The sequence below is a fragment of the Serratia aquatilis genome (assembly GCF_044865145.1).
Taxonomy (GTDB): Bacteria; Pseudomonadota; Gammaproteobacteria; order Enterobacterales; family Enterobacteriaceae; genus Chania; species Chania aquatilis.
Genome location: NZ_CP173186.1, coordinates 2,588,679 through 2,646,349, shown reverse-complemented (window position 1 = coordinate 2,646,349; position 57,671 = coordinate 2,588,679). Strand labels below are relative to the sequence as shown.

The 57,671-nt window shown below is 49.4% G+C and carries 43 protein-coding genes, 1 pseudogene and 1 riboswitch (1 of these 45 only partly in view); of the genes and pseudogenes, 19 read left to right on the top strand and 25 right to left on the bottom strand.

Annotated elements, in window-relative coordinates; genetic code table 11:
- The first annotated feature begins 345 nt into the window (after window positions 1-345).
- Window positions 346-1,830, top strand: a complete 1,485-nt coding sequence (locus tag SAQUA_RS11865) for an alpha/beta hydrolase (protein ID WP_380675116.1) — start codon at window positions 346-348, stop codon at window positions 1,828-1,830.
- 9 nt (window positions 1,831-1,839) lie between these two features.
- On the opposite strand, the gene SAQUA_RS11860 is transcribed toward SAQUA_RS11865, so the two are convergent.
- The 4 genes from SAQUA_RS11860 to SAQUA_RS11845 all read right to left on the bottom strand — a co-directional run bounded on the left by SAQUA_RS11860 (window position 1,840) and on the right by SAQUA_RS11845 (window position 6,244).
- Window positions 1,840-2,877: an ABC transporter ATP-binding protein gene (locus SAQUA_RS11860; protein WP_380675114.1), complete on the bottom strand. Its 1,038-nt coding sequence runs from the start codon at window positions 2,875-2,877 to the stop codon at window positions 1,840-1,842.
- A complete protein-coding gene (locus SAQUA_RS11855; protein WP_380675112.1) occupies window positions 2,874-4,448 on the bottom strand; it encodes an ABC transporter permease in 1,575 nt (524 codons plus the stop codon). The genes SAQUA_RS11860 and SAQUA_RS11855 overlap by 4 nt, the downstream gene beginning before the upstream one ends.
- Window positions 4,449-4,483: 35 nt before the next feature.
- Window positions 4,484-5,449: an iron ABC transporter substrate-binding protein gene (locus SAQUA_RS11850; RefSeq protein WP_380675990.1), complete on the bottom strand. Its 966-nt coding sequence runs from the start codon at window positions 5,447-5,449 to the stop codon at window positions 4,484-4,486.
- 618 nt (window positions 5,450-6,067) lie between these two features.
- Window positions 6,068-6,244: a hypothetical protein gene (locus SAQUA_RS11845; protein ID WP_380675110.1), complete on the bottom strand. Its 177-nt coding sequence runs from the start codon at window positions 6,242-6,244 to the stop codon at window positions 6,068-6,070.
- A 307-nt stretch (window positions 6,245-6,551) separates the two neighbouring features.
- A riboswitch (M-box (ykoK) riboswitch) is annotated at window positions 6,552-6,725 on the top strand.
- A 71-nt stretch (window positions 6,726-6,796) separates the two neighbouring features.
- Between SAQUA_RS11845 and SAQUA_RS11840 the strand changes: the two genes are divergently transcribed.
- From SAQUA_RS11840 to SAQUA_RS11830, 3 genes are all read left to right on the top strand, one after another.
- Entirely contained in the window at window positions 6,797-7,819 is a 1,023-nt protein-coding gene (locus SAQUA_RS11840; protein WP_380675108.1) for a magnesium transporter, read from the top strand.
- A 99-nt stretch (window positions 7,820-7,918) separates the two neighbouring features.
- Window positions 7,919-8,011 carry a protein MgtS gene (mgtS, locus tag SAQUA_RS11835; RefSeq protein WP_380675106.1) on the top strand — a complete coding sequence of 31 codons (93 nt, stop codon included), beginning with the start codon at window positions 7,919-7,921 and terminating at the stop codon, window positions 8,009-8,011.
- A 315-nt stretch (window positions 8,012-8,326) separates the two neighbouring features.
- Window positions 8,327-9,691, top strand: a complete 1,365-nt coding sequence (locus SAQUA_RS11830; protein WP_380675104.1) for a cation-efflux pump — start codon at window positions 8,327-8,329, stop codon at window positions 9,689-9,691.
- Between the two features lie 48 nt (window positions 9,692-9,739).
- Here SAQUA_RS11830 and SAQUA_RS11825 read toward each other — a convergent pair.
- The 3 genes and pseudogenes from SAQUA_RS11825 to SAQUA_RS11815 all read right to left on the bottom strand — a co-directional run.
- Window positions 9,740-10,051: pseudogene (locus tag SAQUA_RS11825) on the bottom strand (SDR family NAD(P)-dependent oxidoreductase); the annotation flags it as partial.
- A gap of 265 nt (window positions 10,052-10,316) precedes the next feature.
- Window positions 10,317-10,544: a helix-turn-helix domain-containing protein gene (locus tag SAQUA_RS11820; RefSeq protein ID WP_380675102.1), complete on the bottom strand. Its 228-nt coding sequence runs from the start codon at window positions 10,542-10,544 to the stop codon at window positions 10,317-10,319.
- A gap of 12 nt (window positions 10,545-10,556) precedes the next feature.
- Window positions 10,557-11,120: a DUF2975 domain-containing protein gene (locus SAQUA_RS11815; RefSeq protein WP_380675100.1), complete on the bottom strand. Its 564-nt coding sequence runs from the start codon at window positions 11,118-11,120 to the stop codon at window positions 10,557-10,559.
- A 324-nt stretch (window positions 11,121-11,444) separates the two neighbouring features.
- Between SAQUA_RS11815 and SAQUA_RS11810 the strand changes: the two genes are divergently transcribed.
- Window positions 11,445-13,868 (top strand): DUF3772 domain-containing protein, encoded by a 2,424-nt coding sequence (locus SAQUA_RS11810; RefSeq protein ID WP_380675098.1) that lies wholly within the window; start codon window positions 11,445-11,447, stop codon window positions 13,866-13,868.
- A 333-nt stretch (window positions 13,869-14,201) separates the two neighbouring features.
- Here the strand turns inward: SAQUA_RS11810 and SAQUA_RS11805 are convergent, their stop codons facing one another.
- From SAQUA_RS11805 to SAQUA_RS11790, 4 genes are all read right to left on the bottom strand, one after another.
- Window positions 14,202-14,843, bottom strand: coding sequence for a dTMP kinase (locus SAQUA_RS11805; protein WP_380675096.1), 642 nt, complete (start codon window positions 14,841-14,843; stop codon window positions 14,202-14,204).
- Between the two features lie 618 nt (window positions 14,844-15,461).
- Window positions 15,462-16,112 carry a response regulator gene (locus SAQUA_RS11800; protein WP_380675094.1) on the bottom strand — a complete coding sequence of 217 codons (651 nt, stop codon included), beginning with the start codon at window positions 16,110-16,112 and terminating at the stop codon, window positions 15,462-15,464.
- A 101-nt stretch (window positions 16,113-16,213) separates the two neighbouring features.
- Window positions 16,214-17,827: a TolC family protein gene (locus SAQUA_RS11795; RefSeq protein ID WP_380675092.1), complete on the bottom strand. Its 1,614-nt coding sequence runs from the start codon at window positions 17,825-17,827 to the stop codon at window positions 16,214-16,216.
- A 6-nt stretch (window positions 17,828-17,833) separates the two neighbouring features.
- Window positions 17,834-20,062: a type I secretion system permease/ATPase gene (locus tag SAQUA_RS11790; RefSeq protein WP_380675090.1), complete on the bottom strand. Its 2,229-nt coding sequence runs from the start codon at window positions 20,060-20,062 to the stop codon at window positions 17,834-17,836.
- 130 nt (window positions 20,063-20,192) lie between these two features.
- On the opposite strand from SAQUA_RS11790, the gene SAQUA_RS11785 reads away from it, so the two are divergent.
- Entirely contained in the window at window positions 20,193-21,401 is a 1,209-nt protein-coding gene (locus tag SAQUA_RS11785; RefSeq protein ID WP_404413008.1) for an IS256 family transposase, read from the top strand.
- Here the strand turns inward: SAQUA_RS11785 and SAQUA_RS11780 are convergent.
- The gene (locus SAQUA_RS11780; RefSeq protein WP_404413193.1) at window positions 21,364-23,973 is read right to left on the bottom strand and encodes an ATP-binding protein; all 2,610 of its coding nucleotides are present in this window, start codon (window positions 23,971-23,973) and stop codon (window positions 21,364-21,366) included. The two genes, SAQUA_RS11785 and SAQUA_RS11780, sit on opposite strands and share 38 nt — an antisense overlap.
- 992 nt (window positions 23,974-24,965) lie before the next feature.
- On the opposite strand from SAQUA_RS11780, the gene SAQUA_RS11775 reads away from it, so the two are divergent.
- Together SAQUA_RS11775 and SAQUA_RS11770 are read left to right on the top strand one after the other, a co-directional pair.
- Window positions 24,966-25,610 carry a response regulator gene (locus SAQUA_RS11775; protein WP_380679150.1) on the top strand — a complete coding sequence of 215 codons (645 nt, stop codon included), beginning with the start codon at window positions 24,966-24,968 and terminating at the stop codon, window positions 25,608-25,610.
- 505 nt (window positions 25,611-26,115) lie between these two features.
- Window positions 26,116-26,640 (top strand): NlpC/P60 family protein, encoded by a 525-nt coding sequence (locus SAQUA_RS11770; protein ID WP_380679153.1) that lies wholly within the window; start codon window positions 26,116-26,118, stop codon window positions 26,638-26,640.
- 100 nt (window positions 26,641-26,740) lie between these two features.
- Here the strand turns inward: SAQUA_RS11770 and SAQUA_RS11765 are convergent, their stop codons facing one another.
- The 4 genes from SAQUA_RS11765 to SAQUA_RS11750 all read right to left on the bottom strand — a co-directional run bounded on the left by SAQUA_RS11765 (window position 26,741) and on the right by SAQUA_RS11750 (window position 30,179).
- A complete protein-coding gene (locus SAQUA_RS11765) occupies window positions 26,741-27,286 on the bottom strand; it encodes a GrpB family protein (RefSeq protein ID WP_380679156.1) in 546 nt (181 codons plus the stop codon).
- 390 nt (window positions 27,287-27,676) lie between these two features.
- Entirely contained in the window at window positions 27,677-28,324 is a 648-nt protein-coding gene (locus SAQUA_RS11760; RefSeq protein WP_380679159.1) for an SdpI family protein, read from the bottom strand.
- Entirely contained in the window at window positions 28,321-28,599 is a 279-nt protein-coding gene (locus SAQUA_RS11755; protein ID WP_380679162.1) for an autorepressor SdpR family transcription factor, read from the bottom strand. Before SAQUA_RS11755 ends, SAQUA_RS11760 begins: the two co-directional genes overlap by 4 nt.
- A gap of 242 nt (window positions 28,600-28,841) precedes the next feature.
- A complete protein-coding gene (locus SAQUA_RS11750) occupies window positions 28,842-30,179 on the bottom strand; it encodes a PLP-dependent aminotransferase family protein (RefSeq protein WP_380679225.1) in 1,338 nt (445 codons plus the stop codon).
- A gap of 103 nt (window positions 30,180-30,282) precedes the next feature.
- Here SAQUA_RS11750 and SAQUA_RS11745 point away from each other — a divergent pair, with 103 nt between their 5' ends.
- On the top strand, window positions 30,283-31,167 hold the full coding sequence (locus SAQUA_RS11745) for a DMT family transporter (RefSeq protein ID WP_380679165.1): 885 nt from the start codon (window positions 30,283-30,285) through the stop codon (window positions 31,165-31,167).
- 51 nt (window positions 31,168-31,218) lie between these two features.
- Here the strand turns inward: SAQUA_RS11745 and SAQUA_RS11740 are convergent, their stop codons facing one another.
- From SAQUA_RS11740 to SAQUA_RS11730, 3 genes are all read right to left on the bottom strand, one after another.
- Window positions 31,219-31,791, bottom strand: a complete 573-nt coding sequence (locus SAQUA_RS11740; RefSeq protein ID WP_380679168.1) for a flavin reductase family protein — start codon at window positions 31,789-31,791, stop codon at window positions 31,219-31,221.
- Between the two features lie 8 nt (window positions 31,792-31,799).
- Complete coding sequence (yghX, locus tag SAQUA_RS11735) at window positions 31,800-32,684, bottom strand: YghX family hydrolase (RefSeq protein WP_380679171.1); 885 nt, start codon at window positions 32,682-32,684, stop codon at window positions 31,800-31,802.
- Window positions 32,685-32,937: 253 nt separating this feature from the next.
- Window positions 32,938-33,426 (bottom strand): succinylglutamate desuccinylase/aspartoacylase family protein, encoded by a 489-nt coding sequence (locus SAQUA_RS11730; RefSeq protein ID WP_380679174.1) that lies wholly within the window; start codon window positions 33,424-33,426, stop codon window positions 32,938-32,940.
- Between the two features lie 241 nt (window positions 33,427-33,667).
- On the opposite strand from SAQUA_RS11730, the gene SAQUA_RS11725 reads away from it, so the two are divergent.
- Window positions 33,668-35,179 carry a Na+/H+ antiporter NhaC family protein gene (locus tag SAQUA_RS11725; RefSeq protein ID WP_380679177.1) on the top strand — a complete coding sequence of 504 codons (1,512 nt, stop codon included), beginning with the start codon at window positions 33,668-33,670 and terminating at the stop codon, window positions 35,177-35,179.
- Here the strand turns inward: SAQUA_RS11725 and SAQUA_RS11720 are convergent.
- The gene (locus SAQUA_RS11720) at window positions 35,144-36,112 is read right to left on the bottom strand and encodes an acyltransferase family protein (RefSeq protein WP_380679180.1); all 969 of its coding nucleotides are present in this window, start codon (window positions 36,110-36,112) and stop codon (window positions 35,144-35,146) included. The genes SAQUA_RS11725 and SAQUA_RS11720 overlap by 36 nt on opposite strands.
- Before the next feature lie 595 nt (window positions 36,113-36,707).
- Between SAQUA_RS11720 and SAQUA_RS11715 the strand changes: the two genes are divergently transcribed.
- On the top strand, window positions 36,708-38,228 hold the full coding sequence (locus SAQUA_RS11715) for an amino acid permease (RefSeq protein ID WP_380679183.1): 1,521 nt from the start codon (window positions 36,708-36,710) through the stop codon (window positions 38,226-38,228).
- 15 nt (window positions 38,229-38,243) lie between these two features.
- The gene (gene arcA / locus SAQUA_RS11710) at window positions 38,244-39,518 is read left to right on the top strand and encodes an arginine deiminase (protein ID WP_380679186.1); all 1,275 of its coding nucleotides are present in this window, start codon (window positions 38,244-38,246) and stop codon (window positions 39,516-39,518) included.
- Between the two features lie 63 nt (window positions 39,519-39,581).
- Here arcA and SAQUA_RS11705 read toward each other — a convergent pair whose 3' ends face one another.
- Window positions 39,582-40,553: a diguanylate cyclase gene (locus SAQUA_RS11705; protein ID WP_380679189.1), complete on the bottom strand. Its 972-nt coding sequence runs from the start codon at window positions 40,551-40,553 to the stop codon at window positions 39,582-39,584.
- Between the two features lie 302 nt (window positions 40,554-40,855).
- On the opposite strand from SAQUA_RS11705, the gene SAQUA_RS11700 reads away from it, so the two are divergent.
- The 5 genes from SAQUA_RS11700 (at window position 40,856) to SAQUA_RS11680 (ending at window position 45,715) form a co-directional block, all read left to right on the top strand.
- Complete coding sequence (locus SAQUA_RS11700; protein ID WP_380679192.1) at window positions 40,856-42,724, top strand: DUF3857 domain-containing transglutaminase family protein; 1,869 nt, start codon at window positions 40,856-40,858, stop codon at window positions 42,722-42,724.
- 224 nt (window positions 42,725-42,948) lie between these two features.
- A complete protein-coding gene (locus SAQUA_RS11695; protein WP_380679195.1) occupies window positions 42,949-43,635 on the top strand; it encodes a hypothetical protein in 687 nt (228 codons plus the stop codon).
- Between the two features lie 20 nt (window positions 43,636-43,655).
- Window positions 43,656-44,189, top strand: coding sequence for an RNA polymerase sigma factor (locus SAQUA_RS11690; protein ID WP_380679198.1), 534 nt, complete (start codon window positions 43,656-43,658; stop codon window positions 44,187-44,189).
- Window positions 44,174-44,899, top strand: a complete 726-nt coding sequence (locus tag SAQUA_RS11685; protein ID WP_380679201.1) for a hypothetical protein — start codon at window positions 44,174-44,176, stop codon at window positions 44,897-44,899. Before SAQUA_RS11690 ends, SAQUA_RS11685 begins: the two co-directional genes overlap by 16 nt.
- Window positions 44,900-44,914: 15 nt before the next feature.
- Window positions 44,915-45,715, top strand: a complete 801-nt coding sequence (locus SAQUA_RS11680) for a substrate-binding domain-containing protein (protein WP_380679204.1) — start codon at window positions 44,915-44,917, stop codon at window positions 45,713-45,715.
- 125 nt (window positions 45,716-45,840) lie between these two features.
- On the opposite strand, the gene SAQUA_RS11675 is transcribed toward SAQUA_RS11680, so the two are convergent.
- From SAQUA_RS11675 to SAQUA_RS11665, 3 genes are all read right to left on the bottom strand, one after another.
- Complete coding sequence (locus tag SAQUA_RS11675) at window positions 45,841-46,446, bottom strand: nitroreductase family protein (RefSeq protein WP_380679207.1); 606 nt, start codon at window positions 46,444-46,446, stop codon at window positions 45,841-45,843.
- A 109-nt stretch (window positions 46,447-46,555) separates the two neighbouring features.
- Entirely contained in the window at window positions 46,556-48,274 is a 1,719-nt protein-coding gene (locus SAQUA_RS11670) for a penicillin-binding transpeptidase domain-containing protein (RefSeq protein WP_380679210.1), read from the bottom strand.
- A gap of 294 nt (window positions 48,275-48,568) precedes the next feature.
- Window positions 48,569-49,438: a helix-turn-helix domain-containing protein gene (locus SAQUA_RS11665; protein ID WP_380679213.1), complete on the bottom strand. Its 870-nt coding sequence runs from the start codon at window positions 49,436-49,438 to the stop codon at window positions 48,569-48,571.
- 175 nt (window positions 49,439-49,613) lie between these two features.
- On the opposite strand from SAQUA_RS11665, the gene SAQUA_RS11660 reads away from it, so the two are divergent.
- The gene (locus tag SAQUA_RS11660) at window positions 49,614-50,531 is read left to right on the top strand and encodes a DMT family transporter (RefSeq protein WP_380679216.1); all 918 of its coding nucleotides are present in this window, start codon (window positions 49,614-49,616) and stop codon (window positions 50,529-50,531) included.
- Between the two features lie 29 nt (window positions 50,532-50,560).
- Window positions 50,561-51,055, top strand: coding sequence for a GNAT family N-acetyltransferase (locus SAQUA_RS11655; protein ID WP_380679219.1), 495 nt, complete (start codon window positions 50,561-50,563; stop codon window positions 51,053-51,055).
- Between the two features lie 364 nt (window positions 51,056-51,419).
- On the opposite strand, the gene SAQUA_RS11650 is transcribed toward SAQUA_RS11655, so the two are convergent.
- Window positions 51,420-57,671: the 3' portion of an autotransporter outer membrane beta-barrel domain-containing protein gene (locus SAQUA_RS11650; RefSeq protein ID WP_380679222.1), read on the bottom strand. Its footprint extends 657 nt past the window's final position; only the last 6,252 of its 6,909 coding nucleotides appear in the window; its start codon lies beyond the right edge, outside the window; it ends in the stop codon at window positions 51,420-51,422.

The following is a 57,671-nucleotide window of genomic DNA, read 5'->3' as shown; positions in this document are numbered from 1 at the left end:
GTTCTGACAGTAGAGTAAATAAGGACAACCCGTAATTGTGTACTAGACCGTGTCCCTTAACTGTCCGTGGTGCCGTCGCAGACCCAAAAGCCCATTATCAAGGCGGAGGGCGCAGGGCAGAGTGGCCGTCTGTTCAAGCCCGACAACGCAGAAGATGGGCTTTTTGGGGCGCGACCCGCAGGGATGGGGCCATTTGTACGCAGTGCTGTCGTTATTGAACGATGTCTGTAATAGGCAAAAGTACAAATCAAAGCTAGCCTGACATCGCTTTCACATGCTGTTGGTAGGTTGTTTAATTTCGGACATTTAAAATCAGAATAACACCTTTTGTTAAAAGGACCCGTCATGTCTGCATTCCGTGTTCTGTTTTTGCTGGCTGTTGCAGTACAAATGCCTGCACATGCCAAGCATTCTCGCAACACAGTCCCGGTCAAAGGCACTATTGAATGGCAACCCTGTAGCAGCCTATCCTTTCGGCACTGGTTCAATGACGTGCCTCCACCAACCGCTTTACAGTGCGGTTATGTTGAAGCGCCATTGAGCTATCAGAATACTTCCGGGCAGGCGGGGCATACTGTACGGCTGGCGCTCACGCGGCTGCCCGCCATGGGTGCCAGGAAAGGTAGCGTGGTAATTGTTCCGGGTGGCCCTGGTCTGCAGGGGATCAACCCGCAGATTGCCGAAAAGGAAGCCGCGCGGAAATTGCAAAAGTCCTACGACATTATCGGTTATGACCCGCGAGGGGTGGGGCAGTCAAAGCCCAAAATATCCTGCCAACTGACAGAAAGCGAAGAGACCCTGTTACCGGATGAAAATGATATTTCCGGGATTGAACAGCAGGCGCGTAACACGGTTGATGCATGCATCAAACAGACGGGAACCGATGTAGTACAGCACATTGGTACTCACGAAGCGGTCAACGATCTGGATACCATTCGCCAGGCGTTAGGTGAACGCGAATTGACCGCCGTGGCCTATTCTTATGGTACCAAGGTTGCCCAGCTATACGCTGAACGTTTCCCGAAGAAAACTCGGGCGCTGGTACTGGATGGCGTGGTGGATCTGACGGAGGATGAGTTTACCCAGCGTATCAATCAGCAGCGGGGTTTTCAGCAAAGCTTTCTGCGTTTTGCTGACTATTGTCAGAAAACCGGCTCCTGCCAGTTAACCAGCGAACCCAACAAAGCTATTCAGCTCTTTCATGGGATGTTATACAAATTGCACGATGCCCCCTTGGTCACCCAATCTGGCTACGAGATCTCTTCGGAAGATGTGGTGACACTGACCCGCAATTTATTGCCAAAGCGAGAACGCTGGCCTGAGCTGGCTAGTGCATTGCGTAAAATCGATTCTGGCACGGCTGACAATCAGGAAACCGAACTGATCGACGAAAACTATAGCCCGTATACCGACGATGCTCGGATGGTGATCACCTGCGCGGATACGGCAAGACCAGATGCAGATAAACAGATGCTGCGCAGACAGAGCCAGCAAATCAATACTGCAGCCTCGTTTCCCAACTATCTGCCATTACATGAATATCCCCTTGATACCTGTGATTTCTGGCCTTATCCAGGTAAATATGCGCCACATACTCCGGTTCTTTCTGCCGCACTACCGCCGTTGCTGTTCGTTGCCCAGCGTTATGATCCTGTTACGCCTTACCGCAATGCCCGCCAGATGTCCGCTGCATTCAGAAGCCCCCTCATCACCCGCGAAGGGGATGGGCATACGCTGGCTCTAACCGGCAGTAACCGTTGCGTAGATGAGGCAGTGGTAGACTATTTGCTGAGGCCGCACAAACTCCGCCGAGACAGAAGTTGCCACTGAACATTCGGTTCAGCGGCTGAATATGTGAGCCTGACCAAGAATATTGAGGCTAACGCTGGCGCCGGGATAGATCGCCCCTCGGCTGATCGCCTTAATTTCCACGGTCTCATCACTGTCGGCCATCAGCAGACTGAGGGTGGAAACAAACCCGGCAAAGTCGATACTGGTGACCGTTGCCTGGCGCTGTTCCGGTTGCGGAGAAAGCCCGATCTGAATCTGTTCCGGGCGCAGCATGATGCGAGCAGGGCCACTGCGTAGACTATCGTCAACGGCAACTCGGCCAAGAACACAGTCTGCCCAACCCTGCTCCAGATGAGCAGTCAACACCAGTGTTTCCCCCAGGAAAGTGGCTGTGGGTTCATCAACCGGGCGCAGGTAGAGCTCTTGTGGATCGCCAACCTGCACCAAGGAACCATTACGCATTACGGCAACCTGATCGGCGAATGACAGTGCTTCGGCCTGATCGTGCGTAACCAGAATCGACGCAACTTTAGCTTCAGCCAGTAACTCTGCAACCGCCTTACGTGTCGCTGCGCGCAGTCCGGTATCCAAGGCTGAGAAAGGCTCGTCGAGCAGCATGAGCTTTGGCTGTTGCGATAATGCTCTTGCCAGCGCCACTCGCTGCTGTTGCCCACCAGACAGTTCATGCGGCCACAGGGAAGCCAAGCGACGATCCAGTGCGACCATATCCATCAACATGTCGATACGGTGCTGCTTTTGCAGTTTACTGCCTTTCAACCCGAAACCAATATTGCCCGCAACGTTGAAGTGGGGAAACAGAGCACCATCTTGCGGTACAAACCCAATCCCACGCTGATGTGCCGGGACCCATGATTTATGGTCAACCAGAGGGAGACCTTGCAACATGACTTGGCCACAATCCGGTACTTCAAATCCGGCAATAATACGCAGCAGTGTGGTTTTTCCTGAGCCTGAAGGGCCAACAATCGCGGTGCGGCTGCCTTCGGCCACGCTCAGGTGAATCCCCTCAAGTACTTTAATCCCATTATAGGATTTACCAATATTTTGCAGTTCAAGCGTGCTCATAGTCCTGCCGTACGTTTAGATTGCGAATATAAAAGCCAGGTCAGCGGCAGTGACAGCACCACCATGATCAGCGCATAAGGCGCGGCGGCAACATAGTCAATTTCGCTGGTTAATGCCCAGAAACCGGTTGCCAGCGTCCGGGTACCGGTAGGGGCGAGTAGCAAAGTCGCAGTAAGCTCATTGGTTATTGCCAGAAAAACCAGCGCTGCACCAGCTGCTGCGCCTGGTGCAGCCAACCGCAAGGTGGTACTCAGCAAGGCCTGAAAGGGGGTTCGTCCAAGACTACGAGCTACATTTTCCAGTTCAACCGGTGCCTGAGCGATCCCAGCCCGTAAATTGATCAGAGCCCTAGGCATAAACATCAGCAAATAGGCCAACAGCAGGGTGATTTCTGTCTGATATATCGGCCGGAAAGTGTGGATGGTGATAGTCACCAAAGCTAACGCAACAACAATGCCTGGCAACGAACTGGTGACATAGTTGCATCCCTCCAAGACCCGGTAAAAACGGGTAGGGTAGCGAACCGAAAGCCACGCCATAGGGATGGCACACAGTGTGATAATAATGGCACCACTGGCAGCCAGCGTCAGCGTTTGCCGAACCGCAGGCCAAAGATCGCTATTGTGCCAAACATCCCATCCCCCCAGATATAGCCAGCGTGCCAGAGTTATAAACGGCACCCCTAAAGCAAGTACGGTCAATCCCAGAGGTAGCAGTTGACAAAGCAGGCCAATGCCTGGGCTGAGAGGATATGGCGCTTTTCGGCGCGCACTCCCTGAGCCCACTCGAGCATAGCGTGCCTTGCCACGGCTTGCCGCCTCCACCAATAAAAGCAAAAGACAGCACAATACCAGCACACCTGCCAGCATATTGGCCGCTGGGCCGTTAAAAGTAGACTGGAATTGATCAAAAATGGCCGTGGTAAAGGTATCAAAGCGGATCATGGCGTACAGGCCGTACTCTGCCAGCAAATGCAGCGCCACCAGTAGTGATCCTCCCCAGATGGCCAGTTTTAGCTGTGGCAGAACAACCCGGAAGAAAACTGCCAACGGGCGAGTCCCGAGTGAAGTTGCAGCATCTTCAATCCCGGGATCGAGACGGCGCAACACGGCGGAAACGGGCAGGTAGATAAACGGGAAATAGGCGATCACTGAGATAAAAATGCCTGCGGCCAAACCGTGCATAGAAGGCCACAGGCTGATCCAGGCGTAGCTTTGAACAAATGCTGGCACCGCTAATGGTGCGGTAGCCAGTATCGACCAGACGCGGCGCCCCGGTAACTGGGTACGCTCGGTCAGCCACGCCAAAGCTACGCCAAGTAATGTGCATAAAGGCAGGGTGAAAACCACCAGTAAAAGGGTATTAGTCAGTAATTCCCCAACGCGAGGCCGGAAAACTAAAGTTTTAACCGTCTGCCAACCGGTGTCGATAGCAACACCAATCACAAATCCCAGCGGCAATAGCGCCAACAGCGACAGCAGCAGGGCGCAAATGACAATCCACAGCCCAGGCCGTTGTTGATACCGTCGGCCAGGTGCTGCCTGGGCGGTTAGTAATGAATGATTTGACATGACGGAAAAAATACCCTTGCACTATACAATCTGCCTTACAGCAGGCCTGCTTCGGTCATCAGTTCGACCACTTTTTTGCTGTTTAGCTTAGAGGGTTCAACCTTGGGAGCATTCAGTTCTTTCAGCGGCACCAGCTTAGGGTTGGATGCTGCGCCAACACCGACTGCGTATTCAAACGCGGTGTTGGTACGCAAAATTTCCTGGCCCTGTTTACCGGTGATCCATTTGACAAATTCCTGTGCCTGTTGTGGATGCTTGCTTGAAGCCAGAACACCACCACCAGATATGCTGACAAAGGCACCCGGATCCTGCTGCTGGAAATAGTGCAGCTTGATATTTTTACTGTTTTCGCCGGTCTTGGCGCCATCAACAAACGGGTAGTAATGATAAATTACGCCACTATCGATCTGGCCAGCATTAACCGCCTTCATCACGGTGCTGTTACCTTTATAGGCTGTGAAATTGGTTTTCATCGCTTTCAGCCATTCCCGTGTGGCCTGTTCACCTTTCAGCTCCAGCAACGCACTGACAATAGCCTGGAAATCAGCACCTGAAGGGGACACAGCCCAACGGCCTTTCCACTCTGGTTTCGCTAGATCCAGCAAAGATGCGGGCAACTGTGCCTCACTGATTTTGGCCGGATTGTAGACGAAAACGGTGGAGCGGGCGGCTATGCCAATCCAGCGACCATGTTCTGGACGGTACTGCGGTTCAACTTGCGCAGCAGTCTCCGCATTCAATGGTGCTAACAGCTTGGCATTGTCAACCAGCACCATGGCAGGGGAATTCTCGGTCAGAAAAACGTCTGCCGGTGAAGCACTGCCTTCTTGTACCAACTGGTTACCCAATTCACTGTCGCCGCCATTACGCAACGTCACTTTAATACCGGTGTCTTTGGTAAAGCCTTCTACCCAGGATTTCACCAGATTCTCGTGTTGAGCATTGTAAACCACCAGGCCAGGTTCATTGCTGGCAGCGTTGGCTGAAAAAGTGAGCATCATTGAAGAGGCAAGTAGAGTAAAGGGAACGAGGGAAGTGACGTTCAATTTCATACCGTAATCCTTATTGAAAGCAAAAATTTTCTGGTAAGCAAAAACTGCACGATTGTATCCAATAACATCAGGAATGATAGTGAAATTGATTCGTATTAGAGTAAAATAACCACTGTTTTCCCAAGAACTGTTGTCGTCCGGAAGTAATCGACTAAAAAAACAGAAAACTCCTAATAGGGCACCTTCATGCCACTAAGCAATCGCCCTGATTGCGGTTCAGTGATGAGCACGCCCGAGGCTAGGAGCAATTTTGCTTCAGGAGTCCATCTGTGACAAGCCTAATCTGCGCATTGCCTAGTGCAAACGCCTACGGATCAGACAAGTGGGGCAGTTTTTTAACTCTGAACGCGTAACCAGAGAGGGATGGTAAATCGGGTTATACCCGTAGCGTCGCCGTCAAGATGCAGAGGTTTACTCGGCCTGTGTACGCGCTGGTGCCGCTTAAATCTGGCTAGTTGGGATTATTAGGCTCACCCAGCGGGCAACACAAGCGCTGTTCAAATCGGTTAAACCAATTTTTCTCTCGTATGCCGCCTACCTGCACCTCGCAGTAACTTGGGTATAGGCTTATGCAGTGTGCTTGGTGGGGATACAGATTTTTCCATTAATAATATGAGCATCACGCTGGATCCATTCATTAACTTTGTTAACACTGGTCTTTTGCGAATGCGCAAAGGACTTGATATCTCCATCGCACTGTTTGTATATAAATTCTTTAACGCTGGTCAATACACGGCTTTCCATGCTGTTTCAATTCCCTATGTGTTAATTGTTAAATCCAATCTCAATTTTGCTTAGGAATATTCTTAAGTTTATGTTTTTCCTATAATTATACAGAGCTAGTTTAACACAAGGTGTCAAAGGCAGGAATTAACTTTAATGCAAAACTACATTTGATAGTGAGACTGCTAGATACGTCGCATTTATGGTCATGGGATAGGTTTTAACTGCGACTAGCTGCACAGATATTTCTTAAATATAACCTCAACGAGCTGCAAATTATCGCAAGTTGTCAGTTCTGATAGGCTTATAATGCCGGCGAAGTATATATGCAGTATCTCGTTTGGCGAGGCTCCTATACAAACACAGGTTACTGATCTGACGACATCGAGAGATGCCCAAGGTTAAGACAGGCTTTATCGGATTAAGGTTTAGCCCAAAGTAACTTCTGAAATGTTTTTCAGATACGTTGTATAGTGCTAAAACCTGGACGCGGAGATAGGCAGTCTGCACTCCCTCTTTGGTTAACGCCCCTATGCGATTCACTGTTGAAGTCAAACAGAAATAGGGACTAACATGATTAAATCACTTCCATACTCATCAGCGATGGCGGTTGCCCCAGCAACGTTGCATGAAGAATCATCCGTTGCCAGCTATATGAGTGATAATTTCATCACCGTATGCGGCAATATGTCTGTGAATGAGGCGAAGAACTACTTCCTGTCACAGCTGAAAACCGATGAAATACCCAGTCAAATTTTCATTACTGCAAACGATTATCATCTTCGTGGCATGCTGTCGGTAAAAAAACTGCTGCAATGCCAAGAAGGTGACCGGTTGTTGGCCTCAATGATGAATCATACCTATTTCCACGTTTCACCGGATGACGATCGAAATGACGTTGCTCATTTATTGGGTAAGGGTGGTTTGGATGTAGTACCCGTGGTGGTTAATAAAACGTTGGTGGGTATATTGGGTGAAAGAGAAATTGCCCGACTGATCGAGGACGAATATACCGAGGATGCACAACGTCAGGGGGCCAGTCTGCCACTGGACAAACCCTACCTTGAAACCAGCCCTTGGGCATTATGGCGTAAACGTGTTGCCTGGTTGCTGATGTTGTTTGTAGCAGAGGCCTATACCGGCAACGTACTTAAAGCGTTTGAGGAGCAGTTGGAGGCGGCTATCGCATTAGCCTTCTTTATTCCATTACTGATCGGTACCGGGGGCAACAGCGGTACACAAATTACTTCAACATTGGTGCGGGCAATGGCATTGGGCGAGGTTAGCCTGCGGAACCTTGGCGCAGTGATCCGTAAAGAAGTGAGTACTTCATTGTTAATTGCTGTCACTATCGGGGTAGCGGCCTGGATACGCGCTTGGATAATGGGCGTAGGTATGGATGTGACGTTGGTAGTCAGCCTGACGTTAGTGGCAATTACCATCTGGAGCGCTATCGTTTCCTCGATCATTCCAATGTTGCTGAAAAAGTCAGGTATCGATCCAGCAGTAGTATCTGCACCGTTTATCGCCACTTTTATTGATGGCACTGGCCTGATTATTTATTTCAAAATTGCTCAGACTGTTCTGGGAATATAATGAATAACCACGGAGGTACGTCAACACAATGGACACTTTTTCAAGTGTATTTTTAACCACAGAGGTCGTTATCGATTAAGTTTAATAGAGGATAGAATTATGGGAAACATGATGATTTTTATGGGATTCTTGGCTTTCGTAAGCTCCATGGGGTTAGTTGCAGCCTACATGAGCACCAGATGGGATGACTAATGAACGAAAAAGATCCGCCTAGACGCATCCTCCCCGTAAGATCGTCACTCATTGCGGGGGGGATTATATAACAGCAATAGACTGGCGGTATTCACCGCGCGTGATAATTATGATTATTCTTATTATTGGCTTGCTTTACGCTATATTGATGATTTCAGTAGGTGTAAATGAGATTTATTTACACTCCACTGGTCAATCCGAATTCCTTTCCTGTTTGATGCTGACATTTTCTGGGAGCATGCTACTCCTCGCTTTTATCTGGCAATTTTCCTCAAAAGTAAAAACTGAATATCCACTTTGAACATGAGCAGTGCTATGCAAAATGAAAAGCAAACCGTTGCCAGAAACTCGATGATTGCCAGCGGGCTTTTGGCGTTGGGTAAATTTATCGCAGGCATATTTACCGGCAGTATCGGCCTGATATCCGAAGGTATCCACTCCTTTACCGATTTTATTGCTACCAGTATTACCTGGTTGGCCGTTCGCGTCAGTGACAAACCTGCAGACGACGACCACCATTTTGGTCATGGCAAGGTGGAAAACCTGGCCGCACTTTTTGAGGTATTACTACTGTTGTGCGCAGCAAGCTGGATTTTCTACCAAGCTGTTAATAGCTTGCTGGGTGAATCGCACCAGATTGTTGCCGCCCCGATAGTAATAGCGGTGCTGCTGGTGTCTATCGTGGTTGACTTTTTCCGCGTCAAAGCGTTAAACCGTGTGGCCAAAGCTACGGACAGTGCCGCCTTAGAAGCAGATGCGCTACATTTCTTCTCCGATATGCTTTCTTCTGGCGTGGTGCTACTGGGCATGGTTTTTGTCTTGTTCGGCTTTGATCGTGCAGATGCATTGGCAGCGTTAGTAGTAGCCTGTTTTATCCTGTCTGCGGCCTTGAAACTGGGCAAGCGCTCGTTTGATTCGCTGATTGATACAGCCCCAAGCGGGACGCGGGAAGATGTTGTGGGGCTACTGCAAGATTTTCCCGCGATCTTATCCACGGAAAATATTCGCCTGCGCAGTGGCGGGGCCAAGCTGTTTATTGAAGTGAGTGTTGGCGTATGCCGCACATTACCGCTCGAGCGGATCAACACACTTAAGCAAAGCATCACCACCAAGCTTGAGCAGCACTTTGGTAATTCTGAAGTGAGGGTGATCGCCATACCGCAAACCAGAAGCGATGAGGATATGGCGACCCGCATTCGTATTCTCGCTGCTAACCATGGTGCGACAGTGCAGAATTTAGCGCTACAACAGTTGGCTGACCGGATGGCGGTCGGCATGGATCTGGTGGTTCCAGCCAATGCGACTGTGGAGCAGGCTCATGACATTGCCTGTGAGTTGGAAGATGTTCTTCGCCAGGCATTGGGGGATAATACCGAAATAGAAACCCACCTGGAGCCACAAGCTGCGAACTGGTTGAGCAGCCAGGATGTAGCAACGGGTGAACTATCGCAAATCCAGCAGGCACTGACGGTATCGGCTGAAAATTGCGGATTGGTTCAGGACATACATGACATTCGTGCACGTGAAACGTCACAGGGAGTAATCGTTAATTTTCACTGTCGCGTACTGCCTGCTTTGTCGATCTGTGCTGCTCATCAGGCCGTTGACGCTATTGAACGGCAATTGAGGATGCAATTCCCGGCGGTATCGCGAGTCGTGGGGCACGTTGAGCCGTTGTAATAAATCAAGGCGCAGCACGCTGCGCCCTTGAATGCCTGAAGATGAGATCTAGATCTGAGAAAATCCGCCATCTACGGTTAGTTCCACACCGTTGACATATCTTGCATCATGGGAAGCCAAAAACAGTGCCGCGCTGGCAATTTCTTCAGGCTGCGCCACATAGCCCAAAGGCACGACCTGTGCCGCATATTCTTTGAAAGCCTCGATTTGCGCCTCATTCATTTTCAAACTGTTTTCTTGGATTGGTGTGCGCGTAAATCCAGGGCTAAGAGCATTGACACGGATCTTTCGTTCTTTTAAGTCGTTGGCCCAAGAACGGGCGAAAGAACGCACTGCCGCCTTTGAGGCATTGTAAAGGCTGAGATTCTCCATACCTTTGTGAGTCTGGTCTTATTCAGTTGCAACCCGATGGTACTCAATTCACCATTTCCCTACGGCGCGCTGATTTAGATAGCCGTTTCCCAGGTTTGCTGGATGCAGTACTTCTCGCGTCGAATACAGGTCCGGCATAACAACTAACGCCGAACAGTATTGCTTAAGGGTGAGACGAAGGAGAGGGGGAGACTTGCATTACCAATGCTGGCAAATCAGGAGGCGACTTACATCGCCTCCTGATTTGCCAGGTTTATTGTTCACCTTCCAGGTCAGGATCTCGGGCATGCTCAAGTAGATCTCCCGGTTGGCAATCGAGATAACGGCAAATAGCCTCCAGCGTGGAAAATCGTATTCCCTTTACCTTGCCTTGTTTTAACAGTGACAGGTTTTGTTCGGTGATACCTGCCGCCGCCGCGAGCTCCTTCGACTTGACCTTGCGTGCGGCCAGCAATACATCCAGCCTGACGATGATTGGCATAACGGTATAACCTCAAACGAACTGTTGGTTTTCACAGTGCAATTCACTGGCTTTTTGCAAAATACGCGCGATAACGGTAATGCAGGCGGCGAAGAAGAGCGCAACGATATTTCCTGAATCAAAACCGATAGATACGATACGTTGCCCGACGGGTTCTTGCAGGGTTAACCAGTAGCTGAGCAGCGGCTCACACAGCAATTCCAGAATTGTCCAAATCGCTACGCACTTGCCCATCTTGCCTAAATGCTGGGCGGCAATGCTAGAGAAATACGCCCGCTGACCATAGGTTTTAAACAACAAACGCAAATGATGAAGCCCTAACGCAAGCGCCAGTAGTGGCACGCTTGATATGACGATACCCCCGGCAATTTGCCACCAAGGGAAAATGTTCAAGTCAGCACCAATATTACCGATCAACCGATTTGAAAGTGAGAAACTGAAACCATTGCCGGCATCGATTGAAGCGACGTAGGGCGATAACCAATAGGCTGCATTCAGCAACAGCATGGCGACAAGCAGACATAAAGTCATCATAGCCATGCGTTGGCTATAGCTGGCAAGCCGGTCTAGTGTCATAAGAACCTCGAGTTACTGGGTGGAAGTTGTACTAACCTTAGACAATAAATCACCTTAAAACAATAAAAAATTATCGTTTTACATTAATTTTAAGAAATTGACCGGCTCAGGCATTTGCCTGAACGCTGAACGAAGCGGCGGTTTTGAGCCAGAAGAAAGCGCCCGCGATGTTTTATTGCAAGCAACAGCGTGTTTCTAGGATTAATAGACTATTGCACTTTCCAGGTTGTCATTATAATCACTGCCATTGTTAATCAGGCGGAGCGATGTTCATTGCTCCGCCTGTTGCGTTTATCGCCAACTCCACGCTGAGCATGTACGGATATGATGAAGTTTTTACCGATCTTTCTGTTAACTTTCTTGTTTTTTGGGCTGCCAATGGCCCCATTGGCTAATGCTGCAACTCAGACAGCTACGGTTGAACTCAGTGCGCAAGATATTACTACTGCGCTGAAAAGCTATCAAAAACAACTAGATACTCTTAAACAACAGGTATCCAAAGCCAGTACGGACAGCCAACTGACCAAACTTTTTGAAGCCACGCAGTCGCTGTCTGCCGGGGCAGAGAAACTGGCGGCTGATTTGCAACCGGCCCAGGAGAAATTGCAGGCGCAGCTCGACGTTCTCGGCCCGCCGCCTGAAGCAGGAGGAATGGCGGAAACGGCCAGCGTAGTGCAACAGCGTAATACGCTCAACAACACCAAGAAACAGTTGGATGACGCAGTAAAACGCTCCCAGGCGATCAGAACCGGTGCTCTCGATTTGGGGCAGCAAATCAACGATTTGCGCCGCGTAGCATTCAAATCACAACTGGCACTAAACACCGGCAGTATTCTCAGCACTCAATTTTGGTCACCAAAGGCCGATCCGCAGTCAGAAGAACAAGTTCGCTTCAATGAATTCAGCCAACAACTGCAAGAGATATGGCAGGGCAGTTGGCAGGAAGAGTGGCGTTACGGCACCCTGGTATTGATCATCGTGGCTATTGCTATCTGGTCACTAGGCCGTTATCTGGTCGAAAGTTTTCTGGCGTGGCTCTGCATCCGTTATTTTCCCGATGGCCGCTTGCGGCGTAGCTTTATGGCGCTAGCTACCGCATTGATTACGTTGTTCGGTACTACCTTTGCACTGAGTCTGGTTGAAAGCGCATTTTCTCGTGCTCAGCCTTTTCCGCCGCAGGTGCAAGACTTTGCCGAGGGTGTTATGCGGCTGGGAATTTTCTGTGCACTGATAGCCGGGTTAGGGCGGGCGTTTCTTTCCCTCAACCGACCTTCATGGCGCCTGGCACCACTGAATGATGCCATAGCCAGCGGCATGCGTTTTTTTTCACCGCTGTTGGCGATGTTGGCGCTGGCCTTTGGTTCAGTGGAGTTGGTCAACAATGTGATTGGTGCCAGCCTGGGTACCACTATATTGGGTAATGGGTTGGTCGCGGCGTTGATGGCCATGGTGCTGCTGGCAATACCGCTGCGGGCACGCCACATTCGTCGGCAGCTTGAACGACAGGAAGCGCACATTGAGAAACGGTCTACGCTGGAAGGAATTGTACACATCCTGATTATGTTATCTGCAGTGGTGATATTGTTCTCGCTGCTGATCGGATACATCTCTTTCGCCCGTTTCCTGACCTACCAACTGATCTGGATAGCTCTGGTTCTGATGGCGTTCTACTTCCTGGTACTTTTTGCTACCGATCTGTGTGCAGCCGTTTTCTCGCCGCATACGGCCAGTGGCCGAGCATTGAAGAAATCCCTGAACGTCAGAGATCGTCATCTGGAACAACTGACTATTATCTTCACAGCCATTGCCAAATGTTCGTTGCTGTTGCTGATGATTGTTGCACTGATTAGTGGTTCATTTGGTACCACCACGCCTAATACACTGCTGCAGAAGATCATTACCATTCTGAGTGGCGAAGGGCTGAAAAGCCTGCATATTGTGCCCGGTAAACTGCTTGATGCGGTAATCTGTCTGGTGATTGGTAGCTATATTCTGCGTGTTACCCGGCGTTGGTTGAGCCATGAATTGCTGCCAAAAACCATCTCCGATATCGGTATCCGTGCTTCACTAATCACGTTGTTCACCAACGTTGGTTACGTGCTACTTATTCTTATCACCCTGGCAACGTTAGGGATCCAGTGGAACAATCTGGCGTGGATAGTGAGTGCATTGTCGGTAGGTATCGGTTTTGGTCTGCAGGAAATCGTGAAGAATTTCATTTCCGGGTTAATCCTGCTGACGGAAAGACCGGTAAAGGTCGGGGATATGATCGGTATCGGCGGCGTTGAAGGGGATGTGCGGCGGATTAACGTGCGTGCCACCGAGATCCAGCTTAGCGACCGCTCAACCATGATCGTGCCTAACTCTCAGTTGATCTCACAGAACGTTCGCAACGCCACCATGGGGAATGCGCAAGGGGTAGTGACTATTGCACTGACATTCCCGATTGATATCGACCCGGAATTGGTGCGTGATATCCTGCTGAACGCCTACCGGGATTACGAGTCCATTCTCGAAACGCCTGCGCCTTATGTACGCTTCAGCCAACTTGGCCCAGAAGGCATTATCCTTAGTGTGACTGGCTATGTAGCCAGCCCACGTTTGGTTGGCTCAACCAAGAGTGATTTGCTGTTCAACATTCTAAGATTGCTGCGAGAGCAACAAGTGAACCTTTCTAGTCCACAAGAAGTGGTGTTTATGAAACATCGGGAAAAAAAACTTGCCGATGAAGAAGAGCATTCTTCCTGAGGGTTTTAAAAAAGCAATGTTGACCTGCGATTTTTAACCAGCAAACACTCAGGGCGATATTTATCGCCCTGAGTGTTTGGTTTCATCTTAGGCGGTTGCGGTACAGTTCCCTGATAATAAGCAACGAGCTGGATTCACTTCATTGCCAATGAAGTGGGGGGACTTTGCACCTAATGCAAGAAACGGGAGGGGTGTCATAAGTCACTAACATATTGATTTATTGAGAACTGGTGATAGCTTGTGAAGTTTAATGATTGCTGTAGTCAATTTAACATAATATACATTATGCGCACCTATGTAGCGGTACGTGGAATCTGGCTATCCGAGGTCTGCCTAATTACTGGCGGAAGCTCTGCCTATGGGGCATCCAAGCACTCTGTAGATCTCAGAAATAACCTGCATCGTTGCGTCTTCGATCATTCCTTCATTTCTGCATAAAACCCAGTTGTGATCTGCAATTTCTCGCTCGAACGCCTTGGTACAAGCGACATGATCTTCCAGCTTATGAATCACTGTACTATTTAGCCCACGCGTTCGGGCCGCGGCCCTCGCCCATGAAATATCAGGTGCAGTAACAACCCCGACATGCAGGTCTGGCATTTGCACGTTTCGTTCAATGTTAAGCTGTAAAATCTCTGCAAATGGAACCATCCGGCGAAATGCAGCCTCCGACGGGTACCAACGATCCATCAAGATAATGCTGTCCGGTGGCTGTTTAGTCAGCACGTGCCGGGAAATCCAAGCACGGCTATCAGCAAAGCGCTCACAAACCTCCAATTCCAAATCCAGGGAGGGATTTCTGGCGAGCCTGTTAACGAGGGCCATTGTTTCCCTCCTGTAGGGATCGTTTTTTTTCTCGCAAAGTCGGATCACCTTCTTGTTGTCTGCCCTTAGTACTTTCGCAATGGCCTCCAACAGCGTGGTTTTGCCGACTCCCTTGGGCCCATCCAGAGAAATAAACAGCGGACGACTCATTCTTGAAATGACGATTGATATACGGTTTTTGTAAAGCTCAAATCAGGCAAAAGCATCTTACTTCCTTCGTGTGTCGTGTGGTTCGTCAATTACAGACGTTTATGGTCATTGCCCATATGCTGTGACCTGCACGCTGTAGTTTAAGGGATCCGCTTAGAAAACGGAAAACATCCAACGTTAGCTTTCAAACCCAGTCTGAAAAGATGACCTTACTACCCTTTTCTCTTCAAAATTCGGAATAAAAAGTGACATTTAAAAACGGGATCAGAATGACATTTTAAACTGGGATAGACAAATTAGAATCTGGCTATCTGGCGCTGTCTTGGGGGCGTCAAAAAATAATGACTTGATGAGTCCTCAGAAAATTCAACTGTACAGATACCGGTGCACCTGCACCGGTGAGCTGATTCAGATTGATGGCCGTGACCATGACTGGTTTGAAAGACGCGGACCAAAATGCACTACACTGGTAATATGTAGATGATGCTACCAGCAAAATGTGAGAGAACTCCGAAAAGTGTCTAAATCAGCGCTTTATTCAAATTACTAATGACGTTAAAAATCTAATAATTTACACCTCGTTCTTTTGAGGAATGGCATTTCCATCAAGCCTATGATCTAACCAAGGCCAGTTAAGCCTGTTTCAAAGGCAAAGCGAAATAGATCCGCATCCCTTGATATTTGAAGTTTACGCATCGCACTGGTTTTTTGAGAACTGACAGTTTGTTTAGTTCGCTTTAACTGGTTCGCGATGTCATTTACAGTCATCCCCGATACATACAATCTGATAACCTCCGCTTCTCGCCTTGTCAATTTATGATTAGCGGTTCGTGAAGTCATGTTACTCCCCAAATCTTGCGCCACTGATTTGAAGTGAGGAGAAATATAAGTAGCTCCAGCATAAACAGCATGTATGGCTGAGATGAGATGACCAATATCCTCAGCCTTATTCAACACTGATCCCACGCCTAACTTGAGTATTTCGCTAACAATAGCAGGGTTATCTATAATCGTGAAAACGATAATTTTTAATTCAGGGTGATGCCGTCTTAAGAAAGAGAGCATCGCCATACCGTCTCCCGCAATACCCCCTGGCATAACATAGTCAGTTATCAGTACATCGCAATTAACCTGGTTTAATAAATCAAGAACCTCTGTCGAGTCGCTAGCCTTTCCGACAATATTTAGCGTACGAATTGTTGATAACTCATATGAAATACCTGAGAGTATTGCAGGATGATCGTCAGCAATAACAATATTAATATTCATAATTTATCCAATCAATAATGATTATCCTCATCACTTTACAAGTTGCAGGAAGTTGACAACGTTCCTGCAACGCCAAGTACATTGGCAAAATTTCACGAAATTTATCGCTCAGACTTGTTCATATCATCCATTAACCAGCTACTTAACATTCCTGTACTTCCATAGGCTTTTATTACGGCCAGATAACTGTCGAAACGGTATGAAACTTCGTTGACACGATTATTGTTGTAATCACTTTCGGCAATCAGAACATCAAGTAACGTTCGACGACCAAGGTGATACCACTGATCAAAAAATGCCCCCTTCACTCTTTCCGTTTCCTTGATCAGGTCCACATAAAGATCTGCCCTTGTCAATAACGTATTGGCATCCTGCACCGCAGCGCGTGCTTCAAACTCAAGATCCATTTGCTGCCTTTCCTTATTCTCCAGTTCGGCTTCTGCTCTCAACAGCGCAGCCTCACGAGCCGCTGTAGATGAGCCACCTCGGAAGATAGGCCAACTGACTGTTACCATGGTCTGCCAAGGATCTTGTCGACCAAAATCATCCTTACCCGTTGATTTAGTCACGACCCAATTGATCTGTGGTTTCTCAGCTGCGCGTAAAGATTCAGCATGAAGCCTTGATGCCTTTGCCTCTGCTTCAGCCTGCAATAATGCAGGATGATTTTGGGCCGATGACAGCAATTTATTCAGCTCAATATCTGGTAACGTAAATTTAATATTTTGCGGTATTCTGACCCGGTTATTACCAATCAGCTTACGCAGTTTTATTTCAGCATCGCGCTCACGGGCCTGCCATGTATCTCGGCTGGCTTCTGCCTCCAACAATCTGGCACGCGCCTGAACAAGCTCACTGGCACGCCCAGCATCCGTAGCCACTATGCCAGCCAGCATATCAACCAACTGCTTCATACGTTCAACGTATTGCTGGCTGATAATGTACACTCGGTTCGCCTTCTCTTTCTCAAGAATAGTACTGGCTACGTCCTGGGCCAGGACTTCCACGTTGGCCATATATTTCTGGATCGCCGCTGTTCCAAGCTCTTTTCGGCTATCTATCGTTTTCTCCGTGCGCCCCCAGTCGTACAACGTAGTCGTCATATTCAGATTGACTGCCTGAGTGGTTGGATTAGTATTGCGCCCCAATGATTTTGAACGAGAATTAGCACTCACATCGATTTGTGGCCAGCGTTGCCCTTCCGCCTCACGCACATCAGCATTTGCCGCCCCCAGTTCTGCACTGGCCTGTTTTAGTGTGGGGCTGCGTTCAATAGCCTGTTTTAAAGCCCCGGCCAAAATAGCTTTAAGTGCGTTGCTATCCACTGCAACACGCTCGCCGTCTTGACGATAAGTCTGTGTTTGACGTGCCGCATACGCACGTGCAGAGGAAGGCTCTGCAGGCTTAATTGTTTCTTTAACTACTACTTTCTTAGCTGGTGATAATTTCTGGGCTTGCTCCGCAATTTGACGATACTCACCAAATGTGCCACGCAATTCGGTACTCTTGGTTTTTTCCGAAGATGAGAACAAACTCCATGATGAAACCTTGCGAGGTTCATCTTCCGCCGCCAATAGTGCAATATCACGCGTATTAGGTTGAGCATGCAGAATAGATGAGTAAACCATCCCAGAACACAGTAGAAGCTGCATTGAAGCATTCAACATTAATGTACGAGGCATTGTTGAAACATGTTTTATTTTAATTGGCTTCATTACTTATTATCTCTCGCGGAATGCTTCTCTTGCTTTAAATATTGGCTTAAGCAAATAATCTAAAATAGTTTTCTCGCCCGTACGTATTTCTACCGTAGCCGTCATGCCGGGAATAATAGGCAGCCGCTTACCACCAGATTCTAGCCAACTGGTATCAGTTAGTACTTGCACTCGATAATAAATGGCATCGGGGCGGCCTGCAGCTAATAGGTTAAGTAACGATGTCCGGTGGGTGACCAATATCAACGCCTGGTTTTTAGTAGCGTTATTCAGGCGCGCCATAAAAATGGCTTCAGTTTGCGTATCCATAGCGCTCGTTGGTTCGTCCAGTAGCAGAATTTTTGGTCGCGCCAGCAAACTGCGCGCCAAAGAAACCAGTTGACGCTGTCCTCCAGACAATCCTTCACCCATTTCACCGATAGGAAGGTTGATCCCCATAGGGTGTTTTTGCGCAATCTGGTCCAGCCCTGTCAGTTGCAAAACGCGCAACAGTTCATCTGTAGAGGCATCTGGACGACCGATCATAATGTTTTCGCGCAGCGTACCGTAGAACAAACGGGCTTCCTGACCCACATACCCCACGGTGGCACGCCAATCTGCCGGGTCAACCTGTGCAACATCGATACCACCGATCAACATCTGCCCCGCTGTCGGTTGATACAGGCGAGCAATCAGACGCAGTAACGTCGATTTACCACTACCTATTTTGCCCAATATTGCTACTCGCTCGTTGGGAGCGATTGAAACATTGATATTCTCGAGTACTGGCTGATTGGGTTTATCCGGTGGTGCTGGATAAGCGAATTTAATCCCTTTAAGCTCCAACCGCCCCTGAAGTGAAGGTAACGGCAAATATTTTTTATTAACTTCACGATCGAGCGGCATATCCATCAGGCGGTTCAACGATATCAGAGCGGCTTTGGCTTGCTGGAAACGTACCGCTAACCCTGCTACCTGAGTCAAGGGGGCTGTTGCCCGCCCAGCCAGCATCACGGTGCCTATCAGGGCACCCTGTGATAGAGAACCATTGCCAATTAAGTAAACGCCGAACACCACAATAATTACCGTCTGCAACTGCTGCAGGAAAGTCACCAGATTCAACGCGGTGCTGGTCAACTGGCGTGATTTCATCGAAGTACTGGCGGCCGCCGCACTGAAAGCCTCCCAACGGCGCGTCATATAACCTTCGCCACCCACAGACTTGAGTGTTTCCATACCTTCGATAGACTCTAGCAGCACCCCTTGTTTCAGCGAAGACTCCCGCAGGTTTTCACGCATGGTACGCGCCAACGGCCACTGGATAAGCAAGCTGATCAGTACGATGCAAGGTATCATCAACAGTGGTACCCACCCCAGCGGACCGCCAATGGCAAAAATCACGCCAACAAACAGCAGCACAAAGGGCAAATCGGACAGGGCAGCCAACGTTGCGGACGTAAAAAAGTCGCGTACCGATTCAAATTCGCGCAGTTGGTTGGCAAAAGCTCCGGCAGAAGGCGGTTTGTGCTCCATACGCACTCCCAGTGCCTGACGGAATAGCCGGGACCCTAACACCAAATCGGCCTTTTTAGCCGACATATCTAACAAACTAGCCCGGATATAGCGTGTTATCGCTTCAAAACACATGGCAATACCCACACCAATAGCAAGAGACCAAAGCGTTACATAAGCCTGGTTTGGAACTACTCGGTCATAGACGTTCATCGTAAAAAATATGCTGGCCAACGCCAGAATATTGACAATAACCGCAGCAAGAGCTGCGCTGCGGTAGTAACTGCGATAACGCCACAATGTGCTGAACAGCCAATGCCCGGCTGAGTGCGGGGTCTCTTCTCCCGCACGAACATCGATCTGCGCACTGGGCTTAACCAGGATGGCATGCTCTGAATACCAGTTTGAGAGTTCCTGTTGGTCGATCTCTATCGGTGAGTCGACCCCGATCTCTGGCAGAATGATCTGGAAACGCAGTTTACCTTCTTCATCACGCCGTGAACCCAGAAGAATAGCCGCCCCACGATCTTTACGAAGCAAGATGATAGGCATCAGATGTGAGGAAAACTCATGTGCGCGACGACGAACCATGCCCGCAGTAAGAGCTGCGTTGCTTAGTGCGCTAATGGCCTGAGACGGAGTAAGTTGGTTACCTTTAGGTAACCCTGCGCATAGGCTTTCGACACTCCTGGGAGATCCCTGGTATTCGCACATCCACAGCGTACATTCAAGTAGCGTATCCACAATTCGTTCAGGCGGCGGAAGAGTAGATGAGTTTTCACTCTGATCAGGATGATCTTTTTGAGACTGTAATTTAAATTGTGTAATTGCCTGTTTTTGATATGTTCTTCCTGACAATGGAGACAGGCAAATTATGGACGAAAAGAAACTTAAGGCACTCGCTGCTGAGCTGGCCAAAGGCATTAAAACAGAAGCCGATCTCAATGCGTTTTCTCGTATGTTGACCAAGCTCACCGTCGAAACTGCCTTGAATGCCGAGCTGACTGACCACCTCGGTCATGAAAAAAATACCCCTAAAAAAGGCTCGAATACCCGTAACGGTTACTCGTCTAAAACGTTGCTCACTGATGATGGTGAGTTCGAACTGAATACACCCCGTGACCGTGAAGGCTCCTTTGAGCCCCAACTGATAAAGAAAAACCAGACGCGTATCACGCAGATGGACAGCCAGATTTTATCCTTATATGCCAAAGGGATGACGACGAGGGAAATCGTCGCCACGTTCAAGGAGATGTACGATGCCGACGTGTCGCCCACGCTGATATCCAAAGTCACCGATGCCGTTAAAGAGCAGGTTACCGAGTGGCAAAACCGGCCACTGGACTCACTGTATCCCATTGTTTACCTTGACTGTATCGTGGTGAAGGTGCGTCAAAATGGCAGCGTCATCAACAAGGCCGTGTTCCTTGCCTTGGGCATCAATACCGAGGGTCAGAAAGAACTTCTGGGCATGTGGCTGGCAGAAAATGAAGGGGCCAAGTTCTGGCTTAACGTGTTGACCGAGCTAAAAAATCGGGGGCTTCAGGACATCCTGATTGCCTGTGTAGACGGCCTGAAGGGCTTCCCAGAGGCGATAAACAGCGTCTATCCGCAAACCCACATCCAGTTGTGCATTATCCACATGGTGCGTAACAGCCTGAAGTACGTGTCGTGGAAAGACTACAAAGCGGTCACCAGCGGGTTGAAAACGGTGTATCAGGCCCCGACAGAGGAAGCGGCACTGATGGCGTTGGACAAGTTCGCGGGTGTGTGGGATGAAAAATACCCGCAAATCAGCAAGAGTTGGCGTACTCACTGGGAAAATCTCAACACGTTCTTCGGTTATCCCGCGGATATCCGCAAAGCGATCTACACGACCAACGCCATAGAATCGCTGAACAGCGTGATCCGTCAGGCGATAAAGAAACGTAAAGTGTTCCCGACAGATGACTCAGTGAGAAAAGTGATTTATCTGGCCATCCAGGCGGCGTCGAAAAAATGGAGTATGCCGATCCAGAACTGGCGGTTGGCGATGAGTCGTTTTATTATCGAGTTCGGTGACCGCTTAGACGGTCACCTTTAATAGGTTGGCAGTTACACAGAATTATGGACAGGCTCAATTCTTGCTGGAGCATTTGCAGAAATGACTCCAAGCGTTCTTCAGCACCGGATTCGCCTGATTTGAGATATGACTCAATCTCCGCCAGTTTTTTTTCAGCTTCAGGAAGGTGATATACGCCCAGCGCCCCACGGAGCATGTGTAATTCACGCAAAATATCCTCCACGTTCCCAATACGCTGAGCCTGGCGAATTTTCTGACAAGACGATAAGCAGAAATTCTCAAAAATATTCCAGATATCCTCTGGCAATGAATGGCCACCTAATAGTGCATTGTGTTGCCCTCCAGCCTGTGTTGCCGGCTTTGTATCTGCCATCTCCAAGCCACACACCGTAAGTAACATCTCTTTTAACTCGTTCAGTAACAGCGGTTTGGTCAGCACGCGCACTATTCCTGCCGCCTCACATTTGTCATACTCCTGCTGGGTGGCGTTGGCCGTCACCGCCACCACCGGCATCACTGGCCATGCCTCACGCACCCGTCGCGCCAGCGTATAACCATCCAAACCGGGCATGGATAAATCCGTCAGCAGAATATCAAACCGTTCCCGCTGCAGGCAGGCCAGCGCCTGCTCCCCGCATTCCACCAGGCTCACCCTGCAGCCCAGCAGCTTCAATTGCTCCTCGAACAGACGCCGATTAACCGGGTTATCTTCCGCCACTAATACCCGCAGCACGCCAGGCAACGCCATCTCCACCTGTTCACGTACTGGCAAGCACTCGCCCTGCAATAGATATCGCAAGGCACAGGACAGCCCTTTTAGCCCATAGATCGACGTATTTAACACCCGCCCGGTGGCTACCGGTATCTCCGACCCTTCGCCGCTGCACTCAATCACCCAGGTCGCCTCCTCCACCAGACGATTCTCATCATCTGGATGCCAGGTGGTTCTGTCGCCCCACAGCACCAAAGTCCCTAGGGAAGGCAACGCCTTGTCATCAATCTGGGCCGGATGCTGATAAGTTGCTACCTCCAATCCCCACGCCGTCAATACTCTGCTCAGATATGCCCGAGCTCCCGGCATTGCCGCTAAGACACAAATCCGCTCCCCTTGGAATAACGGACGATCCGCCGGCCCTGCGTCTGCGTGAAGCGGTAGCGACAGTTGAAACACACTCCCCTTGCCCAGTTCGCTGGTTACAGACAACTCCCCGCCCATCGCCTGCGCCAGCCGCGTACAGAGTGCCAGCCCCAGCCCGGTCCCACCGTAGCGACGGTTGATGGTTTCATCCACCTGATTGAACGCACGGAACACCCCCTGCTGCTGTGACGCCGACATGCCGATCCCCGTATCCTCTACCTCAATCTTTATTAACGAGGCTGACCCATCGACGTCGATCCGCAGCAGTACCTGCCCTTGCTCGGTAAACTTCAGTGCGTTCGACAGCAGATTGTTGAGCACCTGCCCCAGGCAGGTTGGGTCACCGCGCATCGGTTGGCTGACGGCGTCCCCTAACTCCCCCTCCAGTGCCAACCCCTTGGCCTGCGCCACCGGAGCAAAGATAGCTAACGCGTGGGCAGCCACCTGGAGCACATCAAACTCGATATGCTCCAGGTGCAGTTCACCGGCCTCAATCTTGGAAAAGTCCAGTACGTCACTGATGGTTGCCAACAGACTGTCTGACGCCTGGCGGATGGTCTTCAGCCGCTCTCGCTGACCATCCTGTGCTGAGTGGGCCAGCAGCTCCAGATTGCCGAGGATGGCGTTAAGGGGGGTGCGGATCTCATGGCTCATCGCCGCCAGGAAGGAAGATTTGGCGGCACTGGCCTTGTCGGATGCCTCTCGGGCCGCCATCAACTGCTGCTCCAACTGTTTTTGGCTGCTGATGTCAATAAAGGCCACCACTAACGCATTCTCGCCCCGATAAAACACCGGGGTCATACTGACCGACAGGCTGACCGGCTGGCCACTGTGTGTGTAGAACGTCAGTTCCTGATGCAGCGGCATGCCTTCCGGCAGCGCCTGCTGGCGATAGCAGCGGGCCAGTTCGGCAGGCAAGCTGCTGCCTTCGCTATGGAGCAGTCCTTGCATCTGCAACATCGCCGGGCTGCGCAGCAGCGGTTCGCCATTGGCCAGGGCCAACAGCCCCAGCCCCACCGGAGCAGTTTCAATCAGGGTGCGGCTCAGTTGTTCACTTTCAAAAACCTGTTGGGACCGCCTGATTACCGGACGGAAAATGTAGAGTTTAAAATAGATCAGAAAACACCAGACAAACAGCAGAGTTCCAAGGATAACAAGGGCATCGCCCCTCACCTCAAAAGCTATAACGGCTGCGATCTCGCGCCACGAACAGTGAAATACCAGAAACCAATCGGTATCCCCCAAAGCTGCGACGAAAGTAATTCCTCTTTCCTGATACTGCGCTGCTGTTTCCTCTTCATTATGCAGGATAGATTGCGCCACACCCCATCGCTGAGTATCAGGTTGCGCAATATATTCGCTGATGATATCCCCTTGTTTTGACATAAGCGTATAGGTACCCAGTTGAGCTTCCTGAGTATGAGTTGGTATCAGCGTCGGAGGGGCAAACTCCATAACAAGAACTGCAAACGGTGCTCTATCCAGCAAGAGCGGTGCAGCAAGACGCAGTACTTTTTTTCCTGAATAGGGGTTTAAATAGGGTGGTATCCAATATAAGCGGTTTAAATCCTGCTTGCTTGCTCTCTGCCCAGACGAGAATATATTTCTATCTACATCTTGCGTAAGCAAATTCAGATAATATTTTCGATCTGATTGAAGCTGCTCACGTGCGGCCAGCTCAGGTGCAGGAATAAAACCTAGTACCCTGTCCTCTATACTGTATAAATAGCTGGATAGAACATCTTCTTTCATCATCATCATGCTATCAGCAGAAAAAATTCTTCCGATGTACGCGGTCAATCCAAAAAAATTTCTGGCAAACTTTTCATTCGCTGTAAAATTTTCAGGGCTCAAGATCCATTGTGAAGCCATGTCAGGCTTCGACGCCAAAAGCACCTGTTGATGGCTTAGGCGGTATTGGGGCAGATAAGCTTCGTCGAGATAAATATCCTCTTTCAATAATATTTCCGCACCGATCAGTACCGTCCGGAAAACACTTTCTCGTTCGAGAATCTCCTTCTCCAACCGGGCAGACTCAGACATAAAGTGTTGATGTAATATCTCAATGTGATTGAGTACTTTGATTTTTACACCCATAAAAAAGGCTAAGAAAAGCGTAAGGGTGATAAAAGTACCACAGCCAAAAACCAACCAGCGCTGGTAGCAACGAAAGCGAACAAGTGATTTAGTTTGGGGAGTTAACACGGCAGCATAAACGAACCATAAAACAGTTCAGCCTCATAAAAAACGCTATCATGATGTATGTGGAGTTGCTCAGAAATAGCAGTTCAACAAAAACGAACTAGTCTTGCAATAATCAAGGGAATAACTGACAAGAACGAGGTTTCTCGGAAAACTCTGCCGAGTGACGAAGAAAAGTCTATGCTAGTAATACACACTTCATCATCAAACCAGTACAGTGATCCTGTAAAGGATGTGGCCAAAACATGAAAACTCGCCTGTTGCTCGCTGACGACCACCCTGCCTTGCTGGCAGGGTTAATGCATGAACTGGCTAAACTCCCAACCTTGGAGGTTTTAGGTACGGCGTTAGACTCCAATACGCTAGTTGAGCTGTTACACAAAACAGAATGTGATGTGTTAGTAACCGATTACGTTATGCCGGGAGGTAAATACGGTGATGGTGTTGGCCTGTTGTCCCATATCAAGCGTGTGAAGCCACAGTTGAAAATTGTGGTTTTCACCACCTTGGAAAACCAGGCGCTAACTCAGGAGTTGGCTAAGCTCGGGATAAACAGTGTGTTAGGAAAATCACAGCATACCAACCAGTTAGTCTCGGCGATCCATGCGGTTTATGCCGGTTCGAACTATTTTCCGACTAAGGATCTAATAACAGGCCATAGCGGAATTATGCAGAATCCCGTTCCACACCTTGCTTTGACCAAACGCGAAATGGAAGTTATCCGTCTTTATGTTTCAGGCCTGTCAGTTAATGAAATTGCTTCTCAGTTACATCGCACCAAGCAAACTATTAGCTCTCAGAAAGCCAGCGCCATGCGCAAGTTAGGAATATCGCGAGATGCAGACCTCTTCCGCTTTGCATTTGAATCAGGTATTGCGTCAAGCCAATAATTCAGCCTTGTAGGCTCACATAACGCCTAACGTGTTGCTTTATAACAACAGTGAGTTCGAGTTTAATACGCCGCATGATTGTAAAGGCTGTGTGACTCCCTGGTCTACCCGAACACTTCAACAAAGCCCCCCATACTTCAAGTTGCATGGGTGTTGGCTGCGTTCGTTCGCACCAGTCACATGCTTCTGGCGGCTCTCGGACTTGCCGCGTTACTCGGCCCAATTCTGGGCCTGACCACTGCGTGGCCAGCGCAAACGCTGTTAAAAAACGCATTGCGTTTTTGTCATGCAACTCGAATTATTTTGAGTATATACAAGAACGAAAAAGCCACTCTTAAACATATGACAAAGACAATAAGGACAGCTAAAACCAATCTGACTTGACAGATTGTTCGATAATTAACCACGAGCTGATTTATTTTTGTGCAGATATTATGTAATGTTTGTCCGCTCATAAGGATTCCTGACAGGAGTTCACTCTAGATACAGTTATTTTAATTTAGCCATGTTAAATATTTTTACTCCATTTATTTTTGTTTTAACTCCATTATCCGTTTTTTCTGCCACTGCAAGTTCCAGTTATCAGCAGGATTTTTATAATTCATCGTTTGTCAGTGAAAAGTCCTCTAAGAAATCAGGGTACAACGACACGCAAAGACTTAAAAAAATCCTAGACCATTATGATGAATGGGTAGGCGTACGCTATAAATTCGGTGGCAACTCACGCCAAGGGATTGATTGCTCTGCTTATATGCAGCGCGTTTTTAAGGATGAGTTTTCTTTCCGTTTGCCAAGAACTTCGCACGAACAAATCAAGTTAGGTTCACGCGTTGCCAAGGAAGATCTGACTACTGGCGACTTGGTTTTTTTTAAAACTTCGGCGCAAGAGCGTCATGTTGGCGTATACGTTGGGGATGGCAAGTTTCTTCATGCCTCGACCAAAGTCGGCATCACGGTTTCAAAGCTGGACAATCAATACTGGAAGACAAAGTACGATCAAGCGCGACGCATCAATCACACCGAGACTTAATAAGTTCATCCAGCACCTGGCAAGATAATCCCCTATTTTAAAAGGGGGCCCATGGGAAGAAGATCTTGAACTTGTAACTACTCACATAGCACATTAACGCTTAGCAACCCTGAGCATCAAGTGATTGATCCACATTAAGAGCCAGTGCCTCAAATGCCATTTTTTCATGCAAATGAATAAATTCACTTTTTAGCTGGCAATAGATTGCTGAGTCATGATCACAAGACTCAGCAGCCTTAAATTTAATCGCCGCGTATTGCTGGGCGATATCAGTGTGCCTACGGAGATAATCCCGGAAGGCTAAATGCCGGGTAATATGAATACTTCCGGATTCAAAAGCATGAATATGATGCGTACGGCTATCACCGCCTTTAATAAAATAGCGTCGGCCAGAGATGCCATTCTCTCCCCGTGGCGTATATCCTAACTGCTGTAAGATCGTATTATAATTATCGAGTCTTTCGAGGCTTTTAATCTCAAGTAAAATATCAATAACTGGCTTTGCTGCCAGCCCAGGTACCGAGGTGCTACCAATATGGTGTACAGATAACACTTCATCTGATAAAACATCTTTAAGTTTAACCTGCTCTTTTTCATATGCATCAAACCAATGGGGATTATGTGGCTCAATAGTGATAGTTCTCATTATTATAAACCTCCCCATTTGGTTTCACATACCATAAGCGCATATGCCCTTTTACGCTTTGTACAGAAGAATTGGGGTAACCGGGAAACGTACACGGTAATTCCCTCATATGTTAGGCTGTGTCCCTTAATTGCACGCGAGCGCCGCTGGCGGTCATTTGCGCACAGGGCAAGGCGAGAGCCGCGAGGTTTGGTGGACCAAATAAGCGGCGAACAACGCCGCAATGCGCGCAAATGGCCCCAGCCCGAAGGGTCGCGCCCCAAAAGCCCGTTTTCTGTGTTGTCGGGCTTGAACAGAGGGCCACTCTGCCCTTCACCCTCCGCCTTGATAACGGGCTTTTGGGTCTGCGACGGCACCACGGGCAATTAAGGGACACAGCCTAGCAATTGCTTAGTCGTGGTTTAACGCATCCAGCCGTTTATAAAAAACTAGAGAAAATACGGTAACAATAACAATCCAACTGCTGGCTAGAACCAGAAGGATCCATGTACTGGCACCGATATATACCGCAATGAGCCCAAGTAAACCGCTGGCCACCATCACTCGCGCGGAAAGACGGTGGGTGGCGTACCAGACTCGTTCGCTGGCCAAAGTCCAAGGAGTTTTAATTCCTACATAGAAATTGCGCTTAACTTTACCCATTGGGTTACCCACTAGGATTAATAGCATGAATACGCCAGCAAAGATCGTGCGTTGTATTTCCAAAGTGTCCGTCAATATTGCATGCAGCACCACGGCGTAAAAAAGACCAAATAGACCGACGAGCACAACGATAAAGTAGGAATATGTCGCCTTGAAGGATTCAAGTCCAAAGCGTTTGGGGGATAACCAAGGCAGACAAAGTCCAAGAGCTAACATCATACTCATAAGCCCCGGCCCCAGTAGATATAACATAGCGCGCGGACCATATTTGTCAGGCATGCCATCAAAACTCCAGTGCACTGGAATCGATGCAGGCAGCTCAGAGTAGTATATCAGTGTGGCAATTGCGGCTGCTACGATCAGTAACACGCAAACAAGGATATGTATTTTTTTCATATGTTTCCTTTATCTTTGGTTAGGGATGTTAGATCCATCGCCCATGCAATCATATCTTGTAGTACCGTCGTATTAAGGCTGTACCAGATAGTCTGCCCGTCACGCCTCCGCGTGATGAGATCCGCATTGACCAACACAGAAAAGTGATGGGACATAGTTGACTTGGTCATGTTGAAGTGATGAGCTAAATCACCGGCCGTTAACTCTTGGTGACGCAGCAGGTGTAAGATTTCCCGGCGCGCAGGATCCGCAATGGCTTTAAAGACGTCGTTCATAAATTCTATAGCCCATCTTATTTCGATATACGTCTAATTATATACTGATCGAAATATAAAGAAAATAGACAATGCGGTACTCAACTATCGCTGGTATCGGTTAAACATCGACCGTTATATGCGCAGTTGATGTCAATCTGTACAAAAAAGGCTTAGCGCAGGGGATTTTCCTTTTGATCGCGCTACGTGAAATCTGGCTGCCAATGGCTACATTTCCCTTGCTGATTTCATCAAAACGAACCTTATAAGTCTGTCTGCAACTTGATGACGTGCCTGACCGTTGCCAATGCTTTGCGAAGCGTTGGCAGATCCAGTGATCCTAGAGCCAAACGAATAGCATGAGGGACATGTTTCGAGGTGGCAAAAGGTTCCGCTGTAGAAACCGAAACCAGTTTTTCTTGCAGGGCCATGACCACCTGATCCGCCCTAACCTCATCAGCCAACGGTAACCAGATAAAATATGAACTAGGGTGACTGATATAATCCAAGCCCGCTAAAAGCTCCCTGGCAGCAGACTGGCGCAATCGCGCATCCTCACGTTTTTCCTCTTCAAGCCGGGCAACGGTTCCGTCTTCGATCCACTCACATATGATGGCAGTCATAACAGCCGGCGTATTCCATGCTGTTGCCCTGATGGCGCGCTCTAATGAGGGTATCCATTTTTCCGGCGCAGCAACGGCACCAACACGCATTCCTGGTGCGACATTTTTCGAAAACCCCGATATATATACCGTTGTTTCCGGCGCTAGCATAGCTAAAGGCAACGGCGGCGACTCTGCTAGGTAAGCGTAAACAGCATCTTCAATGATCAATAAGTGATGCTTTTGCGCTAATTCTACCAAGCGATTTCTCTGACCAGCTTTCATTACCCAACCTAGTGGATTATGTAATGTCGGCATACAATAAATAGCGCGTATACGCCTACGCTGACATAGCCGTTCAAGCTCGTCCAGATCCGGGCCATGATCCTTCGCAGGGATGGAAACCAGTTCAAGACCATATATTTCAGCCAGTATTTTAAAGCCCGGATAGGTCAGTGCATCGGCGGCAACAACGTCACCAGGTTTTAACAATCCCATTACGGTGATCGCCAGCCCATGTTGAGCCCCGTTGACCAGCAGGACATTTTTCGCGGCAATATTTAACCTGTGATTGCTCAAATACCTGGAAACACAAGCACGCTCATGTGGCCTTCCGCCATGTGGTTGATAGCGCAATAACGCTTCCAGATCGCCGGAGGATGCTAATTGACGCAATGCATTTCTTAGCAATTCGGTCTGTGACGGCAGCGATGGATAGTTGAAATTCAGATCGAGCATATCCGCGGCAACGGATTGTTGGATGATACCTAAATCTGCCGACAGCGAGATTTCGCGAACAAACGTTCCCCTGCCAGTTTCTCCGCTAACCAGTCCCATCGCCTCCAGTTCCGCATACACACGTGACGCTGTAACTAATGACATTTTCTCCCGTAAGGCCAGTTGTCTATGGGTTGGTAACCTAGTGCCGGGAGTGAGCTGGCCTGAGCGAATATCAGCAGCAAATCTGTCGACTAGCGATTTGTAACGGGCACGCGCCATGCAAATTGTATCCATGACAATAATTTGATTGTCATGATTTTGAGTCATAACATGGCAATTCACAATCCTGAACAATCAACAATGCAAGAGGTTTTTTATTCAATTGAAAAATAAGGAAAATATAACCAAAGGATGGATTAATGGTTTCCTGGGCGTCGTGATTTTTAGCGGCTCGTTACCCGCTACGCGTGTAGCAGTCCTAGAGTTTAGCCCTTTGTTTGTCACCGTCGCGCGTGCATCTATTGCCGGTCTGTTGGCGTTCGCGTTACTTTGGTTGTTCAAAGAAAAGCGTCCAGTACGTTCCCATGCCGCTTCGTTGATTGTTGTCGCATTGAGCGTCGTGGTGGGATTTCCACTGCTTACTGCTCTGGCGCTACAGCAAGTTAGCTCTGCACATTCAATCGTCTTTCTTGGTCTCTTGCCGTTAGCCACTGCGGTGTTTGGTGTATTACGCGGTGGTGAGCGCCCTCGCCCGGCTTTTTGGCTATTTTCAATCATAGGCAGCATGCTGGTTGTAGGATTCGCTTTTTCCCAAGGCGTTTCCGCCTCAATAAACGGTGACATATTGATGCTTGCTGCGGTTATTGTTTGTGGTTTGGGTTATGCAGAAGGTGCAAAGTTGTCACGCGAATTAGGTGGCTGGCAAGTCATCTGCTGGGCACTTGTATTATCACTACCCTTGATGCTTGTTATATCGATTTGGCTGATGCCCTCTTCTTTAACGGACATTACGCTTCCAGCCTGGATCGGTCTGGCCTATGTCTCTGTATTCAGCATGCTGATTGGTTTCATCTTCTGGTATCGGGGATTGGCCATGGGCGGTATTGCCAGCGTCGGTCAACTCCAATTACTACAACCCTTCTTTGGCCTTGCGCTTGCAGCATATTTGTTACGTGAACCGGTAAGTCCGCTGATGCTGGTGACCACGTTGGGGATTATCCTGTGTGTCGCAGGTTCTCGTCGTTACGCCAAACCGTCGGCGCAGTAGGCAAAGTGATAACTGAGGGAGAAAATGCTCTCCCTCATGCTGTAAGCCCATCTATTTGGCTTTCAGTGATTCACCGATTGCATAAAACTGGCCTCCGGCGATGTAGTGCAAGCTGCGTAATGAGGGATCCGCATGATCAAAATGCCAATGACCGTCTTTGAAAACGCGGGTATCAGACCACGCGCCAATAACATCACCAATAAGCAGATCATGGGTCTGCTGATTATGAGGTTCTGGGATCAGTCGGCATGCGAGCCATGCGGAACAACCAGCCACAAAGGGAAGATCGTGGCCGTCAAAACGAAACAGTTCCACACCCGATTTGGCTAGTTTGTCCGGATCAGTTCGCAAGCTGAGGTTGCCAACGTCATAAGTCAGTTGCAGTTGCGCCACGGTAGGTACCTGGATAACGAAAGCCCCACTTTGCTCGATCAGCGCACGGGTTTGGGTTGTCTTATCCAACACTACCATCAGTTTGGCAGGTGAAAAGTCCAACGCACAGGCCCACGCTGCCGCCATCACGTTATCAACACCAGCGTGGCGGGCGGATACCAACACCGTTGGGCCATGATTGAGTAATCGATACGCTTTTTCCAGTGCTACCGGGGCAATGAATTTGTTCATTCTGATCCTTAAAGATAACGTTGGAACCAGGCAATAGTTCGCTCCCAGGCCAGCTTGGCCGCTTCTTCATCATAACGGGGGGTTGAATCGTTGTGAAAACCGTGGTTGACGCCTGGGTAAATGTGGGCTTCATAGGTTTTACCCGCCGCTTTGAGTGCTGCCTCATACGCTGGCCAGCCTTCGTTGATACGAGTATCTAATTCAGCATAGTGCAGCAGCACCGGAGCTTTAATGCGTGGAACATCTTCCGCTTTGGGTTGCCGCCCATAAAATGGCACTGCGGCACCCAATTCGGGATAGGCGACCGCTGCTGCGTTCGCAACACCGCCACCGTAGCAGAAACCGGTTATCCCTACTTTTCCTGTCGTTGCCTTATGCTTCATCAGAAATTCGATAGCGGCAAAGAAGTCATTCATCAATTTCTCAGGGTTAACCTGCTGCTGTAACTCCCTACCCTTATCATCATTACCGGGATAACCGCCGACGGAGCTAAGGCCATCAGGCGCCAGTGCGACAAATCCCGCTTTAGCCAACCGACGAGCGACATCTTCTATATAAGGGTTCAGCCCGCGATTCTCATGAACAACCACGATACCGGGAACTGGCCCGGTCGCTTTGGCTGGCTGGACCAAATAGCCGCGCACTTCACCATGGCCGTTCGGCGAAGGATAGGTAATGTATTGGGCAGTAATATCTGGGTCGGTGAATTTAACCTGTTGAGCAAGTGCATAGTCAGGCAACAATGAACCAATCAACGTGGTAGCAACCAAGCCTGCTGCGGCTAAACGAGCGGCACGATCAAAAAACTCACGCCTTGAGATGATTCCATGCGCATAATAATCGTAGAGTTCAAGTAATTCTGGAGGGAAATCCTTTGCGGTAAGACGAGTCATTTATTTCTCCGGCCATATTCGCCAATGTGTAATCCCTGCCGCACACTTTGTTTTACCCGATGACGGCAATAAAAAAATAGCACATCTTCCCACCATTACCCCATACCCAAGCGTAAATGTTGCAGGCCGCGCCATCAGGCGTATTCCTGTGACACGACTCACATCTGCACCACAAAGCCGGTTCGGAGAAAAGCGGGCCCTTTTCGAGGGAATCAGTCGGTAATAGTCAACTGACTGATTTATAATGCCTTAACTACTCAAGTTCTCCCACATATTGACAACCCTGCTCTTTACAACCCTCTTCATAAGAGAGAATACTCAATAATTCAGTACCAGGTTCACGCAAGGCATCTCTTGCAATTATTGACACCATGCCATTAACATTAGAAAAATATTCCATTGTCGTCTTGCCAAAAAAATTACGCTGAATAGCAATTTTTTGCCCAGCTTTTACCTGGTCACCTAAGTCGACGAGCATTTCAACGTAACCGCCGGTTTTAGAAACTATGGTATCCAGTTTGTTGCCAAAGAAGAAATTTGTATCTTTAGCAACTTTCCCTACCTTTTCATTACTCATTGCATAATCGGCAAGGATATTCATTACTCCATCGACACTAGCCTGAATCAGCTTTTTATCAAAATGCCTTGGGCCGCCGACTTCCACATAAGGCACTGGCAAACTGGCGTCTTGCTGGGGACAACTCAAAGTGGAAAAGCGTAACGGGCTAACTTGTCCCACCATAAACAGGGTTTACATACATATACCAAGCCTCAAAAATACCATGGTGGTGCGCCTTAAGTTGGATTGAAAAGTTTTGGCAGATTCTTGCTTACCCCCCAAATGCGCCTGACCAGTCGCAATATTGCAAATAATCATTGTGATATAACACGGCAAGCTATACTTACCGCAGTAGCTTCCACAGGTATCGTCGTTCTTGTGGGCTTCAGGCAACCTTCTTGTCACAACCGTCGATGGAGTGCATATGGCCCTTAATAATAAAAAAACGCGTACTGTAAAAGCCCCCAGTTATCTTGATGCCATGATCCCTATCTTCACCTTGATTGTGCTGGTAGGCGCTTCGGTGGCGATATTTGGGTTAGGTGCCGTTAATGGTCCGCTGCAGGTTGGGATCATCATTAGTACCATGATTACCTCAATGATCATTCTTAAAAATGGTCATTCCTGGGGGGATATTTCTGAATCTGGCCGCAAAGGGATTGCCACCGTATCTGGCGCAATCTTCATTCTTTTCTCGGTTGGTGCATTGATTGGTACCTGGAATATGTCAGGTACCATTCCTACCATGGTCTATTACGGCGTACTGCTGATTAGCCCGAACTGGTTCTATCCGATTGCGTTCCTGGTCTGTATCGGGGTATCTCTTAGCATTGGCAGTTCCTGGACAACCGCCGGTACTCTGGGAGTTGGCCTGGTTGGCTTGGCTAATATGCTTGGGTTATCGCCAGAAATGACTGCTGGTGCAGTCATTTCTGGTGCCTATGTTGGCGACAAAATTTCGCCACTGTCAGAAAGCACCGTGTTGGCCGCACAGTTAAACGGCGTAGAACTTTATAAGCATATTCGCGCTCAACTCTGGAGTACTGTCCCTGCCGCATTAATTGCCCTGATTGTTTTTATTGTCCTCGGTATGAGCCAGGACACAGCTTTTAATGAGACGGTCACCAATAGTGAACTTACCCGGTTTAATGAACTGTTTCATATCACCCCGTGGAATCTGTTACCGCTGGTTTTTCTGTTGTTTTTATCGGTGTGCAAAGTCCCCGCGCCTTTGGCTATCATGTGTGCCGCCCTATTGGCAGGTATCATGACGCCTATTCTGCAGCCGCAAGTGCTGGAACGTTTTATTGCAGAACCGAATCTCGCATCCCCGATACTTGCCATTAAGGCAATCTGGCTGGCGATGGCAACAGGTTTTCAGGAGAACTCAGGACTAGCACAGATTGACGCGCTACTCTCACGCGGTGGTATGGACAGCATGTTGCTGACAATCTGGCTGATTATTGGTGCCGTGACCTTCGGCATTATGGTGGATGATTTTGGCCTGCTGAACAAACTGGTCACCCCGTTGCTGCTTCGTGCCAGAACCACAGCACGTCTGCTAGCCTCGGCGGTTGCCACAGCTATTGGGCTGAACATCGCCGCTGGCGACCAGTACATAGCTCTACTGTTACCTACCCGCCTGTTCAAAGCAGAATTTGCCAATCGAGGGCTAGCGCCAGAAAACCTGTCGAGGGCAGTTTCCGATGCAGGTATCGTAACTTCGCCTTTGGTACCCTGGAACTCTTGCGGGGCTTACATGGCTGCCGTGCTGGGTGTTTCAACCATGGCCTACATGCCGTTTGCGGTGTTTAATATTGCAGCACCGCTGATCACGCTGGCTCTGGGGATTACCGGTATCAATATTCGACACATACCGGTTACCCCAGCGCAGAAGGGCTCAAAAGGAAATGATTCTGGCAGTGAAACGGTTTAATAATAACAGCCGAGAAACCAATACTGAGGCGATAAATACCAGGATCAGGAGGGGTAATTTTAATGTTGCATCGTTGAAGTCATACAGCGTAGTAATAAAGTAAAATACACTGTAATGAACGATGTAAACACCTACCATTGCCGGGCTGATAAACTCAACAATACGGGTTATCAGCCCATTCTTTATGTTGATGTTATCAAACAAGACAAACAGTGCCAGGCTCATGGCCAACAGGTGTAAGTGTTCCAGCACAAACCAGCCGGCCACACTAATTTGCGTATTTGTGGACAAATAGCGCTCATAGAAAAACATAGATATGCCGATGGGAATAACCATTATTTTTGCCGCTAGCAGTACGCTAGCTTTTTTGGTGAACAGTCTGCCTGGAGCTTCACCCAACACGTGGCCGAAGATATAATACCCACCCCAGACCCAGATAAATGAGTAACTGGAAATAAAAAGTGGGTCATCTTTAGTATCAATTGGGCTGAATATGTCGAGCAACGCAATAATGGCAACAAAACCGACAAAAACCGCAGCAGTGACTTTTAAATTTTTAATGGCTTTAAGAATGACGGGGTAGACCAAATAAATTACCCCCATACTTAAAAGTATGCCATTCTGTAAAATATAACCTGGCTGTATATAGTTAGTCTTTAGCAGTGATAACACAATATTCCAGAATATCATTATCATGATGATAGACTTGATTTTAGTGACTATATCAACTCTGGTTAGCTTCTCCACTTCATCTATATAACCAAGAATGATGAAAAACAGAGGCTTGGATATTATAGAGACAAAATAGAGCACACTCATTGAGTTAGCATTCAGAAAGCACTCATAGGCACACATCTGGCTCGTTGAAAAGAATGTGACGGCTGCAAAGCAACTCAAACTTTTTAACGCATTCTGACTGACATTACTAATCATTATGCTACCACCTGTAGTCGAGTCAAATTTAATTACCTTACTGTTTTTTATAAAAATAACCTTAGTACAATACGCATCACTGCACAATGCGAAATTGCTTGGTTAGCGGGTAATTGACTGCTTATCTTTTGAACAACTCTGCAGCCCGTGACAAGAGACAATCCCGATCTCGGTATCGATTATTTCATTCCAACTGTTATCGCTCCAGATACTGGTGGCAACCTTATAAAATCAATTGTGACAGAATAATGAAAGAAACATGTTTTTCATGGATTTTTTTTACTTTTAGGCTAGCGTCCACAGCTTGTGGATGATCATTTCATATTTTTTTATGCAACAAAAAATAAGACGCTATTTTTATTTTAACCATTTTTTAGGATTTATGGTTAGGAATGTTCTTTTTTTTAGTTTTTTGTTCTGTTAACGCACGGGGTTTCGATAGATCTAAAAGCGAGGAAGCTGATACTGACTGCAAAGGTTTTTTTCACGACAGGAAAAATTGACGGTTATGTCTATGATTTAATCGTAAGTACGTCAGTCACGTTCTGCCTTAATAACGCATCACTTAATTGACTTGGTGTCAGTAAGGAAAATTATGACGAGCTCATCAACAGATAAATTGTCCCTATGGTCCCTCACTGCATTAGTAGTGGGTTCCATGATAGGTGCCGGGATATTTTCTTTACCGGCAACCTTTGGGCGCGCAACAGGGGGGTTTGGTGCCATCATAGCCTGGTGTATTGCGGGCGGTGGTATGTTAATGCTGGCCTTTGTGTTCCAAACCTTGGCTCAACGAAAACCCGACCTCGATTCAGGGGTTTTTATCTATGCCAAAGCAGGATTCGGTCAATATCTCGGATTTGCCTCTGCTCTTGGATTCTGGGCTGGTACCTGTATTGGTAACGTCTCTTATTTTGTATTAATCAAATCTACGCTCGGTGCTTTCTTCCCTATATTTGGTGACGGAAATACTATTCCAGCAGTATTAGTGGCTTCTGTCATCCTGTGGGGATTCCATATTCTGCTACTTCGTGGGGTTAAAAGTGCGGCGGCCATCAACACGATTGCCACCGTTGCCAAAATCCTGCCGATTATCCTATTTGTTGTGGTGCTGATTTTTGCCTTCAAGGGTGACATGTTCGCGCTCAACTTCTGGGGCGCACCGGAAGTTGCCGCTGGTGCCGCAAGTGCCGCTGATTTGTCTCACCTTAACGATTATGGCTATGTGGGCCATGCAGCAGCGGCTATCGTGCCAACGACTGAACCAGAATCGCTATTCAGCCAGGTACGCAGCACCATGTTGGTAACGGTATTTGTGTTCCTGGGTATTGAAGGGGCTAGCGTCTACTCCCGATATGCCAAAGAGCGTAAACACGTTGGTATCGCCACGGTAATGGGGTTCATCGGTGTACTGTGCCTGTTGGTGATGATCACCATGCTGTCATATGGCGTGATGTTGCGTCCTGATTTGGCCGCCCTGCGTCAGCCTTCCATGGCCGGAGTACTCGAAGCCATCGTTGGCCGCTGGGGTGCCATTTTCATTAGCGTCGGATTGATAGTTTCCGTGCTTGGAGCCTATCTCTCTTGGTCACTGCTGGCCGCTGAAGTGCTGTTCTCTGCAGCAAAAAGCGAAATCATGCCAAAAGTGTTTGCTACCCAAAACGTTAACGCCGTGCCCTCTTCAGCCGTGTGGTTGACTAACATTACTATTCAGGTGTTCCTCATCCTGACCCTGTTCAGCCAGTATGCCTTCCAGTTGGCACTTGAACTGACCAGTTCACTGACGTTGATACCCTATCTGCTGGTTGGCGCTTATGGCTTGAAACTCGCGTTGACTGGGGAAACGTATGAAAACGACAAAGCCGATCACAAGAAAGACCTGATCATTGCGGTTGTCGCTACCTTCTATTCACTGCTGATGATCTACGCTGGGGGTATGAAATATCTGTTGCTGTCGGCCATTATCTACGGCCCAGGCACAGTACTGTACATTATGGCCAAACGCGAACAGCACGCAAAACTGTTCACACCGGCCGAAATGGGGCTCTTTGTTATCGTCATGGTCGCCGCAGTCGTTGCAATTTACAACATTGCGACAGGCGTTATTACTATCTGATCGAGGCAAGTCATTATGTCGACTAAAAAAAAGACACAGACAAAATTCGGTGTGCATTCAGAAGTTGGTAAATTACATAAAGTGATGGTTTGCGCACCTGGTAAAGCGCACAACAGGCTGACGCCAAGTAATTGTGATGATCTGTTGTTTGACGATGTGCTGTGGGTTGAGCGTGCCAAACGTGATCATTTTGACTTTATGACCAAAATGCGTGAGCACGGCGTCGATGTGGTCGAGATGCACAATCTGCTGACCGAAACTCTGGCACTGCCAGAGGCAAGAAAGTGGATCCTCGATCAACAGATTGTCCCGAATGAAGTGTCGCTGGGTATTCTGAATGAAACCCGCAGCTTCCTGGATGGGTTGGCCCCGCGCGCATTGGCAGAAGTGCTGATCGGCGGCCTTTCCACCACCGAGCTGGCGAAAGAAGGCTACGCCGATCACGAGGAACTGAAGCTGATCCGTGAGGCGGTTGGTATTACCGAATACCTGCTGCCACCGTTGCCGAACACCTTGTATACCCGTGATACCACTTGTTGGATCTATGGTGGTGTCACCCTGAACCCACTGTATTGGCCGGCCCGTCACGAAGAGACCATCCTGACGACGGCAATTTATAAATTCCACCCGGACTTTGGCTCCGCCAATGTCAACGTCTGGTGGGGGGATCCAACCGTGCATCACGGCACCGCAACCCTGGAAGGTGGCGACGTCATGCCGATTGGTAACAAAACGGTGCTGATTGGGATGAGCGAACGTACTTCGCATCAGGCGATCACCCAGTTGGCGGCCGCATTGTTCTCCAACAAGCACTCTGGTGTTGAGCGGGTTATGATTGCCGCGATGCCGAAACTGCGCGCTGCCATGCACCTTGACACGGTATTTACCTTCTGTGATCGCGATGTGGTTACGCTTTATCCGGCCATTGTCGATCAGATCAAGACCTTCTCCCTGCGCCCTGACGATGGCCCGACAGGGATGAAACTGAGCCGTGACAAAGGTACTTTCGTCGAAGCGGTTGCTGGGGCATTGAACCTGAAGAAACTGCGTGTAGTTGAAACCGAGGGTAACGACTACGATACCGAACGTCAGCAGTGGGACAGCGGTAACAACATGGTGGCGCTATCACCTGGCGTCGTTCTGGCGTATGACCGTAATACCAAAACCAACACCCAACTGCGTAAAGAAGGTGTTGAAGTTATCGAGATTGTCGGTAGCGAGTTGGGACGTGGACGCGGCGGCGGCCACTGTATGACCTGCCCAATCATCCGCGATGCAATTGATTACTAATTGAATAATTAAGCTAACCAGGCCGGGTAAACTCATTTTACCCGGCCTTTTACTTTTGTGGCTTCAATCCAGGCTGGTTTTGGATTTCTTGACCCGATACATAATGGAGTCCCCCGCTGCCAGCAACGTTTCCAAACTTTGCGGATCGTTTGGGTCAAACTCGACAATCCCGTAAGAGAAAGCCAGTTCATAAGGTGTAACTTTTGAGGCATTGTGTTCAGCTATGCGCTGTTGCAATGCGATAATTTCCTTTTCGGCCTCGCTTTTCACCCGGTTGCTCATCAGTGCAACAAACTCATCGCCACCCAAACGGGCAATCACATCGAAACAGCCCAGGGCTCGTTTCATCAGCCCTGCAAAGTAAATCAGCGCCCTGTCTCCCTCAGCATGGCCATAGGTATCATTAATCGTTTTGAATTTATCAAGATCGATAAATACCAGACAGGCCTTAACGCCTTTACTCTGACAATAGTGCAATGTGTGGCTCGCCAGGCAGATAAACCCCCGACGGTTAGAGATTTTCGTCAGTTCATCAGAGGTCGATGCCTGAAAAGCACGCAGTTCATCTTCGACCATTGAGGCCAGATCGCGCAGAGCCACCGCGTCCTCTGCATCAAAACGCCTTGGTTTATCATCGATCAGGCACAAAGTCCCTATTTTAAGATCGTCGGCATAGTTCAACGGACAACCCGCGTAGAAACGGATATGCGGGGCGTCTTTGACCAGAGGATTATCGGCAAAACGCTCATCCTGCAACGTGTCGGGGATCAGCAGAATATCGTCACCCAGGATTGCGTGACCGCACAGTGAAATATCCCTTGCCGTTTCTTGAGCCCCTTCCAACCCACAGTTGGACTTGAACCACTGCCGATTTTCATCAACCAGGCTGACCAACGCGATAGGCACACTAAACAAACGCCGGGCCATGCGCGTTATGCGGTCGAAGCGCTCTTCAGGCAAGGTATCCAATAGGTGCAGGGAACGCAGCGCTTTTAGTCGCCGTTCTTCATTCTCAGGCATCTCTGGGGTTTTCATCTCGACGTTCACTCCCGTTACAATGACAAGTGCAGATACTGACAGCAAATCGGCCTATGGTCTAAACATCCACCATGGCTAATGCTATCAATGCGATCTATAACTAGGCTGGAACCATTGGGGGACACAGCCTAGGACTTTATGCCATAAAACTTGGCCTTGGTGTGACAAGCCCCTGCTAATGGGTTAAATAAACGATCTATTATATCCCTGGTAAGTAAGAATTTTCTCAAATAATCAAGTGCATTCAAATTTGAATTTAATTATCATTATCATTCAAGAAAATGCATATTGAGGTCTTAATGCCCTGTTCCCCCTTCCCACTCTCACTGCTTACCGCTAGTCTGTTCTTTGCCTCAACCTCAGTCTTGGCGTCACTCCAACCCATTGACGAAGCGCCTCTCTCTAACGAGACGGCGTTTCGTTGTAAATTCAATTTGGATAATAGTACAGACTGCGTCAGCACATACACCTACACCATCCTAAAGCCAAATGGCCGTGACATGCTTTCGCGCATCGATCGCAATTATGCGGAAAACGACAGTCTGACTATTGAAAAAACTGAGCTAACCCAACCTGGTGAAAAGCCGGTGCCGTTAGACAAGTCGCAGATTGACACTCGGATGGCCCCCAACCCGGACCAAGGCTTTCTGCGTGAGCGGCAGACATCATTTGCCTTCCCTAACCTGCGTGTTGGTAGCCGTATCAGCTATACCCTGCGTGAACACTTTTCCGCCAAGCCGCTAAGCCCCCATTTTCACTATGTGCTATTCCTTAACGCTGCGCCGGTACGTTATGACCGCTTTGAAGCTGAGTTTATCGCCGAACGCCCAATCTTTATGCGCAGCGAGCAGATGAACGCCTACCATATTGAGCAGAGCGCGGATAAAAAGAGTGTAAAAGTCAGCCTCAAGACGGCACCGCTCTATTTGAATTATATAAATGAATCCAACAACGGCTATCTACGGCAGATCCCCCGCCTGGAATTGGGCAGTTCACTCAGCCTACAAGACAACTTCGCCCCCTTGGCACAACGTTATAATCAGCTACTCACTGCCAAACTGCCTCAAGGTGCAGCGGCAACAGTGGCCATGAATCAAGGTAAACCGGCACCGGAGCAAGTCACCGCGCTGATGCAATATATCTACGATAACTACCGTTATCTAGGGGACTGGCGTGCCAGCGAACGTGGATATGTCCCATTTTCTTTGGCAGAGATAGAACGCCATGGCTATGGGGACTGTAAAGACCTGGCAATACTGCTCAGCGCCATGCTCAAGGCCGCCGGGATCAAAGCTGAGCCAGCCCTGGTTAAACGAGGTGATGTGGCACCCAGTCTGTTGATCCCGGGGATTTTCGCCCCCAATCATGCGATTGTACGGGCCGAGGTGGATGGCAAAACCTGGTGGCTGGACCCAACCAACCCGGTCTTTGCTCCCGGGCGCACCATGCCTGATATTCAGCAGCGTTGGGCATTAATATTTGGCGCCGATGGGCAGGTACGGCAGGACAATATTCCGTTGGAAACGCCCGCCGAATCAATCCAGGTGGTCCGTAACGACCAATATACAGCTGACGGCAAAGCCAAAGTTACCGCTAGCGTGGACTTGTCTAACACCGCGTTAATGCAGCTCAGTGTGAACGATCGTCAAAATGGGCGCACCAGTTCCGATCAGAGTCTGTGCAGCAACTTCGCCAAAGAAGTGAGTGAATGTAATTTGCAACGCGAAGACAGCCTTTTCGTGATCCCGGCAAGTTACCGCGTGAATGCCACTCTTACCGACCTGCACGCTCTGGATATCCTCGGGAACCAGTATATTTATAACCGCGAGGATCTTGCCAAAGAGTGGGATGCCTTCGCCAAATATCGCAGTGAGGGGCAACTGGCAGATATCTATCTGGGCGATCCGCAGACTCTCTCCTATGACGTCAATCTATCTGGCAGCAAAATCGTTGAACCGGCACGCAGTTGCCAGATACGTTCGCCATGGTTCGACATCGACCTGCAAGCCGAACCAAGGAGCAGCGGTTACCATTACCGTTATCGAGAAGTGCAGAAAGTCAGTTGGTTCAGCCACGATGAAATTAACAGTGAAGAGTTCGGTAAACTTATCAAACAGGGCCGCGACTGCGTCGAACAGTTACGCCTGGTGGTGATGCACAAAACGTGATGTGAGAGGTATCAGTCCATGAACACATTACCATGCTAATCAATACCCTACCCCTGGCGATATGCTAGGGGTCAGCTACGAGAACAGGGCATCACAACCTAGGCTATATCCCTTGACTGCACGCGAGCGCTACTGACGCAGATAAAATAAATTTTCTTTGAGTGCATCCAAATCCAGAACTTGAACGTCTCTACTAATGACATTCAATGTACATCAAGGAAATAATGATGAAGATTCGTTTTGCACCAGTACTTATCGGCCTCTTGGCATTTTCTGCTCTGGCTTCCGATCTCTCAACACAAGAGACGTCATTAGGCCAGGTCTACACGAATAACAAAGGCATGACCCTCTACTACTTCGACAACGATAAGGCGGATCAATCTAATTGCTATGGTGACTGTGCCAAAGCTTGGCCCCCATTGTTAGTAACAGAAGAGAGTTCGCAGATCCCTGGTTTAGCTAAAATTGAACGTAAAGATGGAAAATTACAATGGGCGCTAAACCACCGCCCGCTTTACTTATGGCATAAGGATCAAAAGCCTGGGGATATTACTGGCGCTGGTGTCAAAAATATCTGGTCTCTTGCCCGGGCAGATAAGGTACCGGTTAAGGTTTACTCTACCGAATCAGGCAATATTTTAACTAATAAAGATAATATGTCGCTCTATACTTTCTCTAAAGACAGTAATGGGGTGTCAGTATGTTATGAGGATTGCGCAACCCACTGGCCACCACTGGCTGCACAGAAGAATGATACGGCAAGTGGAGCATTTAGTGTCCTCACACGCAAAGATGGCACCTATCAGTGGGCGTATCAGGGAAGTCCCTTGTATACATGGGTCAAAGACAAACAACCTGGAGATATAACGGGTGATAAGGTGAAAAATATCTGGCATTTAGTCCATCTTTAAACAACGCTTCTGAGGTCAGAGTGATCACAGCAAATGAAGAACTGCAAATGCTATTTTCCCGAATAAAACTGAAGGATAAAAAAGCATTTGAACGGTTGTATAACCGTACCAACCGCAGATTGTATGGGCTGCTTATAAAAATTGTTGCTGATCGCGATATTGCAGCCGAGTTACTGCAAGAAGGATACCTGAAAATCTGGTTTACTGCCGACCATAGCCCAGTGAGTTACCCTTGGGCCTGGATGTGTCAGTTAATGCGTAATCTGGCTATTGATCATATCCGGCAACATGGCCGTCTTCATCCAATTTTTGAAGAAAATGATATATTACCGGAAGCGAAGGGAAATAATGAAACCGATGCTGCTGATGACCTTTCAATATTAAATCGTTGTCTGTATTCACTGGCTCAAGAAAAAAGGCAAGCTATAAAGCTGGCTTATATCCATGGCTATTCTCATGAAGAAATTGTTGAGCGATTGGCACATCCGCTGGGAACAATAAAATCATGGATCCGTAGAGGTTTGAAGGAACTGAAGCAATGCATAGACGCTTAACTCCAGCTCGCTATAGCAACTTGGCGATACGGGAGCATCTTGTCAGTCAGTATCTTCTTGGCACCTTGTCTCTAAAGACGAGAAGACGGCTGGAATCGCTGATCGCCAACGACACAACCTGGTATGAGCTCATTATGCAATGGCGTTCGCATCTCAGTGGTCTGGAGACAATGACATCAGATAAACCGCCTTCAAGGGTATGGAGAAACATCGAAGCCACATTGGGTAAGCCGGATAAAGCATACTTTTGGCATCGGTGGCTGGGTGAAAAATGGCCATCATTGTCTCTGGCTTGTGCGCTGCTTCTATTCCTGTTGTCTAGCACAATGCTATTTATGAATGAGTCTAAAATAGTATCACCCAGTTATATAGCCGTCATGTCGTCAGCAGAAAAAAATGATTACTTTGTGCTTATGGCATACAAAGGTGATAAACCAGGGGAATCGAGTATGCGCTTGAAATTCAACACACGGCATCACTTGGCGGATACTAATATGGAAATGGCTATGTTATGGGCAAAGGATAAAGATACTGGCAAAATAACATTGCTAGGCCGTTTTGCTGAGTTGCAAACCTCAAAACTCCTCACGCCAACTGAATGGAATACTGTAAAAAACAGCGGTGAGATTTTTATTACGGCAAATAACAATCTTGAAAGCGACGTACTGTTCAAAGGCACCTGCATTGAACTATCTGCATCACCTACTTAATAGAGCATAATATTTATGAAAATCAGAGAACTTATCATTGCAACCGCTAGTATTCTGGCATCATTCTCTCTTTATGCTGGCGGGCAGTTTCTGGATACGACTATCGTCCATCAGCCTAAAGATGGCGTAGTTCGTTTGTATGGACCAGGAGGCCCCCATACTGCATTGATAAAAGCAGCGGCCAGTTTTGAGAAAAAAACTGGGCAGCATGTTGAAGTCATCTACGGACCTGAAAAAAAATGGTCGAAGGAGGCACAGCAGCATGCCGATATTATTTTTAGCGCATCTGAACAATCCATGACGGCCTATCTTGAGAATTACCCTTTTATCGCCAGTAAGGATGTCGTCCCCATGTTCATTCATCCGGCAGTCATTGCAGTGGCCAAAGGTAACCCCAAAAATATCAAAGGGTTTGATGATCTCATTAACCAACCTATGAAAATTGTTGTTACCGAAGGCAAAGGAACCTACAACACATCAGGAACAGGCCTATGGGAAGATATTGCGGGCCGCTTGGGCAAGCTGGAAGATATTAAGAAAGTACGCTCAAATATAATCGCCTTCGAACAAGGCAGCGGTGCTGCATTTAAATCTTTCCAGGAATTAAAAGCAGATGCCTGGATCACCTGGAGTGACTGGCCAATTGCCAATACGGATAAAGTAGATATGGTTGCTATTGAACCAGAGAGACGTATATACCGCGACTTCAACATCGCTATCTCACCAAAAGCAGATCCTGAGTCGGCACAGTTTGCTGCTTATTTAACAACAGAGGAAGGTTCACAGTTTTTCAAAGATGAGGGCTGGTTACTGTAAAGAAAATATTTCACTTAACAAGATACTGGATACCTAAGGGTATCCAGTAAAATGCGTTCTGCATTGTCTGGCTTGGGAATAAGATCCCAATATTATCTACTACTCCTGTTATCCAGGTAACCTATTCAAAAGCGATCGATCTTCACAACCTCATCAAACGGTAACTTACCAATACGCGGGTAATGCTCACCGATACCTTTGCCAATCGCCACCATCAGCGCGATCTGGTAATTAGCGGGTTTGTTGATAATCTCGCCTACAGCATCAAAATCAAAACCGTCCATAGGGCAAGAATCATAGCCCTGCGCCTTGGCTGCCAGCATCAGAGTTTGCGCAAATATACCGCTGCTGCGCATCACTTCGTCCCGCTGAACCTGTTCTTTATCCCGATAATATTGATCGATAGCCGGCAGCAAGTACTGTTGTACGGGTTCAGACGCTTGGCCCCAGATATTTTTGGCCTGAGATTGCCAACTGGACAGATCGCCACACAAGACAATCAGCATGGAAGCATCGGTCACCTGAGGCTGACCCCAAGCAGCTTGGCGGATCTTTTCACGCTGAGTGCGATCTTCAATCAGCACCGGACGCCAATGTTGCAGGTTAAATGCGCTCGGTGCATTTTGTAGAGCAATATTCAGCAGTGCCTTTTTCTCATCCAATGTCATTACGTGTTGGGTATCAAACTGCTTGGTAGCACGGCGTTGTTGAATGGCGTCGAGAGTATTCATGGCTATCCTCAGATTAATTCATTGCAAGTCATGACTATTGTCACGTTTTTAGCGTTACTGTCGAGAGAGATTTGTACTCACTTCAGCAAACTCGTTCCTACCGAATAACTCAACCTTTCAACTGAGTTACCACCTTGAGTGGCTGGGCATCCGGCAGGATATTCATATGTTCCAGCACTTGGGCCATGATTTTACCGAATGTCGGGCCAGCGACCGATCCGCCAAAGTGTTTGCCCGCTTTGGGGTTGTTAACCATTACCACCAGGGCAACCTGTGGATCGCTGGCCGGAGCCACACCGGCAGTGTAGTTGATATAGCCGCCATCGTATTTACCATTTGGCCCAATCTTCTCAGCAGTACCCGTTTTGATTGCCAGCCGGTAACCCGGTACCGCCGCACTCAGGCCACTACCACCGGGCAAGGCATCGCTTTCCATCATATGTACCACGGTTTTCACCACATCGGCGGGCATGATCTGTTGCCCGATCACCGGTGGAGTCACCTTGGTGATCGAAAGCGGGCGGTAGACGCCAAATGAGCCGATGGTGGCATATTCGCGCACCATCTGCAGGGGGGTAACACGCAAGCCATAACCAAAGGCGAACGTCGCTCGTTCAATATCCGCCCAGCGGGCGCGATGGGCAGGCAGATAGCCGCTGCTTTCGTTGCCAATACCCAGCGAAACTGGCCGACCAAGCCCAAAGCGGCGGTACACTGCGGGTAATATCGTTGCCGGCATCGCCAGGGCAATATGCGAAACCGCAATATCACTGGATTTTTGTAGCACACCGGTAATGGTCAATTTCGACCAGTGTCCCACATCTTTGATCAGATGCCCATTCACACGGTAAGGCGTGGTGTCCAGCACCGTGTCGGGACGGATCAGCTTGCGATCAAGTCCAACCATGACCACCACAGGTTTAACCGTCGAACCTGGTTCAAAGCTATCACTGCTGCACACATTATGGATATCTTTAGCTGGAGTATTGCCGTAGTTGTTCGGATTAAATGAGGGGTAACTCGCCATCCCCAATATCTCGCCGGTATTAATCTTCACCAGAACGGCGCAGCCGGAGTCGGCCTGATTAGCAATCACGCCGTCGCGGATCTGGGAAAACAGGACGTACTGAATAAACTTATCGATACTCAGTGTCACATTGGGCGGCGGGACCGGATCGACACTTTTGATCACACCAATTATCGCCCCGCTGCCGTCTTTCTGGTAAACACGTAGGCCACTCTTGCCTTGCAGCAACGGATTGAACCCCAGCTCGATACCTTCTAACCCTTGGTTGTCCTGCCCAACAATACCGATTAGCCCGGCAGCATCCTGCCCCATGGGATAAAAGCGGCTGAAGTCTTGCTCGGTACTAACGCCGGTAAGGTGCAGTTTCTTGATATAGTTCGCGTTGTCGTCTTCCACTTTGCGTGCCAGATAGACAAAACGTTTCCGCGCATTAGCCTGGATGAGATTTTGAATATTACTAAGGGGTATTTGCAACACATTAGCCATACCCTGCCAGCGCTCGTCACTCGTGTTCGTGTTGGTATCGAGAATATGCTTGGGATCCAGCACAATATCTTTGGAAGAAACGCTAACCGCCAGCGCTGCATTATTGCGGTCGGTAATCATTGCGCGGTTGGTTGGCACCACCTGAGTACGGACTGAGCGCTGATCGGCCTGATCGGCCAATTGCTGATGCTCCATCAGTTGCAAATATCCCACCCTAGACACCAACAAGAAGAAACAGGCCAAGATCCCTGCGCAAATCAAGCCGAAGCGCCCTGTAGAATAATTTTTACCGCTTTTCCTGGTTGAAATAGCCACTGTTAACCCTAAGTTTTTATACGGATTATTATGTGTTAAGTCTAACGTCAGGTAGATTTTTAGTAGATTGCAGTTTGTAAGAAATTAAAAACAAACGCGTTTACATGAGGTGGGTTAGCAGAAGTACTCGCTTGCTTTTAGGCTGTGTCCCTTAAATGGCTCCAGCCCGAAGGGCCGCGCTCCAAAAGCCGATTCTCTGCGTTATTGGGCTTGAACAGAGTGCCACTCTGCCCTTCGCCTTGATAATGAGCTTTTGGGTCTGCGACGGCACTACGGACAGTTAAGGGACAAAGCCTAGCAGGGTTGTTGCCGCAATTGTGTCGGTGAGTAACCGTAGACAGCTTTGAAGCGATGGCTGAAATGGCTGGCTGAGCTAAAACCACAGTCCAGAGCTATTTGAGTTAACGGCATGCCGGTCTGGCGTAGCAGTTTCTCTGCGCGCTGCAATCGTAACCGCATTACATACTGATGCGGAGCCTGCCCTGTGCTGTGTTTAAACATTCGGGCAAAGTGGAATTCGCTCAGTCCTACCTGCAACGCCAGATCTGCCAGCAATAATGGCTGTTCGAGATGGTCTTCTACATATAGCTGCACCCGCCTCAGCACGGACGGTGCCAGCCCACCGCGCACAGAGGGTAAGCGCCATTGCAGTTGGGTGTAGCGTTGTAGCAAATGTGACATCAGCAGTGTAGATGCGCTGCTCAACATCAGTTGGCTGGCTCGGTCTTGCCAATCGCAGTTCAACAAAAACTGACGATAGAGCACGGTAATCTGCGGATCTTCCGCAAAAGAACGCTGTTCCACATTGATGGATGCGGGGCTACGATCCCAGATTTGCTCCGCCAAGTTTCGCAGATGCTCGTCTGTGCAATAGAGATGCACAAAAGAAAGGTTGCTCCGCACGTCCCAGGTTGATTCATATTGGCGTGGCATAAGGCAAAAGCGATCGGGGCCGCCGCCGTTGCGCCAACCACCGGGAACCTTTTGATAGCACTCGTAACCCTCTGCCACATAGAGGCTGAGGGTATGGTGTTCGGCACTTTCCTGTGTGACTACAACGCCACAATTGGACCAGGCCGCGAGCTGCACGCCAGAACCCAGCCACACGCTATTTTGTAACTGCGCTTTGTGCCTGCGCAGTGTCTCAAACGCCTGGTATGTCATAACCGCCCCATCCTTATAAAATGCGTTTTCAGTTTAAAGAGTGGTTCGCCTTGATACCAGTTCTACCCACGCGCCTTCTCAAAATAAGCGCAAGAATATGCAATTAGGCGCAAGGCGCTGAAAGCCCTTTGACAATAGACAATACATACTCTCTCTGAATGATTAAGGAGATCGTATGAATACGCTGTTGTATCTTACCGTAGTGCTGATTTGGGGCACTACCTGGATTGCGATTGCACTGCAACAAGAGGGGGCCGTTGCCATACCTGTATCAATCAGCTATCGCTTTCTGCTCTCTGCTGTTGTGATGTTCCTGATATTACTGGCCACTCGACGGCTGCGTAAGCTCGGTCTGCAAGACCATCTGTTCTGTATGCTCCAGGGATGCTGTGTATTTGGCTTTAATTTCTACTGTTTTTACCACGCGGCAGCCTTCATCAGCAGCGGGCTGGAATCAGTGATTTTCTCGATGGCGGTACTATTCAATACCCTCAATAACATGATTTTCTTCCGCCAGCGCCCTAGCCCAAACCTACTTCCTGCAGCATTACTGGGGTTGATGGGTATTGTTGCGTTGTTCTGGCAAGACTTGGTTGCCACCCAGTTGTCACCAGACTTGCTCAAAGGGATTGGATTAAGCGCTTTGGGTACCTACGGTTTTTCATTGGGAAATATGCTCAGTTCACGCCATCAGCGTCGCGGCTTGGATATCCTCTCCACCAACACTTACGCAATGAGCTATGGGGCATTATTGATGGCTGCAATTGCGTTGGCCCAGGGTGCTTCATTCCAGATCGAATTTACCTCCCGTTATCTGAGCTCTCTGTTCTATCTGGCCATATTTGGCTCAGTAATAGCCTTTGCGGCCTACTTCAGCTTGCTAGGCCGTATTGGTGCTGGAGCGGCGGCTTACAGCACCTTGCTGTTTCCTTTAGTGGCGCTGACTATTTCAACGCTATTTGAAGGCTACCAATGGCATCTGAGTGCTGTATTTGGCCTGTGCCTGATCCTGCTGGGTAATCTGGTAATGTTTTCCCAACCGGCTGAATTCATTTCACGCGGGCTGCTTTTGCTTGTTAATATCAGGAGGTAAGTAAAGCAGCGCGGTGTTCTGGGAGGGATATGGAACTGTATAAACAACTAGTTTTTGAACGGGTTAGCGAAAAAGATGTTGATGAACTGACCAATATAATGAGATGCGCATTTGATGAAGATACATGGCGGCATCTGGGAAAAAAACAAGGCGGCCCCCCAGGTTACGACGATGGGGAATTTATTCGCCAGTGGTATATTGAAACCCAGTCAGATGCCTATAAAATCTCCCTGGGCGGAACATTAATTGGCGGGGTAAATATTTTTGTCTTACGGGATAAAGAGCGATTCCTGGGCAGCCTGTTTATCGCCCCCTCTGTACAAGATAAAGGTTTGGGCTTGCAAGTTTGGGAATTCCTCGAACAAAAATACCCGGACACCCAATTATGGCAAACCGAAACACCGGAATTTTCCTGCAGAAATCATCACTTCTATATCAACAAATGTGGCTTTAAATTAATAAGATTCGAACACCACCAAGGTGAGGAACATCGAACTATGATTCTTGAAAAACGACAGGATTAATTGAAACAAGCAATGCGTCAATAAAACTCCGCATTTCACTTTGTAATATAGATGGCGTTATTGGCTTAGAATATTACGGAGTTATACCCTTCATACTTCAAGTTGCTTGGGTGTTGGCTGCGCTTACTCACCCCAGTCACATAGTTGTCTATGCTCCTGGGGCCTCGCAAGCTTGCCGCCTACAAGCAACTCGAATTATTTTGAGTATAGATTGTTCATCCTCTGGGTGAGATGAGTATGAGCATAGTCACCAAACAGATGGCTTGTCTGCCCTCATATTTACAGCAGTGCCGTCAAAAACTGCCACCCACTCAAGGAAATCCCCCTGCCCGTTAACATCAGCAGGGGGAAGCCATTGAGCAAATCAGAAGTTGTACTTAATCCCCAATATCACCTGGGTATCATTGTAGCCTTTGTTGCCCACTTGCTGGCCCACATTGCCCCATAGGTTTAACTGCTTGTTGATCTGCCCCTCCATACCCACTTTCAGCTCGGCAATATTCGCTGCCCCATCCTGCCTGATGCTCAGGCCATCCATATTGCTGCCAAAGTCCTTGCTGTTATGCACCCAGTTGGCTTCCACAAACGGCTGGAATACCCGGTCTTTACCTTGATCCTGCTTACTGTAACCATTGATGAAGGCCTTTACCCCCAACCGGGTCTGCAGGTTGCCATCCCCTTCACCTTTCACCCAGGTACCGCCTGCTTCCTGGTGGTCATCGGCTTTGACACCCATCCAGGTCAACTGTGCCTTGGGTTGAACGAAGTAACGGTGGTTGCGTACGGTATTCTCCCCAAGCATGAAGGTATAGCCACTCTCGATTGAGGCGGTTACCCCTTTCGATTTGTAGGTCTCGCTGGCCTGATTTTGACCGGTCACTGTGTTGTTGAACCAGCTGTACTGCAACCAGCTATCGACATACCAACCCGACTTGTCGGCGGCATTGGCATACCATGTGCCATATATCCCCAAACTGTATCCATCTACCGCACCTTTGGCATCATAGCCCAGGCGCGATACGGTGTTGCTCTTGTTGTCGCCATAACCGGCCATCATCCCCAGGTGAAAACGGTCCAGATCGCCATTGCTCCACTGGGCAATGTCACCGCCCAGTTGCAGCACATAACGGTTGGACTGAGTGCGTAACTGACCGCTCTCGTCACGGAAGTTGTTATGCCCCCCTTCATTACGTAACCACATGCTGGTGACCTTCCGTTCACCGCTCAGCACGTCAATATACTGAGTCTCCCCAAGGCGGTCATGCAGACGGGTGACGAACATATTATTGGCCGCCGCCAGATTGGCATTGTAGGCTCCTGCTTCCGGGCGAATATCCGAATCGTCATTGTTAGACTTGCTGGTCAAATACCAGTTACCGGCAGTGCCAACATTATCGCCACGGCCCAGGGTATAATCATAAGCCCCTGCCGCAATCCGCCCGTTTTGTACAAACTCGCCATTTGACTCACCACCCACGCGTACTACTTCGATCCCTTCCAGCGTATTGGCACCGGTCCCGCCTGCATTGTTGATTTGTACCCGGGTCGTGCCAGAAGTGTTACCAGCCACCACCAGTTTATCGGTCAGTGAATTATCATCTCCCAGTTGAGTATTCATCACCAACAGGCCGTTATTGCCCGCATAGTTACTGTTTAGCGTTAGCGTCTTGAATTCATTGGCAGTCGGGGCCACAAAAGTCACCGTGCCACTGTTGCTCAGGTTATCAACCAAAGAATCAGCGGTCATGGTCCAGTAGCTGCTGCTGTCGACAATGACATCCGTCGGGTCAATCCAACCCGTCAGCGAAGCGCCATTCTGCAGGCTCAGTTGGGTGCCACTCTGACCAATCACATTGCTGACCAGTTGGCCACCACCGCTGGTGCCATCCAGTATCAGGGTGCCGCCTTGTAGTTTGGTATCCCCCACCCAGGCGGTATCACCGCTCAGCGTCAGGTTGCCAGCCCCCTCTTTGATAAAGGTGCCGTTGCCGGTAATTGCCCCTGCATATCCACTATTGCCCGAGGTATCCGCATTGACCGCCGTCAGGGTTGCCCCATTTAACTGAACTTCACCACCCGTGCCGCTCAGCCGGTTAAACTGCTGGTCATTGCCATTGAGGTTGACGATACCCCCATTGACGATAAGCTCCCTGCTGGCTTTAATACTGTTAGCAATATCCAGTTGCAACACACCATTATTCAACGTCGTGGATCCGGTATAGCCATTCACCGCCGAGAACACCAGCCGACCCGCACCGTCTTTCACCAGGCTCTGACCATCCCATCCAGTGGCAAAACCACCGTTAGGCACCGTTTGGTTGTCCAGCGCAATATCCACACTAAAACCCGTGCCGTCATTCAGGGTAAAGTTCCCCGTACTGTATTGTTCCTCCCCCTCGATCCATGCCAGGCGGAAGCCCAGCTCGTAATCCAGGTCACTAAGCGTCTTGTAACCATCATGCAGCAGATAATCCAGACCGTAGGACTCCAGAGGATTGTTGGTGAAGTCACCAGTGATGCCGCCGGTCGTACGCAGCAGGATATACGCTCGGCTGATCACACTGCTCGCTTTCGTCGGGTCTTGCGTGTCGGTAAAGCCATTCACAATCAGCGCACCGTCCAGTTGGGCAGTTTGCGCAGTGATATCCGGTGATGCCCCCAGGGTAACGTTAAGGACAGAGCCACTTTGCTGGGTAAAGGCACCGCCAACCGTCAGAGTGGAGTTGCTCACTCCTAGCACTGTCGTCGCCCCGGTATCAGTCGTGTAATTACCCGAGGTTATCAGGCTGTTAGTCACACTACTTCCGGTCTGCCCCAACGTCAGAGTACCCGCCTGTACCTCCACACTCCCCTGAGAAGAGAGCCCGCCCGCCAGGGTTAGAACTCCTGTCCCCTGTTTGTAAAATTCCCCTTCACCACTCAGCAAACCGGTATAGTCGCTAGCATCACTGCGGTTGAAAATCAGGGTGGCGTTATTGACGATATCACCGGTGATGCTACCTGTAGTGCCACCATTGCCAATACTCAACGTTCCCGCATCGATGGTGGTCACCCCACTATGGCTGGCATCACCAGTCAAAGTAAACATGCCAATCCCCTGTTTGAGCAGGCTGCCGCTGTCGGTTATCAAACCGGCATAGGTGGTATCGGCAGTATTGTCGAGCAGCAGTTGGGCCCCATTGGTAAGGCGAATTTCACCGACGGTGCCGGACAGATTATGGGCAGTCTGGTTGAAACCATTCAGGTTAAGCACTCCACCATTAATCTCAACCGCATTACTGCTGGCGAATGCCTGGGCAATATCGGTCTGTATGGTGCCACCATTCAGCACGGTACTACCGCTGTACTGCTGAACTGCAGACAATATCAGCAACCCCTCACCATTTTTGGTCAGGCTCTCGCCATCCCAGCCACTGTCAAAACTCCCCGCTTGGTCAGTTAGGGCGATGTCAATGTTAAACGCCGAGTTTGGTGCCATGGTAAAACTACCAGTGCCCTGACTCTGACCGCCCTGTGTCCAGGCCAACCGGAAGCCCAGGTTGTAATCATTACCATCTGTCGAGAGATAACCATCGTGCAGCAGATAATCCATCCCTGTTCCTGGCAGAGGGTTATTATCAAAGTTGCCAGTAATACCACTGGTGGTATGGATCAGGTTATAGATTGTCGTGGTCGCCTGTGTCGCTGTTACCGGCTCCGTACTATTAAATCCATTGACCACCAGGGTGCCAGCCAGCACCGCCGTATCCGCAATAATATCCGGGTTAGCTCCAACGGTGACGCTTAGGATAGCGTTTTCTGCCTGCATAAACTCACCGCCGACATTCAACTGCGAATTGGCTGCACCGATATCGGTCGTCGCCCCGGCGGCGGTGGTGTAATTGCCAGTGGTGTTAAATGTCCCCGCCTGCAGGAACTTCAGCGTGCCCTGCTGGACGTTCACGCTGCCCTGGGAGCCATTACTGCCTAGGGTGGTGGTACCGGGTCCAGCCTGGGTGAAGGATCCGTTACCGCTTAAGGTACCGACGAGGATCAGCGAGTTGGCGCGGTTAACGACCAGATTGGCGTTGTTGACGATGTCGCCGGCCACACCGCCAGTCGTGCCGCCGTTGCCCAGTTGCAGGGTGCCGTCGCTGATCGTGGTGCCACCGCTGTAGGTGTTCTCGCCGCTCAACGTCAGCGTCGAGCTCCCTGTTTTCACCAGGCTACCGGCACCGCTGATAACACCGCCGAAGGTAGTGCTGACGGTGTCGTTAACGGTGAGTGTTGCACTGCCCAAAGTCACGTTGCCGACGCCCGAGAGGTTGTTGGCAGTCTGGTCGAAGTTATCCAGATCCAGGGTGGCACCGCCTGCCACGCTGACAGCGCTGCTGTTGGCGAAGGTATTGGCGATCCCCGTGCGCAGTGTACCAGAGTTGATGACGGTGGGGCCCGTGTACGAGTTGGCCGCAGAGAGGATCAGCGTGCCTGCCCCGGCCTTGGTCAGTGTGTTACCGTCCCAGCCGCTGGTGAAGGGGCCGGTCTGGTTGGCGAGCGCCACGTCGACGTTGAAGAGGTCGCCTACGCCCGCAAGTGTGAAGACACCATTGCCGTTCTCGCCTCCGGCCAGCCAGGTCAGCCCGAAGCCGATGTTATAGTCCTGTGCGTTAACGGATTTGCTGCCTGCCAGCCGGAGGTAGTCGGCTGGGCTGGCGGCACCACCGAGCGTTACAGTCGAGAAGTCGTTGGTGATACCTCCCGCAGCCGCCGTGCGGATGACGTTGAATTGGGTGCTGGTGAGCGCGCTGGCGGTGTCAGGGATACTGGCACCGAAGCCGGTGATGTTGAGTGTGCCGTTGAGGTCAGCGGTGGCGGCTGTGATGACGGGTTGGACGCTGCCGAGTGCGACGTTGAGTATGCTGCCGACGGCTTGGGTGAACGCAGTACCCACCGCGAGAGTGGCGTTAGCGACGATCTGGGTAGTGGCACCGGTGGCGGTGTTGTAGGCGCCGGTGGTGGTGAAGGCACCGGTCTGAGCCAGGTTCAAGGTGCCTGCCGCCACGCTGGCGTCACCCACCGAGGAGCCGCCAGCGGTGAGCGTGGTGACGCCCGTGCCGATCTGAGTGAGTGAGCCTGTGCCGGTGATGGTGCCGGTAAAGCTCTGTGCGTTGCTGCGGTTGAAGGCCAGCGTTCCATTATTGGTGACATTGCCGACGAGGCTACCGGTGGTGCCGCCGTCGCCGATCTGCAGCGTACCGGAGCTGATTGTCGAGCCACCGCTATAGGTGTTGGCTGCGGTAAGTGCCAGTGTGCCGGTACCGGTCTTGGTCAGGGCACCTGTTGCGCCGGTGATGACCCCTGCTGCGGTGAGCGTGGCGCCAGCATCAGTCTGGATAGTGCCGTTGCTGCCCGTGATCGTGACCGTACGGCCGGTGGTGAAGCTGGCGTTTGCCTCGAGTGTGCCACCATCCAGTGCCAGTCCCCCCACGGCATCGCCCAGGTTCGCGTCCGTACCCACTGACAACGTGCCGCCCGAAATCGTTGTGCCACCACTGTAGGTATTGACAGCATTCAGGGTAGTGATGCCACTGAGTTGCTGAACAGCACCTGTGCCGTCAATCGTGCCTGCGAAGGTAGTGCTGCCAGGGTTGTTAAAGGCCAGTGTACCGTTGTTCTCTACATTGCCGACGATCGAACCCACGGTGCCGCCATTGCCCAATTGCAGGGTGCCACCCGAGATTGTCGTGCCTCCGCCATAGGTGTTGACCGCCGTGAGAACGAGTGTGCCGGTTCCGGTCTTGGTCAAAGCGCCAGTGGCACCGGTGATGCCACCGGTCGACGTGAGCACGGTACCTGTATCGGTCTGGATAGTGCCGTTGTTAGCCGTGATTGTAACAGCGCGACCGGTGGTGAGGCTGGTGCTTGTTTCCAATGTGCCACCGTCCAGCGTCAGCCCCCCTGCTGCAGTGCCCATATTCGCATCCGAACTCACCGACAAGATGCCGCCGGAGATTATTGTGCCACCGGTGTAAGTTTGCGCCGTGCTGATAGTCAGCTTGCCAGCCTCTGTCTTTTGAACTGCGCCGCTACCGGAAATCAGGCCTGCATAGGTCCCTGCGGTACTTTGGATGAATCGGACGAGCCCGTTGTCAGTGACACTGGAGGGCAGGCTTTGTGCCAAGGCTTCGAGAATACCCGTAGAATTGACTTGGATAGTACCGTTGAAACTGCTGTTGTTGCCCGTTAGCGTCAGCGTGCCTTGATCCACGGTAACAGCCAGTGGTGTATTACCGCCGTTGTTGCCGATGGAGCCGGTCAGGGTCCATTGGCCCTCGCCTTCCTTGAGCAGCGTTTGGAAATTGTTGATGCTGCCGCTCAGGAAGTCGTTGGAGTTAGCTATGCCGCTGAGTGTCAACGAATCAGTACCGGTACCGCCGTCGAAGCTTCCGGTGATCACCGACCCCGCTTCCAGCGTGAGACTGTCGTTGCCGCCCCCCAGTGAGAGATTACCGATGACGCTGGCTCCCGTGCGATTGATGAACACCACATCGTTGACGTTGGAGCTTCCGATAACGTTGGCGTTGCCACCATTGGCACCGGTTTGGAGAATACCGTAATTGTCGATGGTATTTGCGGT

Coding starts and splice junctions, on each gene's coding strand:
- SAQUA_RS11830 (WP_380675104.1), top strand. CDS start 8,327: ATGCAAAATGAAAAGCAAACCGTTGCCAGAAACTCGATGATTGCCAGC.
- SAQUA_RS11715 (WP_380679183.1), top strand. CDS start 36,708: ATGACGAGCTCATCAACAGATAAATTGTCCCTATGGTCCCTCACTGCA.
- SAQUA_RS11675 (WP_380679207.1), bottom strand. CDS start 46,446: ATGAATACTCTCGACGCCATTCAACAACGCCGTGCTACCAAGCAGTTT.
- SAQUA_RS11720 (WP_380679180.1), bottom strand. CDS start 36,112: ATGATTAGTAATGTCAGTCAGAATGCGTTAAAAAGTTTGAGTTGCTTT.
- SAQUA_RS11765 (WP_380679156.1), bottom strand. CDS start 27,286: ATGAGAACTATCACTATTGAGCCACATAATCCCCATTGGTTTGATGCA.
- SAQUA_RS11845 (WP_380675110.1), bottom strand. CDS start 6,244: ATGGAAAGCCGTGTATTGACCAGCGTTAAAGAATTTATATACAAACAG.
- SAQUA_RS11795 (WP_380675092.1), bottom strand. CDS start 17,827: ATGAAGCCAATTAAAATAAAACATGTTTCAACAATGCCTCGTACATTA.
- SAQUA_RS11695 (WP_380679195.1), top strand. CDS start 42,949: ATGATGAAGATTCGTTTTGCACCAGTACTTATCGGCCTCTTGGCATTT.
- SAQUA_RS11760 (WP_380679159.1), bottom strand. CDS start 28,324: ATGAAAAAAATACATATCCTTGTTTGCGTGTTACTGATCGTAGCAGCC.
- SAQUA_RS11730 (WP_380679174.1), bottom strand. CDS start 33,426: ATGGTGGGACAAGTTAGCCCGTTACGCTTTTCCACTTTGAGTTGTCCC.
- SAQUA_RS11660 (WP_380679216.1), top strand. CDS start 49,614: ATGAATACGCTGTTGTATCTTACCGTAGTGCTGATTTGGGGCACTACC.
- arcA (WP_380679186.1), top strand. CDS start 38,244: ATGTCGACTAAAAAAAAGACACAGACAAAATTCGGTGTGCATTCAGAA.
- SAQUA_RS11665 (WP_380679213.1), bottom strand. CDS start 49,438: ATGACATACCAGGCGTTTGAGACACTGCGCAGGCACAAAGCGCAGTTA.
- SAQUA_RS11685 (WP_380679201.1), top strand. CDS start 44,174: ATGCATAGACGCTTAACTCCAGCTCGCTATAGCAACTTGGCGATACGG.
- SAQUA_RS11750 (WP_380679225.1), bottom strand. CDS start 30,179: ATGGCGCGTGCCCGTTACAAATCGCTAGTCGACAGATTTGCTGCTGAT.
- SAQUA_RS11785 (WP_404413008.1), top strand. CDS start 20,193: ATGGACGAAAAGAAACTTAAGGCACTCGCTGCTGAGCTGGCCAAAGGC.
- SAQUA_RS11655 (WP_380679219.1), top strand. CDS start 50,561: ATGGAACTGTATAAACAACTAGTTTTTGAACGGGTTAGCGAAAAAGAT.
- SAQUA_RS11725 (WP_380679177.1), top strand. CDS start 33,668: ATGGCCCTTAATAATAAAAAAACGCGTACTGTAAAAGCCCCCAGTTAT.
- SAQUA_RS11775 (WP_380679150.1), top strand. CDS start 24,966: ATGAAAACTCGCCTGTTGCTCGCTGACGACCACCCTGCCTTGCTGGCA.
- SAQUA_RS11815 (WP_380675100.1), bottom strand. CDS start 11,120: ATGACACTAGACCGGCTTGCCAGCTATAGCCAACGCATGGCTATGATG.
- SAQUA_RS11855 (WP_380675112.1), bottom strand. CDS start 4,448: ATGTCAAATCATTCATTACTAACCGCCCAGGCAGCACCTGGCCGACGG.
- SAQUA_RS11805 (WP_380675096.1), bottom strand. CDS start 14,843: ATGAGTCGTCCGCTGTTTATTTCTCTGGATGGGCCCAAGGGAGTCGGC.
- yghX (WP_380679171.1), bottom strand. CDS start 32,684: ATGACTCGTCTTACCGCAAAGGATTTCCCTCCAGAATTACTTGAACTC.
- SAQUA_RS11800 (WP_380675094.1), bottom strand. CDS start 16,112: ATGAATATTAATATTGTTATTGCTGACGATCATCCTGCAATACTCTCA.
- SAQUA_RS11840 (WP_380675108.1), top strand. CDS start 6,797: ATGATTAAATCACTTCCATACTCATCAGCGATGGCGGTTGCCCCAGCA.
- SAQUA_RS11860 (WP_380675114.1), bottom strand. CDS start 2,877: ATGAGCACGCTTGAACTGCAAAATATTGGTAAATCCTATAATGGGATT.
- SAQUA_RS11740 (WP_380679168.1), bottom strand. CDS start 31,791: ATGAACAAATTCATTGCCCCGGTAGCACTGGAAAAAGCGTATCGATTA.
- SAQUA_RS11680 (WP_380679204.1), top strand. CDS start 44,915: ATGAAAATCAGAGAACTTATCATTGCAACCGCTAGTATTCTGGCATCA.
- mgtS (WP_380675106.1), top strand. CDS start 7,919: ATGGGAAACATGATGATTTTTATGGGATTCTTGGCTTTCGTAAGCTCC.
- SAQUA_RS11780 (WP_404413193.1), bottom strand. CDS start 23,973: ATGGAGTTTGCCCCTCCGACGCTGATACCAACTCATACTCAGGAAGCT.
- SAQUA_RS11705 (WP_380679189.1), bottom strand. CDS start 40,553: ATGAAAACCCCAGAGATGCCTGAGAATGAAGAACGGCGACTAAAAGCG.
- SAQUA_RS11865 (WP_380675116.1), top strand. CDS start 346: ATGTCTGCATTCCGTGTTCTGTTTTTGCTGGCTGTTGCAGTACAAATG.
- SAQUA_RS11820 (WP_380675102.1), bottom strand. CDS start 10,544: ATGCCAATCATCGTCAGGCTGGATGTATTGCTGGCCGCACGCAAGGTC.
- SAQUA_RS11755 (WP_380679162.1), bottom strand. CDS start 28,599: ATGAACGACGTCTTTAAAGCCATTGCGGATCCTGCGCGCCGGGAAATC.
- SAQUA_RS11850 (WP_380675990.1), bottom strand. CDS start 5,449: ATGATGCTCACTTTTTCAGCCAACGCTGCCAGCAATGAACCTGGCCTG.
- SAQUA_RS11770 (WP_380679153.1), top strand. CDS start 26,116: ATGTTAAATATTTTTACTCCATTTATTTTTGTTTTAACTCCATTATCC.
- SAQUA_RS11700 (WP_380679192.1), top strand. CDS start 40,856: ATGCCCTGTTCCCCCTTCCCACTCTCACTGCTTACCGCTAGTCTGTTC.
- SAQUA_RS11810 (WP_380675098.1), top strand. CDS start 11,445: ATGATGAAGTTTTTACCGATCTTTCTGTTAACTTTCTTGTTTTTTGGG.